General features: G+C 71.2%; 56 protein-coding genes (2 of these 56 only partly in view). 34 read left to right on the top strand and 22 right to left on the bottom strand.

Annotation, left to right across the window (positions count from 1 at the left end; all coding sequences use genetic code 11):
• From MZC64_RS16595 to MZC64_RS16585, 3 genes are all read right to left on the bottom strand, one after another.
• A protein-coding gene (locus tag MZC64_RS16595) for a LysR family transcriptional regulator (protein WP_247757606.1) crosses the window boundary here: on the bottom strand, positions 1-870 show its 5' portion. Its footprint begins 39 nt before the window's first position; 870 of the gene's 909 nt are visible here — the first part of the coding sequence; the start codon lies at positions 868-870; its stop codon lies off the left edge, out of view.
• 24 nt (positions 871-894) lie between these two features.
• Positions 895-1,839: a hypothetical protein gene (locus MZC64_RS16590; protein ID WP_247757605.1), complete on the bottom strand. Its 945-nt coding sequence runs from the start codon at positions 1,837-1,839 to the stop codon at positions 895-897.
• Between the two features lie 123 nt (positions 1,840-1,962).
• Positions 1,963-2,640, bottom strand: coding sequence for a biliverdin-producing heme oxygenase (locus MZC64_RS16585; RefSeq protein ID WP_247757604.1), 678 nt, complete (start codon positions 2,638-2,640; stop codon positions 1,963-1,965).
• A 256-nt stretch (positions 2,641-2,896) separates the two neighbouring features.
• Between MZC64_RS16585 and MZC64_RS16580 the strand changes: the two genes are divergently transcribed.
• On the top strand, positions 2,897-3,493 hold the full coding sequence (locus MZC64_RS16580) for a dihydrofolate reductase family protein (RefSeq protein WP_247757603.1): 597 nt from the start codon (positions 2,897-2,899) through the stop codon (positions 3,491-3,493).
• Here the strand turns inward: MZC64_RS16580 and MZC64_RS16575 are convergent.
• A complete protein-coding gene (locus MZC64_RS16575; RefSeq protein ID WP_247757602.1) occupies positions 3,490-4,173 on the bottom strand; it encodes a TetR/AcrR family transcriptional regulator in 684 nt (227 codons plus the stop codon). The genes MZC64_RS16580 and MZC64_RS16575 overlap by 4 nt on opposite strands.
• Positions 4,174-4,231: 58 nt before the next feature.
• Here MZC64_RS16575 and thrS point away from each other — a divergent pair, with 58 nt between their 5' ends.
• The 6 genes from thrS (at position 4,232) to MZC64_RS16545 (ending at position 12,243) form a co-directional block, all read left to right on the top strand.
• Positions 4,232-6,328: a threonine--tRNA ligase gene (gene thrS, locus MZC64_RS16570; protein WP_247757601.1), complete on the top strand. Its 2,097-nt coding sequence runs from the start codon at positions 4,232-4,234 to the stop codon at positions 6,326-6,328.
• Positions 6,329-6,513: 185 nt separating this feature from the next.
• Positions 6,514-9,006: a PEP/pyruvate-binding domain-containing protein gene (locus MZC64_RS16565; protein WP_247757600.1), complete on the top strand. Its 2,493-nt coding sequence runs from the start codon at positions 6,514-6,516 to the stop codon at positions 9,004-9,006.
• Between the two features lie 10 nt (positions 9,007-9,016).
• Positions 9,017-9,568 carry an HIT domain-containing protein gene (locus MZC64_RS16560; RefSeq protein ID WP_247757599.1) on the top strand — a complete coding sequence of 184 codons (552 nt, stop codon included), beginning with the start codon at positions 9,017-9,019 and terminating at the stop codon, positions 9,566-9,568.
• A 94-nt stretch (positions 9,569-9,662) separates the two neighbouring features.
• Entirely contained in the window at positions 9,663-10,271 is a 609-nt protein-coding gene (gene pgsA / locus MZC64_RS16555; RefSeq protein WP_247757598.1) for a phosphatidylinositol phosphate synthase, read from the top strand.
• Positions 10,268-11,119: a phosphatidylinositol mannoside acyltransferase gene (locus MZC64_RS16550; RefSeq protein WP_247757597.1), complete on the top strand. Its 852-nt coding sequence runs from the start codon at positions 10,268-10,270 to the stop codon at positions 11,117-11,119. Before pgsA ends, MZC64_RS16550 begins: the two co-directional genes overlap by 4 nt.
• A complete protein-coding gene (locus MZC64_RS16545; RefSeq protein ID WP_247758269.1) occupies positions 11,116-12,243 on the top strand; it encodes a glycosyltransferase family 4 protein in 1,128 nt (375 codons plus the stop codon). Before MZC64_RS16550 ends, MZC64_RS16545 begins: the two co-directional genes overlap by 4 nt.
• A 123-nt stretch (positions 12,244-12,366) precedes the next feature.
• Here the strand turns inward: MZC64_RS16545 and MZC64_RS16540 are convergent, their stop codons facing one another.
• Complete coding sequence (locus tag MZC64_RS16540; RefSeq protein WP_247757596.1) at positions 12,367-14,451, bottom strand: elongation factor G-like protein EF-G2; 2,085 nt, start codon at positions 14,449-14,451, stop codon at positions 12,367-12,369.
• A gap of 127 nt (positions 14,452-14,578) precedes the next feature.
• Between MZC64_RS16540 and MZC64_RS16535 the strand changes: the two genes are divergently transcribed.
• A complete protein-coding gene (locus MZC64_RS16535; RefSeq protein ID WP_247757595.1) occupies positions 14,579-15,094 on the top strand; it encodes a pyridoxamine 5'-phosphate oxidase family protein in 516 nt (171 codons plus the stop codon).
• A 158-nt stretch (positions 15,095-15,252) separates the two neighbouring features.
• Positions 15,253-16,152 (top strand): pyridoxal 5'-phosphate synthase lyase subunit PdxS, encoded by a 900-nt coding sequence (gene pdxS, locus MZC64_RS16530; RefSeq protein ID WP_308301017.1) that lies wholly within the window; start codon positions 15,253-15,255, stop codon positions 16,150-16,152.
• An 83-nt stretch (positions 16,153-16,235) separates the two neighbouring features.
• Here pdxS and MZC64_RS16525 read toward each other — a convergent pair whose 3' ends face one another.
• Positions 16,236-16,802 (bottom strand): helix-turn-helix domain-containing protein, encoded by a 567-nt coding sequence (locus MZC64_RS16525; RefSeq protein ID WP_247757594.1) that lies wholly within the window; start codon positions 16,800-16,802, stop codon positions 16,236-16,238.
• A 114-nt stretch (positions 16,803-16,916) separates the two neighbouring features.
• On the opposite strand from MZC64_RS16525, the gene MZC64_RS16520 reads away from it, so the two are divergent.
• Both MZC64_RS16520 and MZC64_RS16515 read left to right on the top strand, forming a co-directional pair.
• The gene (locus MZC64_RS16520) at positions 16,917-17,561 is read left to right on the top strand and encodes an AzlC family ABC transporter permease (RefSeq protein WP_308301016.1); all 645 of its coding nucleotides are present in this window, start codon (positions 16,917-16,919) and stop codon (positions 17,559-17,561) included.
• The gene (locus tag MZC64_RS16515; RefSeq protein WP_247757592.1) at positions 17,558-17,866 is read left to right on the top strand and encodes an AzlD domain-containing protein; all 309 of its coding nucleotides are present in this window, start codon (positions 17,558-17,560) and stop codon (positions 17,864-17,866) included. Before MZC64_RS16520 ends, MZC64_RS16515 begins: the two co-directional genes overlap by 4 nt.
• Here MZC64_RS16515 and MZC64_RS16510 read toward each other — a convergent pair.
• The 3 genes from MZC64_RS16510 to MZC64_RS16500 all read right to left on the bottom strand — a co-directional run bounded on the left by MZC64_RS16510 (position 17,863) and on the right by MZC64_RS16500 (position 19,794).
• Positions 17,863-18,624, bottom strand: coding sequence for a DUF4190 domain-containing protein (locus MZC64_RS16510; protein WP_247757591.1), 762 nt, complete (start codon positions 18,622-18,624; stop codon positions 17,863-17,865). The two genes, MZC64_RS16515 and MZC64_RS16510, sit on opposite strands and share 4 nt — an antisense overlap.
• A 65-nt stretch (positions 18,625-18,689) precedes the next feature.
• Positions 18,690-19,268 (bottom strand): DUF4190 domain-containing protein, encoded by a 579-nt coding sequence (locus tag MZC64_RS48685; RefSeq protein ID WP_308301015.1) that lies wholly within the window; start codon positions 19,266-19,268, stop codon positions 18,690-18,692.
• A gap of 52 nt (positions 19,269-19,320) precedes the next feature.
• Positions 19,321-19,794, bottom strand: coding sequence for an Lrp/AsnC family transcriptional regulator (locus MZC64_RS16500; RefSeq protein WP_374205752.1), 474 nt, complete (start codon positions 19,792-19,794; stop codon positions 19,321-19,323).
• Between the two features lie 75 nt (positions 19,795-19,869).
• On the opposite strand from MZC64_RS16500, the gene MZC64_RS16495 reads away from it, so the two are divergent.
• The 7 genes from MZC64_RS16495 (at position 19,870) to MZC64_RS16465 (ending at position 25,884) form a co-directional block, all read left to right on the top strand.
• Positions 19,870-21,063 (top strand): PLP-dependent aspartate aminotransferase family protein, encoded by a 1,194-nt coding sequence (locus MZC64_RS16495; RefSeq protein ID WP_247757589.1) that lies wholly within the window; start codon positions 19,870-19,872, stop codon positions 21,061-21,063.
• 215 nt (positions 21,064-21,278) lie between these two features.
• Positions 21,279-22,652 carry an amino acid permease gene (locus tag MZC64_RS16490; RefSeq protein ID WP_247758263.1) on the top strand — a complete coding sequence of 458 codons (1,374 nt, stop codon included), beginning with the start codon at positions 21,279-21,281 and terminating at the stop codon, positions 22,650-22,652.
• 47 nt (positions 22,653-22,699) lie between these two features.
• The gene (gene pdxT, locus MZC64_RS16485; protein ID WP_247757588.1) at positions 22,700-23,320 is read left to right on the top strand and encodes a pyridoxal 5'-phosphate synthase glutaminase subunit PdxT; all 621 of its coding nucleotides are present in this window, start codon (positions 22,700-22,702) and stop codon (positions 23,318-23,320) included.
• Between the two features lie 48 nt (positions 23,321-23,368).
• Complete coding sequence (locus MZC64_RS16480; protein ID WP_247757587.1) at positions 23,369-24,121, top strand: YebC/PmpR family DNA-binding transcriptional regulator; 753 nt, start codon at positions 23,369-23,371, stop codon at positions 24,119-24,121.
• Between the two features lie 195 nt (positions 24,122-24,316).
• Positions 24,317-24,823: a DUF4262 domain-containing protein gene (locus tag MZC64_RS16475; RefSeq protein WP_247757586.1), complete on the top strand. Its 507-nt coding sequence runs from the start codon at positions 24,317-24,319 to the stop codon at positions 24,821-24,823.
• A gap of 57 nt (positions 24,824-24,880) precedes the next feature.
• Positions 24,881-25,408 carry a DUF4262 domain-containing protein gene (locus MZC64_RS16470; RefSeq protein WP_247757585.1) on the top strand — a complete coding sequence of 176 codons (528 nt, stop codon included), beginning with the start codon at positions 24,881-24,883 and terminating at the stop codon, positions 25,406-25,408.
• Positions 25,405-25,884: a GNAT family N-acetyltransferase gene (locus tag MZC64_RS16465; protein ID WP_247757584.1), complete on the top strand. Its 480-nt coding sequence runs from the start codon at positions 25,405-25,407 to the stop codon at positions 25,882-25,884. Before MZC64_RS16470 ends, MZC64_RS16465 begins: the two co-directional genes overlap by 4 nt.
• Here MZC64_RS16465 and MZC64_RS16460 read toward each other — a convergent pair.
• The 6 genes from MZC64_RS16460 to MZC64_RS16435 all read right to left on the bottom strand — a co-directional run bounded on the left by MZC64_RS16460 (position 25,881) and on the right by MZC64_RS16435 (position 34,585).
• On the bottom strand, positions 25,881-26,282 hold the full coding sequence (locus MZC64_RS16460; protein WP_247757583.1) for a pyridoxamine 5'-phosphate oxidase family protein: 402 nt from the start codon (positions 26,280-26,282) through the stop codon (positions 25,881-25,883). The genes MZC64_RS16465 and MZC64_RS16460 overlap by 4 nt on opposite strands.
• A gap of 61 nt (positions 26,283-26,343) precedes the next feature.
• On the bottom strand, positions 26,344-27,222 hold the full coding sequence (locus tag MZC64_RS16455; RefSeq protein ID WP_247757582.1) for a carbohydrate kinase family protein: 879 nt from the start codon (positions 27,220-27,222) through the stop codon (positions 26,344-26,346).
• Between the two features lie 184 nt (positions 27,223-27,406).
• Positions 27,407-28,468, bottom strand: coding sequence for a serpin family protein (locus MZC64_RS16450; protein WP_247757581.1), 1,062 nt, complete (start codon positions 28,466-28,468; stop codon positions 27,407-27,409).
• A 24-nt stretch (positions 28,469-28,492) separates the two neighbouring features.
• Positions 28,493-29,509, bottom strand: coding sequence for a serpin family protein (locus tag MZC64_RS16445; RefSeq protein WP_247757580.1), 1,017 nt, complete (start codon positions 29,507-29,509; stop codon positions 28,493-28,495).
• A gap of 9 nt (positions 29,510-29,518) precedes the next feature.
• Entirely contained in the window at positions 29,519-32,884 is a 3,366-nt protein-coding gene (locus tag MZC64_RS16440; protein WP_247757579.1) for an AAA family ATPase, read from the bottom strand.
• A gap of 75 nt (positions 32,885-32,959) precedes the next feature.
• The gene (locus MZC64_RS16435; protein ID WP_247757578.1) at positions 32,960-34,585 is read right to left on the bottom strand and encodes an FAD-dependent oxidoreductase; all 1,626 of its coding nucleotides are present in this window, start codon (positions 34,583-34,585) and stop codon (positions 32,960-32,962) included.
• Between the two features lie 160 nt (positions 34,586-34,745).
• Between MZC64_RS16435 and ruvC the strand changes: the two genes are divergently transcribed.
• From ruvC to MZC64_RS16390, 9 genes are all read left to right on the top strand, one after another.
• A complete protein-coding gene (ruvC, locus tag MZC64_RS16430; protein ID WP_247757577.1) occupies positions 34,746-35,336 on the top strand; it encodes a crossover junction endodeoxyribonuclease RuvC in 591 nt (196 codons plus the stop codon).
• Between the two features lie 4 nt (positions 35,337-35,340).
• Complete coding sequence (gene ruvA / locus MZC64_RS16425; RefSeq protein WP_247757576.1) at positions 35,341-35,937, top strand: Holliday junction branch migration protein RuvA; 597 nt, start codon at positions 35,341-35,343, stop codon at positions 35,935-35,937.
• A gap of 12 nt (positions 35,938-35,949) precedes the next feature.
• Positions 35,950-36,987: a Holliday junction branch migration DNA helicase RuvB gene (gene ruvB / locus MZC64_RS16420; RefSeq protein WP_247757575.1), complete on the top strand. Its 1,038-nt coding sequence runs from the start codon at positions 35,950-35,952 to the stop codon at positions 36,985-36,987.
• A 106-nt stretch (positions 36,988-37,093) separates the two neighbouring features.
• Positions 37,094-37,480, top strand: coding sequence for a preprotein translocase subunit YajC (yajC, locus tag MZC64_RS16415; protein ID WP_247757574.1), 387 nt, complete (start codon positions 37,094-37,096; stop codon positions 37,478-37,480).
• A 171-nt stretch (positions 37,481-37,651) separates the two neighbouring features.
• On the top strand, positions 37,652-39,358 hold the full coding sequence (secD, locus tag MZC64_RS16410) for a protein translocase subunit SecD (protein WP_247757573.1): 1,707 nt from the start codon (positions 37,652-37,654) through the stop codon (positions 39,356-39,358).
• A gap of 1 nt (position 39,359) precedes the next feature.
• Positions 39,360-40,610 (top strand): protein translocase subunit SecF, encoded by a 1,251-nt coding sequence (secF, locus tag MZC64_RS16405; RefSeq protein WP_247757572.1) that lies wholly within the window; start codon positions 39,360-39,362, stop codon positions 40,608-40,610.
• 56 nt (positions 40,611-40,666) lie between these two features.
• Positions 40,667-41,227 carry an adenine phosphoribosyltransferase gene (locus MZC64_RS16400; RefSeq protein ID WP_247758261.1) on the top strand — a complete coding sequence of 187 codons (561 nt, stop codon included), beginning with the start codon at positions 40,667-40,669 and terminating at the stop codon, positions 41,225-41,227.
• A 158-nt stretch (positions 41,228-41,385) separates the two neighbouring features.
• Positions 41,386-41,595: a hypothetical protein gene (locus MZC64_RS16395; RefSeq protein WP_247757571.1), complete on the top strand. Its 210-nt coding sequence runs from the start codon at positions 41,386-41,388 to the stop codon at positions 41,593-41,595.
• 299 nt (positions 41,596-41,894) lie between these two features.
• Positions 41,895-44,192 (top strand): bifunctional (p)ppGpp synthetase/guanosine-3',5'-bis(diphosphate) 3'-pyrophosphohydrolase, encoded by a 2,298-nt coding sequence (locus tag MZC64_RS16390; protein ID WP_247757570.1) that lies wholly within the window; start codon positions 41,895-41,897, stop codon positions 44,190-44,192.
• Here the strand turns inward: MZC64_RS16390 and MZC64_RS16385 are convergent.
• Positions 44,189-44,521 carry a cupin domain-containing protein gene (locus MZC64_RS16385; RefSeq protein ID WP_247757569.1) on the bottom strand — a complete coding sequence of 111 codons (333 nt, stop codon included), beginning with the start codon at positions 44,519-44,521 and terminating at the stop codon, positions 44,189-44,191. The genes MZC64_RS16390 and MZC64_RS16385 overlap by 4 nt on opposite strands.
• Before the next feature lie 70 nt (positions 44,522-44,591).
• Here MZC64_RS16385 and MZC64_RS16380 point away from each other — a divergent pair, with 70 nt between their 5' ends.
• Entirely contained in the window at positions 44,592-45,539 is a 948-nt protein-coding gene (locus MZC64_RS16380) for a GlxA family transcriptional regulator (RefSeq protein WP_247757568.1), read from the top strand.
• Positions 45,540-45,557: 18 nt separating this feature from the next.
• On the opposite strand, the gene MZC64_RS16375 is transcribed toward MZC64_RS16380, so the two are convergent.
• Both MZC64_RS16375 and MZC64_RS16370 read right to left on the bottom strand, forming a co-directional pair.
• Positions 45,558-48,371 carry a LamG-like jellyroll fold domain-containing protein gene (locus MZC64_RS16375; protein ID WP_247757567.1) on the bottom strand — a complete coding sequence of 938 codons (2,814 nt, stop codon included), beginning with the start codon at positions 48,369-48,371 and terminating at the stop codon, positions 45,558-45,560.
• Between the two features lie 289 nt (positions 48,372-48,660).
• Positions 48,661-49,506 carry a peptidylprolyl isomerase gene (locus MZC64_RS16370; protein WP_247757566.1) on the bottom strand — a complete coding sequence of 282 codons (846 nt, stop codon included), beginning with the start codon at positions 49,504-49,506 and terminating at the stop codon, positions 48,661-48,663.
• Between the two features lie 186 nt (positions 49,507-49,692).
• Here MZC64_RS16370 and MZC64_RS16365 point away from each other — a divergent pair, with 186 nt between their 5' ends.
• Genes MZC64_RS16365 through MZC64_RS16355 form a run of 3 tightly spaced genes read left to right on the top strand, consistent with a single transcriptional unit; the run spans position 49,693 to position 52,305 of the window.
• Complete coding sequence (locus tag MZC64_RS16365) at positions 49,693-50,394, top strand: MBL fold metallo-hydrolase (RefSeq protein WP_247757565.1); 702 nt, start codon at positions 49,693-49,695, stop codon at positions 50,392-50,394.
• Positions 50,395-50,404: 10 nt separating this feature from the next.
• Entirely contained in the window at positions 50,405-51,673 is a 1,269-nt protein-coding gene (hisS, locus tag MZC64_RS16360) for a histidine--tRNA ligase (protein ID WP_247757564.1), read from the top strand.
• Positions 51,670-52,305: a hypothetical protein gene (locus tag MZC64_RS16355; RefSeq protein WP_247757563.1), complete on the top strand. Its 636-nt coding sequence runs from the start codon at positions 51,670-51,672 to the stop codon at positions 52,303-52,305. Before hisS ends, MZC64_RS16355 begins: the two co-directional genes overlap by 4 nt.
• Here MZC64_RS16355 and MZC64_RS16350 read toward each other — a convergent pair.
• Both MZC64_RS16350 and MZC64_RS47835 read right to left on the bottom strand, forming a co-directional pair.
• The gene (locus MZC64_RS16350; RefSeq protein WP_247797710.1) at positions 52,302-53,039 is read right to left on the bottom strand and encodes a hypothetical protein; all 738 of its coding nucleotides are present in this window, start codon (positions 53,037-53,039) and stop codon (positions 52,302-52,304) included. The genes MZC64_RS16355 and MZC64_RS16350 overlap by 4 nt on opposite strands.
• A 4-nt stretch (positions 53,040-53,043) precedes the next feature.
• The gene (locus tag MZC64_RS47835; protein ID WP_282105433.1) at positions 53,044-53,877 is read right to left on the bottom strand and encodes a TetR/AcrR family transcriptional regulator; all 834 of its coding nucleotides are present in this window, start codon (positions 53,875-53,877) and stop codon (positions 53,044-53,046) included.
• Between the two features lie 127 nt (positions 53,878-54,004).
• On the opposite strand from MZC64_RS47835, the gene MZC64_RS16335 reads away from it, so the two are divergent.
• A complete protein-coding gene (locus tag MZC64_RS16335; RefSeq protein ID WP_247757561.1) occupies positions 54,005-54,310 on the top strand; it encodes an iron-sulfur cluster biosynthesis protein in 306 nt (101 codons plus the stop codon).
• A gap of 172 nt (positions 54,311-54,482) precedes the next feature.
• Here MZC64_RS16335 and MZC64_RS16330 read toward each other — a convergent pair whose 3' ends face one another.
• Positions 54,483-54,866: an ATP-binding protein gene (locus tag MZC64_RS16330; protein WP_247757560.1), complete on the bottom strand. Its 384-nt coding sequence runs from the start codon at positions 54,864-54,866 to the stop codon at positions 54,483-54,485.
• Between the two features lie 625 nt (positions 54,867-55,491).
• On the opposite strand from MZC64_RS16330, the gene MZC64_RS16325 reads away from it, so the two are divergent.
• Positions 55,492-55,632, top strand: a complete 141-nt coding sequence (locus MZC64_RS16325) for a hypothetical protein (protein ID WP_247757559.1) — start codon at positions 55,492-55,494, stop codon at positions 55,630-55,632.
• The gene (locus MZC64_RS16320; RefSeq protein WP_247757558.1) at positions 55,625-55,930 is read left to right on the top strand and encodes a DUF1905 domain-containing protein; all 306 of its coding nucleotides are present in this window, start codon (positions 55,625-55,627) and stop codon (positions 55,928-55,930) included. Before MZC64_RS16325 ends, MZC64_RS16320 begins: the two co-directional genes overlap by 8 nt.
• Before the next feature lie 10 nt (positions 55,931-55,940).
• On the opposite strand, the gene MZC64_RS16315 is transcribed toward MZC64_RS16320, so the two are convergent.
• Positions 55,941-56,016 carry the end of an alpha-ketoglutarate-dependent dioxygenase AlkB gene (locus tag MZC64_RS16315; protein ID WP_247757557.1) on the bottom strand. 548 nt of this gene lie beyond the right edge of the window, so the window shows 76 of its 624 coding nt (coding positions 549-624); its start codon lies beyond the right edge, outside the window — the gene reads right to left on this strand; the stop codon is at positions 55,941-55,943.

Raw genomic sequence — 56,016 nt, 5'->3', positions numbered from 1 at the left:
GGTTGCCTGCACCAGTGGCCGCGTCTCGGCGCCGCGGCGGATGGCGGCGAAGACCCGGCGCACCGGGGCCGGCGCGACCAGGGGCCGGGTGACCGCGCCGGTCAGCCGCACCCCGTACAGCGCGGTGCGCGGCACCAGCGCCACTCCCGCGCCCGCGCCGGCCAGTGCGGCGGTGGCGCGGAAATCGGCGGAGTAGTGCGCGATCCGCGGTGTGATCCCGGCGTGTTCGCAGGCCAGCCGGACCACGTCGTAGACCGGGTTGCCGGGGGAGGGGCTGATCCAGTCCTCGCCCGCCAGCTCCGCCAGGGGGACTTCGGCGGCCTGGGCGAGGGGGTGGGCGGCGGAGAGCACGGCGTCGAAGGGTTCGGCGTAGAGGGCGACCCTGGCCACCCGTTCGTCGTCCTCGCGGGGCGCGCCGCGGTATTCCACCGCGACCGCCAGGTCGACGCCGCCGTCCATCAGCATCGGCAGGCTCTCGTGGCCTTCGGCGTCGCGCACCCGCACCAGCACACCGGGCGCGCGTTCGCGCAGCGCGGCGATGGTGGGCGCGACCAGCAGGCCGATGGCGCTGGCGAAGGCGGCCACCACGATCTCGCCGTTCTGGCCGCTGGCGTGCGCGGCCAGTGCGGCCTCGGCGCGTTCGAGTTCGGCCAGGATCGTGTTGGTGTGACTGAGCAACAGCTCGCCGGCGGCGGTGAGCCGGACCCGCCTGCCGCGGCGTTCCAGGAGCGGCTGGCCGACCTCGGTCTCCAGCGCGGCCAGGTGCTGGGAGACCGCGGACGGCGTCACGTACAACGCGTCCGCGGCCGCCGTCACCGTGCCGTGGTCGGCCAGCGCCCGCAGCATCCGCAGGCGGCGGAGGTCGAGCACGACCTCAGCCCTCGCCGCGATGGGTCACTCGCAGACCTTCCAGCCCGCTTCCTCCTTGGCCAGGGACAGCTGCTGCTTCGCGGGGGTCTGGCCGGCGGCGGTGAGGTCGATGAAGGCGATCCCGGTGGTCGGCATGGCCATCACCTTGGCCACGGTGAGCGTGGCGTCCGGGACGTGCTTGACGACCTTGCCCTCCGACTTGTTCTTGGTCAGCTTCTCCACCATCTTCGCGCAGGTGAACGGCGCGTACTCGGAGACCGGGGTCTTGCCGCCGGAGCGCAGGTCGTTCTGCCACGCCCCGGCGAAACCGGTCGCCGCCGCGCGGGCCGCGGCCGCCTCGGCGCCGGTGTCGCCGCCGCCGCCGGTGTCGGAGCCGGTGGGCGCGACGCTGCCGCCGCCGGTGGTCGGCCGCACCGAGCCGGTGGTCAGCTTCGGCCGCGAGGTGGCGGTCACGCTGGTCTCGCTGGTCTGCGCGGCCGCGGTGTTGGACGGGGTCGGGTCGTCCCCGGAGAAGGCGTAGATGCCGCCGATCACCGCGCCGGTCACGATGACCACCGCGGCCACCGCGATCCCGGCGATCAGGCCCTTGTTCGGCCCGCTCGGCGGGGTCGGGCCACCCGGGTAGCCCGGCTGCTGGTAGCCGCCGAACTGCTGGTTCTGCTGGTAGCCCTGGTTGTACGGGTCCTGCGGCTGGCCCGGCTGGCCCGGCTGGCCCCAGCCCTGCTGCTGCGGGTCGGGCTGGCCGTATCCCGGCGGCGGCTGCTGGCCGAAGCCGGGCTGCGGGCCGGTCTGCGGGTACCCGGGCGGCTGCTGACCGGGCTGCGGCTGGCCGGGCTGCTGCTGGCCGGGCTGCTGCTGCGGGTAGCCGGGCTGCTGCGGCGGCTGCTGCCCCCAGCCCGGCTGACCCGGCTGCTGGCCGTAGGGGTCGGGCTGGCCGTACGGGCCTGGCTGCTGGGGCGGGTAGGTCACCGAGTACTCCTGCGGAAAACGTGGGGGGCGAAAGCCACCACAGTCTGACGCAGACCGGTGAGTCGTGTGGTCCGAACGGGTCAAAACCCGCCCGGACTCCACCAGAAGTGCTAGGCGCGGGTGCTAGGCCACCAGGTAAGCGGGCAGGTCGCGGCCCAGGTCGTCGAAGACCTCGATGTTGTGCCGGTAGGCCACGATCGCCTCCTCGATCACCCGGCGCTGCTCGGCCGGGTCGAACGGGAGCAGGTCGAGCATCTCCCGGTAGCCGTCCTTGAACCGCTTGACGTTCTTGATCAGCGGGAAGGTGTAGGCGGAGGCGCCGCGGTCGCCGGGCAGGTCGTAGGCGCGGATCACGCAGCGCTGGATGATCTGGCCGCCGGAGAGGTCGCCCAGGTAGCGGGTGTAGTGGTGCGCGATGAAGCCGCCGGGCCAGTCGAAGCAGACCGCGCGCATCCGGTCCAGGTAGCGCAGGGTGGCCGGGCTCGGGGTGATCCGGTCCGGCCAGTCCAGGCCGAGCAGGTAGGCCAGGTCCTCGGCCAGCGCGGGCGCCCGGTCGAGTTCCGGCAGCACAAAACGTCGCCCGATCGGGTCTGTTCGCATGACCTGCGCGGCCTGTTCGAGCACCGAGTAGGCGAAGTACTGCTGGGCGACCATCTCGGCGTACCCGGCGCGGCTGAGTTTGCCGGCCAGCATCGCGTCCACGTATGGGAGTTGTTGCGCCTGCGCGTGATCACCGCGGGTGCGGGCTCGCAACTCGGTGGAAAAACGCTGCGGTGCAACGGTTTCGCTGTTCTCGGACACGGTCAGCCTCCTCCTCGCCCGGACCCAGTGTGCGGCCGGAGCGGACGGGGGGTCAAGGGTTTCACGACAGGTTGTCAGAATATCCTGACGAGGTGTCAGAATCCCGTCGTGTTCACCCAGGCTAAGTTAGGCTTACCTAAGTTGTCCAGGGTGCGAGAGAGTGTGCCCCAGGTCACCCGGGTGCCACGATGAGTTTCCGGTGGCCCGCCGGTCTCTCTTCCCGTAAGCCCGGCAGCGAGTCAGAGGAGCAGGACCCATGCGCATCGTGGTCAGCGAGTTCATCAGCCTGGACGGCGTCGTGCAGGCCCCCGGCGGCGCCGAGGAAGACACCGACGGCGGGTTCGCGCACGGCGGCTGGTCCGGCCCGTTCTTCGACCCCGAGGTGGTCGGCGTGGCCTTCGACGAGGCGCTGCGGGACGCCGACGCGCTGCTGTTCGGCCGCCGCACCTGGAGCGTGATGGCCGGGGCGTGGCCGGAGCGGGCCGGCGACCCCTTCGCCGACCGGATGAACGCCATCCCCAAGCACGTCGTCTCCGGCACCCTCGGCGAGGCCGACCTGACCTGGCACAACACCACTCTCATCCCGGGCGCGGAGGCCATCGCCGAGATCCGGAAGCTACGCGCGAGCGAGGGCGGCAACCTGCTGATCATGGGCAGCCCGAGCCTGGTGCGCGCGCTGATCAGCGCCGGTCTGGTCGACGAGCTGCGGCTGATCCTGATGCCGGTGCTGCTCGGCGGCGGCAAGTCGATCTTCCCGGCCGACGGCGGCAAGCGGCCCCTGGAACTGGTGTCCACGGTCAAGGGCAGCACCGGCGTGCAGGTCTGCGTCTTCCGCCCGGCCCAGGAGAGCTAACGGCGGGGGAGCCTGCGCGGGTTGCCGCCGGGGCCGAGCCGCGCGCCGACTCCGCGCAGCACGAACCCCACGGTGTGCTCGGTGGCCTCGGCCAGGGCCCGTTCGTCCAGCCCGGCCAGGCTGCGGCCGCTCACGCACGCGGTGACCAGGGGCACCAGCGCGTCCAGCTCGGCCGCGGGCAGGTAGCCCTGGTCCATCCCGGCGGACAGGACCCGGCGCAGCGTGGCCTCCAGTTCGGCCACGTGGTCCAGGACCCGGCTGCGGCCCTGTTCGGACAGCAGTGGCCGCAACGCCGAGCTGGGCGGCATGTGCCGGGTGGCGAAGACCCGGATGTGCAGCCGGACGTAGGTGGCCAGCTTGTCCACCGGGTTGTCCAGTTCGGCCAGGGCCGCGGTCAGCTCACGCAGGTAACCGCCGGTCTCGTGCTCGGCGAAGGCCAGCAGCAGCGATTCCTTGTCCGGGAAGTAGTTGTACATCGCGGTGCGGCCCACCTCGGCCGCGGCGGCGACCTCGGCCAGGGTGATCGCGTGGTAGCCGCGTTCGCCTGCCAGCCGGGCCAGGGCGGCGAAGATCCGCTCCCGGGTCTGCTCCCGGTGCTCGGCCAGTGAGCCACCGACGATCTTCGGCATACCGACCAGGATATGCCCGGCACAGGCCGGACCGGGGACGGCCGATAGCATCGAGGCTCCTCGGGCGTGCCGCGCCCGGTGCCTGACCTCGATGTCCTAGGAGTTCGTCGTGTCCCAAGCCAGTCCCGCGCCCGCCGTGCTCGCCTCGCGTGTGACGGTGCCAGCCGGGACTACCGCCGGCGCGGCCCTGCGCGAGGTGGAAGCCCCGAACAAGGGGGCCCAGGCCGTGGTCGTGGTGCGCGATCCCGAGGGCAACCTGCGCGACCTGTCCTGGACCCCGGCCGTGGACACCGAGGTCGAGCCGGTCACCGCCGAGTCCGCGGACGGCCGCAGCGTGATCCGGCACTCCGCCGCGCACGTGCTCGCCCAGGCGGTGCAGGAACTCTTCCCCGAGGCCAAGCTGGGCATCGGCCCGCCGGTCAAGGACGGCTTCTACTACGACTTCGACGTGGCCCGCCCGTTCACCCCGGAGGATCTGACCGCGCTGGAGAAGCGCATGAAGCAGATCATCAAGGGCGCGCAGCGGTTCTCCCGCCGGGTGTTCGGCTCCCAGGACGAGGCCAAGACGGAACTCGCGGCCGAGCCGTACAAGCTGGAACTCGTCGACCTCAAGTCTTCCGAAGACTCGCTTGCGGGGTCGAGCATCAGCGCCTTGGACACCACTGAGGTGATGGAGGTCGGCGGCGGCGAGCTGACCATCTACGACAACCTCGACCCGCGCAGCGGCGAGCGGGTCTGGGCCGACCTGTGCCGCGGCCCGCACGTGCCCACCACCAAGTACATCCCGGCGTTCAAGCTGACCCGCTCGGCCGCCGCCTACTGGCGCGGCAGCGAGAAGAACCCGCAGCTGCAGCGGATCTACGGCACCGCCTGGGAGACCCAGGAGGCCCAGGACGGCTACCTGGAGCTGCTGGCCGAGGCCGAGCGCCGCGACCACCGCAAGCTGGGCGTGGAGCTGGACCTGTTCAGCTTCCCGGACGAGATCGGCTCCGGCCTGGCCGTGTTCCACCCGCGCGGCGGCGTGATCCGCAAGGCGATGGAGGACTACTCGCGGCAGCGGCACGAGGAGGAGGGCTACGAGTTCGTCTACAGCCCGCACATCACCAAGGGCGGGCTGTTCGAGACCTCGGGGCACCTGGACTGGTACCGCGACGGCATGTACCCGGCGATGCACCTGGACGCCGAGTACGACGAGGACGGCAAGCTGCGCAAGCCGGGCCAGGACTACTACCTCAAGCCGATGAACTGCCCCTTCCACGACCTGATCTTCCGGTCCAGGGGCCGTTCCTACCGCGAGCTGCCGCTGCGCATGTTCGAGTTCGGCACGGTCTACCGGTACGAGAAGTCCGGCGTGGTGCACGGCCTGACCCGGGTCCGCGGCATGACTCAGGACGACGCGCACATCTTCTGCACCCCCGACCAGGTGCAGGAGGAGCTGAAGTCCCTGCTCGGCTTCGTGCTCGGGCTGCTGCGCGACTACGGCATGGACGACTTCTACCTGGAGCTGTCCACCCGCAACGAGGAGAAGTACGTCGGCTCGGACGAGGTCTGGACCGCCGCCACCGAGGCGCTGCGCTCCGCCGCCGAGGACTCCGGCCTGGAACTGGTCCCCGACCCCGGCGGCGCGGCCTTCTACGGCCCGAAGATCTCCGTGCAGGTCAAGGACGCCCTGGGCCGCACCTGGCAGATGTCCACCATCCAGGTCGACTTCAACCTGCCCGAGCGGTTCGAGCTGGAGTACACCGCGGGCGACGGCTCCCGCCAGCGCCCCGTGATGATCCACCGGGCTCTCTTCGGCAGCATCGAACGCTTCTTCGGCGTCCTCACCGAGCACTACGGCGGCGCTTTCCCGGCGTGGCTGGCCCCGACCCAGGTGGTCGGCATCCCCATCGCCGACGACCACGTGGACCACCTCATGGGCGTGCAGAAGGCGTTGCGCGCCAAGGCGATCCGTGCCGAGGTGGACGCCAGCGACGACCGCATGCAGAAGAAGATCCGCAACCACACCACGCAGAAGGTGCCCTTCCTGCTCCTGGCCGGCGCCAAGGACGTGGAAGCGGGCGCGGTCTCCTTCCGCTTCCGCGACGGCACCCAGATCAACGGCGTCCCCACCGAACAGGCAGTCGACCTCATCGCCACCTGGATCGCCCGCCGCGAAAACACCAGCCCCACCGCCGACACAGTCACCCCCCTCCTCCCCCAGTAACCCGTCCACAACGGCCAAAACCCCGTACGACAACGGCCAACACGCCGGCAGGGTCTTCAACCCCGCGCGCGTGTTGGCCGTTCTCGTACGCCGGTTTGGCCCAACTTGTACGGCGAGTTGGGCCTAGTGGACGGCTGGTTGGGCAAAACCGAGCGCGGGCATGTGTCGCCTGGCAACATATAGGCATGAGTGTTGGCGTGGTACTGCCGCTGGGGGCGGAGCAGGCGGACCTGACGACCGCGGGCGGCAAGGGCGAATCCCTCTCCACCCTGGTCAGAGCGGGCATCCCGGTCCCACCCGGCTTCCACATCACCACCACCGCCTACCGCGACTTCACCGCGGGCCCCCTCAGCACCCTCATCCGCGAAGCCCTGGCCACCGAGCCCGAGGACGCCTCCGCCACCATCGCCGCCGCCTTCGCCCGCGCCCCCTTCCCCGCGAGCACCGCCGCCGCGATCCTGTCCGCCTACGCCGACCTGGGCAGCCCCGCCGTCGCGGTCCGCTCCTCGGCCACCGCCGAGGACCTCCCCGGCCTCTCCTTCGCCGGCCAGCAGGACTCCTTCCTCAACATCACCGGCGAAGAAGCCCTCCTGGATGCCGTCCGCCGCTGCTGGGCCTCGCTCTGGACCGCCCGCGCCATCGGCTACCGCGCCCGGCACGGCATCACCGGCGACCTCGCCCTGGCCGTGGTGGTCCAGGAACTCGTGCCCGCCGACTCGGCCGGGGTGCTCTTCACCGCCAACCCGGTCACCGGCGCCCAGGACGAGTTCGTGATCAACGCCGCCTGGGGGCTCGGCGAATCGGTGGTCGGCGGCCAGGTCACCCCGGACACCTACGTGATCAAAAACGACACCGTCGTCACCCGCGAGGTCGCGGACAAGACCGTCCGCACCGTCCGCACGGCCAGGGGCACCCGCGACGAACCGGTCCCCACCGACCTGCGCTGGCTGCCCGTGCTCACCGACGACCAGGCCCGCGACCTCGCCGAACTCGGCCGCCGGATCCACCGGCTCTACCACCGCCCCACCGACATCGAGTGGGCCTGGCACGACGGCCGCTTCGCCATCCTGCAGGCCCGCCCGATCACCACCGTGGTCCGCGAGACCTGGAACGACTCCCGGCTGGGCGACTACCTGTGGACCTCGGCCAACCTCGGCGAGGCCATCCCGAGCGTGATGACCCCGGCCACCTGGTCCCTGGTGCGCGCGGTGTCGGTCAGCTCCCTCGGCGGGCACCCGATGAACGGCAACATCGGCGGCCGCTTCTACCTCAACATCAGCCTCAGTCTCGGCCTGGCCGACGCGGTGGGCGCCGGCCGATTCCTGCGCCGTGCCAACGAGAACCTGTGGGGCCGCATCGGCGACGACCTGCCCAAGCTGCCCACCTCCCGGTTCACCCTGATCCGCCTCGCGCTGCGCACCGCCCTCGGTGAATTCGGCACCGCCCGCACCCTGCGCCGCCGCCTGCCCGACCTGCTCGCCACCGGCCAGGACCGCGGCCGCGATCTGCGCGAACGCATCGCCAAAACCGAGGAATCGGCCGAGCTGGCCCGGCTCTGGGACACCGAACTCGACCACGTGCTGCGCGTCGACGCGCACCTGCTCTCCGCCGCCGCCCGCACCGTCGCCCTGGACCAGACCCGGGTCCGCACCCGCCTGGAAAAACTGGTGGACCCTGCCGAGGTGACCGCGCTGCTCAGCGGCGCGCACGGCGCGGGCGGCGACCTGGCCAGCCTCGGCCCGGTGCTCGGCCTGGCCGAGCTGCGCGCCGGCCGACTCGACCGGGACGCCTACGCCGCCGCCTGGGGCCACCGCGGACCCGACGAGTTCGAGGTCTCGATCCCGCGCCCCGCCGAAACCCCGGCCTGGATCGAGGCACAGCTGCGTACCCTCGGCAGCGGCGAACAGGACCCGTCCACCCTGCTCGCCCGGCAGGCCCAGCTCCGCCAGGCCGCCTGGCACCGGCTGCAGACCCGGCACCCCAAGCAGGCCGCCAAGCTGTGGCCGAAGCTGGACCGGGCCGCCCGCGCCGCCCGCCGCCGGGAACAGGCCCGCTCCGAGTTCGCCCGGCTGTTCTGGATCTTCCGCGCCTTCCTGGTCCGGGCGGGTGAACTCACCGGCCACGGCGAGGACCTGTTCTTCCTGTCCATCGAGGAGACCGTGCGGGTGCTGCACGGCGACCCCGCACCCCTGGCCACCATCCCGGCCCGCCGCGCCGCGCACGAGCACTACCGCGCCCTGCCGCTGTACCCGACCCTGCTCCGCGGCCACTTCGACCCGGACACCTGGGCCGCCGACCCGCACCGCCGCACCGACCGCTACGACGCCACCCCCGCACCCGCCCCGGACGCCCTGGTCCGCGGCTTCGGCGGCGTCGCGGGCGTGGTGGAGGGCCAGGTCCGGCTCATCCACACGATCGAGGAGGGCGCGCAGCTGCAACCCGGGGAGATCCTGGTGACCACGGTGACCAACATCGGCTGGACCCCGCTGTTCCCCCGCGCCGCCGCCGTGGTCACCGATATCGGCGCCCCGCTCTCGCACGCCGCCATCGTCGCCCGCGAACTCGGCATCCCGGCCGTGGTGGGCTGCGGCGACGCCACCACCAGGCTGCGCACCGGGGACCGGGTCCGGGTCGACGGCGGCCAGGGCACGGTCACCGTGATCGACACCGCCCCCTAGGATCGATTTCATGGGCGAGCCGGAGCTGGACGAGCAGGAGGGCATCGGGATCCCCGACCCGTTGCAGCGGTTGTGGACCCCGCACCGGATGGCCTACATCCGCGGCGAGGGCAAGCCCGCCGACGCCGAGGCGACGGGCTGCCCGTTCTGCCAGGTCACCCAGCTGGACGACCCGAACGGCCTGGTCATCGCCCGCGGCAGGCTGGTGTTCGCGGTGCTCAACCTGTACCCGTACAACCCCGGCCACCTGATGGTGCTGCCCTACCGGCACATCCCCGACTACACCGACCTGGACCCGGCCGAGACCATCGAGTTCGCCGAGTTCACCCAGCGCGCCATGCGGGTCATCCGGCACGCCGCCGCCCCGCACGGCTTCAACATCGGCATGAACCAGGGCACCGTGGCCGGAGCCGGCATCGCCGCGCACCTGCACCAGCACGTGGTGCCGCGCTGGGGCGGGGACGCCAACTTCATGCCGGTGGTCGCGCACACCAAGGTGCTGCCACAGCTGCTCGGCGAGACCAGGGAACTGCTCGCCGGGGCCTGGGACGAGGTCGGCTAGCCGCGTCAGGTACCTGGGCTACCGGCCGGTTAGGCTGGCGTCACCAGGTTCTTTGTTGCCCACGGGGTCACCGAAAGTCGATGCCGAACAGCCGATGCTGAACATCTTCGCCCGCGCGTCGGTCTCGCGCGTCACCGACCCGGTCGGCTCCTGGCTGTTGCGCCGCGGGCTGACCCCCAACGCGATCACCGTCTTCGGCACCGCCGGGACGGTGCTCTCCGCACTGTGGTTCTTCCCGCGCGGCCAGCTGCTGGTGGGCACCCTGGTGGTCACCGTGTTCACCCTGTTCGACCTCATCGACGGCGCGATGGCCCGCGCCCAGGGCAACGGCACCCGCTTCGGCGCGGTCCTGGACGCCAGCTGCGACCGGATCGCCGACGGCGCCCTGTTCGCCGCCATCGCCTGGTGGGCCTTTGTCGAGGCACACGACCGGGCCCTCGGCGCGGCGGCCCTGTTGTGCCTGGTCACCGCGCAGGTCATCTCCTACGTCAAAGCTCGCGCCGAAGCCACCGGGCTCTCCGCCGACGGCGGCCTGGTCGAACGCGCCGAACGACTCATCCTGGCCCTGGTCGGCACCGGCCTCACCGGCCTGGACGTGCCCTACGCCCTGGACATCGCGCTGTGGTCCCTGGCCGCGCTGTCCCTGCTCACCGTCGGCCAGCGGCTGCACGCGGTCTACCGCAGCGCCAAGGCGACTCCGTGACCGCTGCCCGCGACCGGGCACTGGACACCGGTTACGCGGCGGCCTGGCGGCTCACCCGCGCCCTGCCCGACCCCCTCGCCCGGCACCTGTTCGCCACCCTCGCCCAGTGCGCCGCCCACCTCGGCCCCGGCCACCGGCTGCGCGCCAACCTGGCCCGGATCGTGCCCCCCGACCGCCTGGACGCCACCGTCCGCGCCGGCCTGCGCTCCTACGGCCGCTACTGGGCCGAGACCTTCCGCCTGCCCGCCCAGGACCTGCCCGCCATCCGCCGCCGGATCACCACCACCGGCGTCGAGCACCTCGACACCGCGCTGGCCGCCGGGCGCGGCGTGGTCCTGGCCATGCCGCACAGCGGGAACTGGGACATCGCCGGCGTGTGGCTGACCGGGCACGCCGGCCGGTTCACCACCGTCGCCGAACGCCTGCGCCCCGAATCGCTGTACCGCCGCTTCACCGCCTACCGCGAATCCCTCGGCTTCGAGATCCTGCCGCTCACCGGCGGCGCCCCACCCGGACGACTGCTGCTGGAACGCCTGCGCGCCAACCGGATCGTCTGCCTCCTGGCCGACCGGGTGCTCACCGGCGCGGGCGTGCCGGTCACCTTCTTCGGCGCACCCGCCCGGCTGCCCGGCGGGCCCGCGCACCTGGCCGCACTCACCGGCGCCGCCCTGCTGCCCGCCGCCACCTGGTTCACCCGGCACGGCTGGGGCCTGCGCTTCCACCCCGCGCTGCCGGTCACCGGCGTCGCCGAGACCACCCAGCGGCTGGCCGGGGTCTTCGCCGCCGACCTGGCCCGGCACCCCGCCGACTGGCACATGCTGCACCCGGTGTGGACCGACCGGCGGTGAAGATCGGCCTGGTCTGTCCCTACTCCTTCGACGTGCCCGGCGGCGTGCAGACCCACGTCCTCGAGCTGGCCCGCGAACTCCGCCACCGCGGCCACCAGGTCGCCGTGCTCGCCCCCGCCCGGCACGCCGCCCTGCCCGACTACGTCACCCCCGCAGGCGGCGCGCTCGGCATCCCCTACAACGGCTCCATCGCCCGCCTCGCCTTCGGCCCGCGCGCCCTGCACCGGGTCCGCCGCTGGCTGCGCACCCACCGCCCCGACCTGCTGCACCTGCATGAACCCGCCGCCCCCAGCCTGTCCCTGCTCGCCCTCACCCAGGCCGACTGCCCGGTGGTGGCCACCTTCCACACCAGTTCCCCGGCCGCGGGCCACCCGTTGCTGCGGCCACTGCTGCGCCGCGTCACCACCCGGATCGCGGTCTCCGCCACCGCCCGCAGCACCCCCGGCATGATCGAGATCCCCAACGGCGTCGACGCCGCCCGCTTCGCCAGGGCCACCCCACTGCCGCTGCCACCCGGCGCGATCGGCTTCCTCGGCCGCTACGACGAACCCCGCAAGGGCCTGCCGGTCCTGCTGTCCGCCGCGTGCCACCTGCTGCCCACCCACCCGGACCTGAACCTGGTCATCGCGGGCACCGGCAACCCCGCGGCCCTGCACCGCGCCGCCGGCCCGGCCCTGTCCGCCCGGATCACCCTGCTCGGCCAGGTCGACGACGCCACCAAAGCCCGCCTGCTGCGCGGCCTGGACCTCTACTGCGCGCCCAACCTCGGCGGCGAGAGCTTCGGCATGGTCCTCACCGAGGCCATGGCCGCCGGCGCGCCCGTGCTCGCCAGCGACCTGGCCGCCTTCACCGAGGTGCTCGGCGGCGCGGGCGAGACCTTCCCGGTCGGCGATTCCGTTGCCCTGGCAGGGAAAATCGCCATGCTGCTGGCCGATCCAGGGCGCCGGGCGCGACTGTCGGCGGCCGGGCGGATCCGGGTCCGGCGATACGACTGGGCCGAGGTGGCCGGAAAGCTCGACGCGGTCTACCGGTCCGCGCTGGCCGGTCCCGACCGCTCATGCCCGGCCACCACGGTCAGCCAGTGCGCGCCTTCGCGACCGAACACCACCGTGCCCAGTCACTGACCGCGGTGCACCAGCCACGGCTCCAGCTCCGGATCGATCGCGAACTGCCGGACCATCCTCCGCCCGCGTGCTCCAGGGTTCGACGCTACCGGCGACGGCAGCGCCGAACCAGACCAGGCGGTCTCACAGTTTCGCGGCGATGGCCTCCGGCAGTGGGTCGTAGCGGACGAAACGGCGGGTGAAGGTCGCGGTGCCCGAGGTCAGCGACCGCAGATCGATGGCGTAGCGCAACAACTCCGTGCACGGCACCTCCGCGCGCACCAGCGTCCGCCCCGACCCGGACGCCTCGGTGCCCAGCACCCGGCCGCGGCGGCCGGACAGATCGCCCAGCACGGTGCCCAGGTGGTCATCGGGCAGCAGCACCGCGACCTCGTCCAGTGGCTCCAGCAACGCGATCCCGGCCGCGGCCGCCGCCTCCTTCATCGCCAGCGAGGCCGCGGTCTGGAACGCCGCGTCGGAGGAGTCCACGCTGTGCGCCTTGCCGTCGACCAGACTCACCCGCAGGTCCACCACCGGATAGCCGGACTGCAAACCCCTGGCCATCTGGGCGCGCACCCCCTTCTCCACACTCGGGATGAACTGGTGCGGCACCGAACCGCCGACCACCTTGTCCACGAACTCCAGCCCCGACCCGCGCGGCAGCGGCTCGATCACCAGATCGCACACCGCGTACTGGCCGTGCCCGCCGGACTGCTTCACATGCCGCCCGTGTCCCCTGCCCGCCTTGGCGAAGGTCTCCCGCAGCGGCACCCGCACATCCTCGGTGTCCACCTCCGCGCCACCGGCCCGCAGCCGTTGCAGCACCACGTCCGCGTGCGCCTCGCCCATGCACCACAGCACCAGCTGATGGGTTTCGGCGTTGCGCTCCAGCCGCAGCGTCGGATCGCTCGCGGCGAGCTTGGCCAGGTTGCGCGCCAGGGTGTCCTCATCGCTGCGGGTGCGGGCCAGCACCGCCACCGGCAGCAACGGCTCCGGCATGTCCCACGGGCGCACCAGCAGCGGATCCTCCGGCGCGGACACGGTGTCCCCGGTCTCGGCGGAGGTGAGCTTGGTCAGCGCGCACAGGTCCCCGGCCACGCAGTAAGGCACCTCGCGCAAAGTCGCGCCCAGCGGCGAGTAGACGTGCGCGACCCGTTCGTCGCTGTCGTGGTCCTCGTGCCCGCGGTCGGCCATGCCGTGCCCGGAGATGTGCACCGGCCGCTCCGGCCGCAACGTCCCGGAGAACACCCGCACCAGGGAGACCCGGCCGACGTAGGAGTCCACCGCGGTGCGCACCACCTCGGCGACGAGGGGCCCGTCCGGGTCGGCGGCCAGGCGGGGGCGCGGGATGCCGTCGGTGCTGGTCACCTCGGGCGGTTCGTGCTCGGCGGGGGAGGGGAAGGCCCTGGTCAGCATCTCCAGCAACTCCGGCACGCCGAGGCCGGTGGTGGCGCAGACCGGGATCACCGGGTGGAAGGAACCGCGGGCCACCGCGGTCTCCAGATCGGCGATCAGCACCCCCTGGTCCAGGTCCTCGCCCTCCAGGTAGCGCTCCATCAGGGACTCGTCCTCGCTCTCGGCGATGATCCCCTCGATCAGCGTGTCCCTGGCCGCGGCGAACTCCTCGGCCATCTCCGCCGGGGGCGTGCCGGTGATCAACCCGACCAGCCCGGACACCTCGCCGCCTGCCCGCAGCGGCAGGTACAGCGGCAGCACGCCCTCGCCGAAGGCTTCCCGGCAGGCGGCGATCTCCGCGTCGATGTCGGCGCGCTGGTGGTCACAGCGGGCGATGACCACCGCGCGCGGCATGCCCACCGCGGCGCACTCCTGCCACAGCGTCACCGTGGCCGCGTCCACGCCCTCGGCCGCGCACACCACGAACAGCGCGGCGTCGGCGGCGCGTAACCCGGCGCGCAGCTCACCGACGAAATCCGCGTACCCCGGGGTGTCGATCAGGTTGACCTTGACCTCGCGGTGCAGGAACGGGGCCACCGACAGCCCGACCGAACGCTGCTGCCGCACCGCCGCCGGATCGTGGTCGCACACCGTGGTCCCCTCGGTGACCGAGCCGGTGCGGTTGATCACCCCCGCCGCCGCCAGCAACGCCTCGGTGAGCGTGGTCTTCCCGGAACCCGACGGTCCGACCAGCACGACGTTGCGCACCTTGGTGGGGTCGGCTACAGCGACCTGGCCGCCGGCATGGCCGTTGTCCGTGTGCTTGGTGCCCATGGCACTTCCACCTCCCGAACGGCCGGCCTGATCCGACCGCGCGTTGGATGTGTCCGATCTCACACCCGATGCCCCGGTGGCGTCCACCCCAGGGCGCGCGCACCATCCGGGAGTACTAATTGCGGTGATGAGTGAGCTGCTGACCCCGCTGCCCCGTCCGCGCACCTCCCGGCCCAGCCGCGGCGGTGTCCGGGCCACCGGCGCGCACCTGCTCGACTGGGACTGGGCGCGCTACCGCCTGGAGGACGCCCGCAACTACTGGATCGCCACCGCGAGCGCGGGCAGGCGACCGCACACCCGGCCGGTGTGGGGGGTGTGGCTACCAGCGGGTTTCTGCTTCGTGACCGGGTCGGCCGCGGTGCGCAACCTGGCGGTGAGCCGGGAGATCAGCGTGCACCTGGAAAGCGGCGACGAGGTGGTCATCGTGGAGGGCGAGGCCGCCCTGGTCACCGCCCAGCTGGACCTGCTGCGGCTGGCCGAGGCCCTGCGCGAGAAGTACCGCTGGACCCTGCACCTGGCCGACGGGCGGCTGGCCGGCGAGGGCGGTCAGGGCGGCCCGGCCTACCTGGTGCGGCCGCGGGTGGTCTTCGGCTGGGCGCGGGACGGGGAGAGCATGACCCGCTGGCGGTTCGGCGCAGGCTGAGCCACCGTCCGGGGGAGTGGCGTGACGCGGGTAACTGGCCTGCTCAAATCGCGCGGAATTGGCCACTTTGAGGGGCCGCGCGCGGACGTAGCATGTGGTTCCCAGTCATCCACCGGAGTGGGTTTTCCCACTTCAGAGCACAGTTGGGCAGGACACCAGTGACCTCCAGTGACATCCAGGCCGTCGGCACCGCGCGGGTCAAGCGCGGCATGGCCGAGATGCTCAAGGGCGGCGTGATCATGGACGTGGTCACCCCGGAGCAGGCCAAGATCGCCGAGGACGCCGGCGCCGTCGCGGTGATGGCCCTGGAGCGGGTCCCCGCCGACATCCGGGTCCAGGGCGGCGTCGCCCGGATGAGCGACCCGGACATGATCGACGGCATCATCGCCGCCGTGTCCATCCCGGTCATGGCCAAGGCCCGCATCGGCCACTTCGCCGAGGCCCAGGTGCTGCAGTCGATCGGCGTGGACTACATCGACGAGTCCGAGGTGCTGACCCCCGCCGACGAGGCCCACCACATCGACAAGTGGGACTACACCGTCCCGTTCGTCTGCGGCGCCACCAACCTGGGCGAGGCCCTGCGCCGCATCAGCGAGGGCGCGGCCATGATCCGCTCCAAGGGCGAGGCCGGCACCGGCAACGTGGTCGAGGCGACCCGGCACATGCGCCAGATCCGCGCCGACATCCGCAAACTGACCCTGCTGGACGAGCCGGAACTCTTCGTCGCGGCCAAGGAACTGCGCGCCCCGTACGAGCTGGTCAAGGAAATCGCCCAGCTCGGCAAGCTCCCCGTGGTCCTGTTCACCGCGGGCGGCATCGCCACCCCGGCTGACGCCGCGATGATGATGCAGCTCGGCGCCGAGGGCGTCTTCGTCGGCTCCGGCATCTTCAAGTCCGGCGACCCGGCCAAGCGCGCCGAGGCCATCGTCAAGGCCACCACCTTCCACGACGACCCCGACGTCGTCGCCAAGGTCTCCCGCGGCCTGGGCGAGGCCATGGTCGGCATCAACATCTCCGACCTCCCCGACTCCCAGCGCCTCGCCACCCGAGGCTGGTAACCCCCGCGCCCAGTTTGCCCAACTCGTACGCCGGGTTGGGCAAACTGGGCGTACGGGTTGGGCCAAGTCGTACGGTGGGGCGGTCAGATGTGTTCCATCACCAGCACGAACGACGTCCCTGCCGCCAAAGCCTCGTACACGTGCGGGGCGTCGCCGGGGAAGGCCGCGTAGTCGCCTGGCGCCAGCTCGACCGAACTCTCCGCGGGCCCGCAGCGCAGCCGCCCGCTGCTCACCACCGCGTGCTCGATCGACCCCGGGATATGCGGATCTGCCAGCCGGGCCTGCCCCGGCTCCATCGTGATCACGTAGATATCCCGCCGCGCCCCCGGCGGACAGGCCGACAACAACGTGCCCACGAACGCCGCCTGCTCCGAGGTCACCCCCGGCCCCTCCCCGGCCCGGATCACCCGCACCTGCGCCACCGGCGGCTCCACCAACCGCGAGAACGGCACCCCCAGTGCCACCCCCAGCGCCCACAACGTCTCCACGCTCGGGTTGCCGCTGGCCGACTCCAGCTGGGACAGCGTGGACTTGGCGATGCCGGCTCGTTTGGCCAACTCGGTCAGGGTGAGGCCGGTGCGGTCCCGTTCGCGGCGCAGGTTGGCTGCGATGGTGCGCAGGGGTGCGCCGCCGGGGCGGGCGTCGGTCATGGTGTTCGCTCCAGCGGTCCTTGTATTCGCGTTGACGAACGCACCTTAGTGTGTTCAGTATAGGAGTCGATGCGTTCGATATGGCGAACACTTGACTCCGCACTCATCCGTGATGTGAGTGCCGCCGCCCTGACCGGCGGCATGATGGGGATGTCCTTCGGGGCGGTCGCGGTGACCTCCGGGCTGTCCGTGTGGCTGGCCGTGGCGATGTCCGTACTGGTCTTCGCCGGCGGCGCCCAGTTCACCGCGGTCGGGGTGGCCGCGGCCGGCGCCGGTCCGCTGGCCACCGTGCTGGCCGGGTTGCTGGTCAACGCGCGGCTGCTGCCCTTCGGCCTGGCCGTGGGCGGGGTGTTCGGCCGTCGCTGGTACAGCAGGATGCTGGGCAGCTACCTGATGATCGACCAGTCGGTGGCCTTCGCGCTGGCGCAGAAGGATCCCGACCGGGCCCGCGCGGTGTACTGGGCCTCCAGCATCGCCGCGTTCGTCACCTGGAACTCCGGCACGCTGCTCGGCGCGCTGATCGGCTCGGCCGTGGGCGATCCCAAGGATTTTGGCCTGGACGCGGTGTTCCCGGCCGGCATGTTCGCGCTGATCCTGCCGCAGCTGGCGGACAAGACCCCGCGCCGGGTGGCGATCCTGGGCGGGGTGATCGCGGTGGCCACCGCACCCCTGCTGCCGCCCGGACTGCCGGTGCTGCTGGGCCTGCTCGGCCTGGCCGCCGCCCTGCCCGTGCCGAACTGGAAGAAGAAGGCCGCATGACGCTGACGACCATCCTGGTGCTCGCGGGCGGGACCTACGCCTTACGCGCCGCCGGGCCGTTCCTGCGGGACCGCCTGGAAATCTCGGAGAAACTGCAACGCGGGCTGGCCCTGGCCGCGATCGCGTTGCTGTCCGCGCTGGTGCTCACCCAGGCCGTGCTGGACGGGCAGGTCTTCAGCGGCTGGGCCCGACCAGCGGGTGTGCTGGTCGGGGCCCTGGCCGCGTGGCGGAAGCTGCCGTTCGCGGTGGTCGTGCTGCTCGCCGCGGGCACTGCCGCCGGACTCCGGCTGGCCGGAATCCCTTAGCGCTTGGCGATTTTCTCGGTCAGCTTGGTGCCCTTCTGGCCGGTGACCACGCACACCGCGGTGCGATCACCGGTCCGCCAGGACGAAGCCGTCGGGTAGAAGTAGTACAGCTCCAGCTTCTCCAGGGTGGCCGGCGGCAGCATGCCTTCCAGGCGCTCGCTGCACTCGGTCTCCACGTCGCTGGTCACCTTCGCCTCACCCGGGTACTCGGGCGCGGCCGGCATCGGGAAGCGGTCCATGACCTCGGCCTCGTGCGGCTTGTCGCAGGGCTGGGCGGTCACCGAGGTGATCGCCTTGCCCTCCTTGACCCCGTCGAAGCAGTCGCCCACGTTCAGCTTGAACACGCTCAGCCGTCCGGAGTCCACGACCTGACCGGCCTCATTGCGGGTGGCCTGGGTGTTGATCGCGACCGCGATCAGCGTCGCCCACAGCGCGAGCCAGACCCCGGCGACCACGATCCCGGCGATGGCCATGCCCTTGCCGCGGTCGGCCCGCTGCTTGATCTGGTTGAGCGAGACCAGCCCGAAGATCACCGCGAGCACGTTGGTGATGATGCCCGGGATGATGCCCAGCACCAGCGCCGCGATGGCGAACCCGTTGGTGTTGCCGGGAACCGGCGCCTGACCGTACGGCTGGTACGGCTGCGGGTAGCCGGCTGGCGCCTCCGGCGGAGGCGGCGGCGCCGACGGGTAGAACTGCGCCGGACTGGGCTGCTGCTCCGGCTGGCCCGGCTGCTCCGGCTTCGGCTGGTCTGTCACGGAGCGAACTTTCCTCTACCCGCGACTGTCTAGGCAAACCGGCTCCGCTCAACCGGGTTCCGCGCTCAGCCCACCAGGAACGGCACCGAACCGACGAAGAGCAACGGGATCAGGAAGAACAACAGGAACAACCCGACCCAGACGCAGCCCACGACCAGTCCGGCCAGTGCCATGCCGCGGCCCTGTTCGCCGGACTGCTTGATCTGGTTGAGCGCCACCGCGCCGAAGATGATGCCCAGCACCGGCAGGATGAAGAACGGGATGATCCCGCAGACCAGCGCGGCCACCGACATCCCGTTGGTCTTCTGCTGCGGGTACGCCTGCGGATAGCCCTGCTGGTAACCGCCCGGGTAGCCCTGCTGCTGGTACCCGGGGTAGGCGGCCTTCTGGTAGCCGCCGGAGTCCTGGTAGCTCATCGGCGCCGGGTATGGCGGCTGCGGCTGGTACTGCGCGTCGGGCACGACCGGGTACTGGACCTCGGGCGTCACCGGATACTGCACCTCCGGGGCCACCGGGTACTGCGGCTCGGGCGCGACCGGGTACTGCGGTTCCGCCGGCGCGGGGTAGTGGGGCTCCGCCGTGGCCGGGGAGTACGGGGCTGGGTCCTGCGACGGCGGCTGGACCGGATCCTGTGGTGCTGACACGGCGAGCACCGTAGCCGGTGCCCGCCCCGCCCACCCGCGAAACGCCCGCACGTCACCCCAGCAGGGCCCCCTCCGCGGGCGGCACCGCCCGTTTGCGGATGTGCTCGAAGACTAGATGCGTCTGCAGCTGGGCGACCTCCTTGCGGGTGGTGAAGGAGTCCAGCACCAGTCGTTGCAGGTGCGCGGTGTCGGCCACCGCCACGTGCACCAGGAAATCGTCCGGACCGGCCACATGGGACAGGGCAAGGGTTTCCGGCAGGGCCAGCGCGAAGTCGATGAAGGGCTGCACGATCGCCCTGGTGTGCGGGCGCACCCGCACCGCGATCATCGCCTGCACCGGCCTGCCCAGCTCGGTCAGGTCCACCTCGGCCCGGTACCCGGTGAGCACCCCGCGCTCACGCAGCGCCCGGTGCCGGACCAGGCAGGTCGAGGGCGCCAGGTTCACCAGCGCGGCCAGGTCCTTGTTGGGCAGCCGAGCGTCGTTCTGCAACTCCTGCACGATGGCCGCGTCCACCGCATCCAGCACGGACCTCACCTCACTTCGCCGAACAGGATTCGCAATCTACCCAGAGACGCCGACGATTGCGTCACGATCCGAGCCATGCGCAGCATCCACACCCGAGCCGTGCACGCCGGCCGGGACGAGTTGACCGCCCTCGGCGTGCACGCCCTGCCGATCGACCTGTCCACCACCTACCCGCTCACCGACGCCGACGCAGGCGAACGGGCCCTGCTGGAACTGGCCGAGGGCGCGCCGACGGCCGGCTCGCCGGTGTACGGGCGGCTGATCAACCCGACCGTGTCCCGGTTCGAGCGCGCGCTGGCCGAACTCGAAGGGCTGCCGGACGCGGTCGCCTTCGGCAGCGGCATGGCCGCCCTGGTCGCCACCGTGCAGGCCGCCTGCCTGACCACCGGCCGCAAGCACGTGGTCGCGCTGCGCCCGCTCTACGGCGGCACCGACCACCTGCTGACCAGCGGAATCCTCGGCGTGGAGGTCACCTTCGCCGAGGCCGCCGGGGTGGCCGCGGCGATCCGGCCGGACACCGGCCTGGTGATCGCGGAGACCCCGGCCAACCCGACCCTGGACCTGGTGGACCTGGACGCCCTGGTAGCCGCGGCCGGGGGCGTGCCGGTGCTGGTGGACAACACCTTCGCCACCCCGGTGCTGCAGAACCCGGCCGCGCACGGCGCCACCTACGTGCTGCACTCGGCCACCAAGTACCTCGGCGGCCACGGCGACGCCATGGGCGGCATCGTGGCCGCCCCCGCCGAGCAGGCCGCGGCGATCCGCAGCCTGCGCGTGGCCACCGGCGCGCTGCTGCACCCGATGTCGGCCTACCTGCTGCACCGCGGCCTGGCCACACTGCCGCTGCGGGTGGAGGCGGCCCAGCGCACCGCCGCCGAACTCGCCGCCAGGCTCAGCGTTCACCCGGCAGTGGCGAAGGTCCATTATCCGGGACTGGCCGGTTCCGATCCGCACGGTGTGCTGGGCAGACAGCTCCGCGGGCCCGGCGCGGTGCTCTCCTTCGAGACATTCGAAGAATCGGATGCCATGCTGGCGAAACTCCGCCTTTTCACCCATGCGGTGAGCCTCGGTTCGGTCGATTCCCTGGTGGAGCGACCGGCCGCGCTGACCCACCGTCTTGTCCCCGACACAGACCGTCTGGCCTGCGGAATCAGCCCCAGACTGGTGCGTGTCTCGGTGGGTCTGGAGGACGTCGAGGACCTGTGGAGCGATCTTGATGCCGCACTTGAGGTTCTCATAAGAATCAACGTGATTCCCATTACGTCCTAGCGAACGCTATAGCTTTGTGCACACTCGATGGCGATATCGTCCCCGCTTCAGAGGGCAACGGGGCCTGTTACGTGATTCCACAGTGTGGGCCCCGGATATCTGTAATCGAGGATAGAGAGGGGCGCCGCGTGGCTTCCGCGCCGGAGCTCGACACCAAACCGGGCCAGCCTGACGACGACGGATACGTCAAGACGTTGTCCAACCGCCAGGTCCAGATGATCGCGATCGGCGGCGCCATCGGCGTCGGCCTGTTCCTGGGCGCGGGCGGCAGGCTCGCCACGTCCGGTCCAGGACTGGTCCTGGCCTACGCGGCCTGCGGCATCGCCGCGTTCTTCGTGATGCGCGCGCTGGGGGAGCTGGTCATGCACCGGCCCACCGCGGGCAGCTTCGTGGAGTACGCCCGCGAGTTCGTGGGTCCGTGGGCCGGCTTCACCAGCGGCTGGATGTACTGGGTCAACTGGGCCATGACCGGCATCGCGGAGATCACCGCGGTGGCCATCTACGTGCACCGCTGGCTGCCCGACGTGCCGCAGTGGATCACCGCGCTGGTCGCGCTGGCCGTGCTGCTGCTGGTCAACCTGCTGTCGGTGAAGCTGTTCGGCGAACTGGAGTTCTGGTTCTCCGTCATCAAGGTGCTGGCGATCATCGTCTTCCTGTTCACCGGCCTCGCGCTGGTGCTGACCTCGGCCGATGTCGGCGGGACGACCGCGTCCGTGTCCAACCTGACCGCGCACGAGGGCTTCCTGCCCAATGGCGTGGGCGTGGTGCTGATGAGCCTGCAGGCGGTCATCTTCGCCTACTCCGCGATCGAGCTGGTCGGCATCGCCGCCGGTGAGACCAAGGACCCGCGCAAGGTGTTGCCCAAGGCGATCAACGGCGTGGTGTGGCGGATCGGCATCTTCTACATCGGCTCGGTGCTGCTGCTGGCCATGGTGCTGCCGTGGACGCTGTACTCCGGCGCGGAGAGCCCGTTCGTCACCGTGTTCACCCGGCTGGGCATCCCCGGCGCGGGCGATGTGATGAACGCGGTCGTGCTGACCGCGGCGCTGTCCTCGTGCAACTCGGGGCTGTACTCCACCGGCCGCATCCTGCGCTCGCTGGCGCAGAAGGGCGAGGCGCCCAAGTTCACCGGCAAGATGTCCGCCCGGCACGTGCCCTACGGCGGCATCCTGTTCACCGCGATCGTCTACCTCTTCGGCGTGGTGCTGAACTACCTGGTGCCCAAGGAGGCATTCGACATCGCCATCGCGGTGGCCAGCCTCGGCGTGATCACCACCTGGATCACCCTGCTGTACTGCCAGATCCGGTTGCGCCGCAAGGCGGACAAGGGCGAGCTGCCGCGCAGCGAGTTCCGGATGCCGGGCGCGCCGTACACCAGCTGGCTCAGCATCGGCTTCCTGGTGCTGGTGCTGGTCCTGATGGCCTTCACCGAGGGCGCCGAGCGGATCGCGTTCTATTCGATGCCGATCATCGCGCTGGTGCTGTTCGTGGGCTGGAAGCTGGTCAGCCGCCGCAACCAGGCGGTCGCCGCCGCGGCGGGCAAGGCCAAGGAGAGCACCCCGGTTCGGGAGCCGATCGCGGGCGAATAAGCTGGTAGGACCAGCAAGCAACGGTTCCAGCAGTTCAGGAGTGCGCAGTGTCGGCAGCCCAGCCCGTGGTCGGAGTACTCGCCCTGCAGGGTGACGTGCGAGAGCACCTGGTGGCGCTCGCCGAATGCGATGTGCTGGCCCGCCCGGTCCGCCGGGCCGAGGAGCTGGCACAGGTGCACGGGCTGGTCATCCCCGGTGGCGAGTCCACCACGATGAGCCGCCTGCTCACCAACTTCGAGCTGCTGGAACCGTTGCGTCTGCGGTTGAAGGAGGGGCTGCCCGCCTTCGGCTCCTGTGCTGGCATGATCATGCTCGCCAGCACGGTGCTCGACGGACGTCCGGACCAGCACCAGCTCGGCGCCGTGGACATGGTGGTCCGGCGCAACGCCTTCGGCCGCCAGGTCGACTCCTTCGAGGCCGACCTCGACGTCACCGGCATCGAGGGCGACCCCGTGCGCGCGGTGTTCATCCGGGCGCCGTGGGTGGAATCGGTCGGCGACGAGGTGGAAGTGCTCGCCACCGTGCCGGACGTCCCGGACTCCGGGGCGGCCGCCGGTAGGATCGTCGCCGTTCGACAGGGACGCGTGCTGGCAACCGCGTTCCACCCTGAACTGACCGGCGACGGGCGGGTGCACCGCCTGTTCGCGGACACCGTGCGCGCGGCCTGAGAAGCTGACGGGGAACGCGTCAACGGTGACGAGAGCGACGGAGGAGAGATGAGCGGCCACTCCAAGTGGGCCACCACCAAGCACAAGAAGGCCGCCCTCGACGCCAAGCGCGGCAAGCTGTTCGCGAAGCTGATCAAGAACATCGAGGTCGCCGCGCGGACCGGTGGGGGCGACCCCGAAGGCAACCCGACCCTCTTCGACGCCATCCAGAAGGCGAAGAAGAACTCGGTGCCCTCGGACAACATCGAGCGCGCCCGCAAGCGCGGCGGCGGTGAAGAGGCCGGCGGCGCCGACTGGCAGACCATCATGTACGAGGGCTACGGCCCCAACGGCGTGGCGGTCCTGGTCGAATGCCTCACCGATAACCGCAACCGGGCCGCCAGCGAGGTCCGCGTGGCCATGACCCGCAACAACGGCAACATGGCCGACCCGGGCTCGGTGGCCTACCTGTTCACCCGCAAGGGCGTCATCCTCGTGCCCAAGAACGACATGAGCGAGGACGACGTGCTCATGGCCGTGCTCGACGCGGGCGCTGAAGAGGTCAACGACCTGGGGGACAGCTTCGAGATCGTCTCCGAAGCCGGCGACATGGTCGCGGTCCGCACCGCGCTGCAGGGCGCCGGCATCGACTACGACTCCGCCGACGCCAACTTCCTGCCCGCCATCAGCGTCTCACTGGACGCCGACGGCGCGCGGAAGGTCTTCCGGCTGATCGACGCCCTGGAAGACTGCGACGACGTGCAGAACGTGTTCGCGAACTTCGACGTGAGCGATGACGTGATGGCCGAGGTCGACGCGTAGGCGGTCGTTCCGGCCGAGTTCTCCGCGATGCCGCGCCGTCCCGCACCAGCGGGGCGGCGCGGCATTCGCTTGTGCCCGCCTCGCACAGGTACCTGGAGCCCGCGGAGCAGCCCGGCGGCGGGAACTGAAAAATTGGTCTGAACGGCCTAGTCCACCCCCGCTCATCCGGCCTCCGGCGAACGGCAGAATGACCCCATGCCGCCCCTGGAAACCGCCGACGACCAGCTCCGCCGCGAACTCCTCGCCTCCGCCGAGCAACACGGCGCGGCCGTCGTGCACGTCCCGGAGGAAGAAGGCGCCGCCAACTTCGCCCTCTCCGTCGGCTGCTGGCGCCGCTTCGGCGCCCCCGAGGCCGTCGTCATCGGCCTGCCCGAGGAAGCGGCCACGCACGTCATCGGCGCCTACGTGGACCGCATCTCCCGCGGCGAGCGCTTCCCGCTGGGCAAGGTGTACCAGGACTTCCTGCCCGGCTGCCTGGTCACCTTCGAGAAGGTCAACCTGGGCTACTACCCGGAGTTCCTCGGCTTCGTCTTCCTCTTCCACCCCCAGGGCAACTTCCCGGCGATGCAGATCATCGTCACCACGCCCGAGGGCCACTGGCCGTGGCAGGAGAACGCCCCCGCCGGCTTCTTCGAGTGGCAGCCGGTGCTGACCGAGTCCGGGTACCCCGAAAGTTGGACATCCGGCGCTGAAGGCCCCTGACTGTCGGTGGCTCGTGCGAACATATGTTCGAACAAGCCAACCGGAGGGACTTCAGGCATGTGCGACATGTGCAACGGCGCCACCGCGGAAGACGTCCGCCGCGACCTGCTGAAACACGTCGCCGAACACGACTACGCCACGGTCGCCGTGGCCGCCGACCAGGACCCGCTCACCGGCCTGCGCATCCCCGGCAGCCACTACACCGTCGGCCTGTGGGCCCTGCGCCACACCCCGGAGGTCATCATCCTGGGCGCCCCCGACCAGCACGCCCGCGACCTGGTCCGCCGCTACGCCGAGCGCGCCGCCGCCGGCGAACGCTTCGCCCCCGGCTACCGCTACGACGGCTTCATCGACGGCTACCAGGTCACCTTCGAACGCGTGGCCGGAGAGCACTACCCCGACTGGCTGACCTCAGCCCGCGCCCTCTACCCCGACAACGACTTTCCCGCCCTGCAACTGCTCTGGCCCACCCACGACCACGCCTGGCCCTGGCAAGGCGGCTGCTACCGCTTCCACCGCGCCCAGCCGGTCCTCACCGCCAGCGGCACCCCCGAAAGCTGGCTCCCCGGAGTGAACGGCCCATGACCACACCCGCCATCCGCATCGCCGCCTTGCGGCCCGACCACGCAGGCGAACTCCTCACCCTGCAACGCGCCGCCTTCCTGCCCGAAGCCCAGCGCTACCGCGAACCCTTCCTCCCGCCACTCCTGGACACCCTGGACCAGCTCCGGGCCCTGATCGCGAACCCGGAGATTCCCACCCTGGGCGCCTTCTCCGGCCACCGCCTGGTCGGCGCCGTCCGTGGTGTGGTCGACGGCGACCGCCTGGAGGTGGCCCGCTTCGTGGTGGCCCCCGACCGCCAGGGCGAAGGCGTGGGCGCGGCCCTGCTCACCGCCCTGGAAAACGCGGCCCCGCCCCAGATCAGGACCCTGTGGCTGGCCACTGGCACGGACAGCGCCGAGTCTCTCGCGATATACGAACGCCGCGGCTACACCCGCGTCAGCGAACGCCCGGACACCGCGGGCGTCCTGCTCGTCGTCCTGGAAAAGCCCAGGCCCTAACGGTTCCCGAGCACCCGGCTCACCGCGATCTCCAGCACCACCCTTGCCGGGTTCTCCTTCGGCTGCCGATACCGCCGCGCATACCGCGCCACCGCGTCCGCCACCGACTCGGCGTCCTCCCGCACCACCGCCCGCCCTTCCAGGGTCGACCAGTGCGCCCCCTCGAACTGACACACCGCCACCGCCAGCCCCGCCACCCCAGCCCCCGCCACCAACCGAGCCTTCACCGAATGCCGAAAAGTGATCACCCGAGCGATCCCACTCGCGAAGTCCACGGTCACCCCCACCGGCACCACATGCGGCCGCCCATCCGGCCGCACCGAACTCAACGACGCCAACCGCCGCTCAGTCCAGAACTCCGCGAACCCCACCCCACGCCCCAGCAAATCAACACCCACCCCCAAACCCTATGCCGCCCACCCACGGCGCCCCTCGCCCTACCCACAGCCCGGCCTCGGGTCAGCAGACCTTGCCTTCCGTGGAGTCCTTGCGGCAGCGCAGCAACGCCGTCGCGGCCGCCACCCCGGCCTCGGTGGCCCGGCGCGGGTCCGCCGGGTCCTCGATCATGCTGGCCACCGCCGCGGCGAAGAACACGTCGCCGGCGCCGGTGGTGTCCACCGCGTCGACCGCGGTGGTGCCGACGGCTCCCGAGTTGCCGTTGTGCCAGAACTGGGCGCCAGCCGAACCTTGGGTTTCCGCACGCAGGGCCTCGGCTCTGGTGCGGTCTCGTAACGTCCTCGGGGCGACCGCGCGTTCCAGGAAAAGGCGTTCCCGGGTGGAGAAGGTCAGCACTGAGGCGGTGGACAGGAGGCGGTGGACCAGGCCGCCGGGGTAGGCGTCCGGGTCGTCTTTGACTGTCCAGGCCAGGTGCTGGTCGGGGCGGAGCAGGTCCAGGATTTCCACGGTGACGGGGCGGGGGCCGACCAGCAGGCAGACCCAATCGCTGTCGGCGATGACGGCGCGCTGGGTCTCGGTCAGGGACTGGGGGACCGGCTCGCCGGGGTCGTAGACGGTGACGACCTGTTCGTCCGGGGCGTAGAACAGGTAGTTCGACGGGGTTCGGTCGCCGCTCTGGTCCACCCCGGACACGTCGACGCCCCAGGAGGCGAGGCGGTCGGTGTAGGCCGCGCCGAAGGCGTCCTGGCCGACCCAGGTGACCGCGCGGACATCGTGTCCGGCCTCGGTCAGGCCCTCGGCGGCGTAGGTGATGCCGCCCAGATGGGGCCAGGGGTGGGACAGGCGGCGGCGGACCAGGGTGGTGCCGGTCGCCGCCAGGAACGGGTCGGTTTCCATGGCGTGGTCGACACTGGCGTAGCCGATCACCGCTACTCGCGGCACGTGGTCTCCCGGCGGGCTCCGTGACGGTGGACGTTTCAACGTAGCGTGCCGCCGTTTCCGGGGTTCACCGATTACCCAGGACTTCGCGATTCTTGATCCGCTCTTGCCCGAAGCGACTGGTCAGGCTTCCCCGTGCCGCGGGTAATCCTGCCGGGAAGGGGCCGAAAGTAGGGGCGGATCGCGGTCAGGGCCGCGCCACCCTGGCCAGGAAGTACGGCGCGCCGCTTTCCTGATGGCGCACCAGGAACAGGAACGGCCGGTCCACCCGCACCTCCAGGGGTAGCTCGGGGTCCAGTTCCAGGGAGACCGCGCCGAACATCATCGCGGTCACCGCCGCCCCTTCCAGGCCCTGTTCGTCCACGTCCAGCACTGCCTGGTGCAGGGCCGCGGTGACCGCCACCCGCTCCCGGGTCAACCCGCCCAGGTCCGCGTGCTCGCCGAAGACCGTGCGCACGCCCAGTTCGCCCACCGGGTCGGCCAGCTCCAGCCGCGAGGCCACCGTGAACCGCGGCAGGAACAGCTCCACCTCCCGGTACACCCCGGAGCCCACCAGCGTGTCCAGGAGTTCCGTGTCCAGGGTCGCCGTGTCCAGGTCGCCGTCGGGCAGCAGCACCACGGCCTCGGTGCCGCCGTCCGCGGGCAACACGACCGACTGCCAGCCGCCCAGCGCCCGGTGCCGCAGCTTCCCGCCGCGGCTCATCGTCGGCACCGGCACCGTGCCGCCCGGCGCGTGGAACGGCAGCGCGGCCGTCCGGTCGGCGTCCCGGAACGGCGTGAGCCAGCCGACCTTGAGGTAGAGCGCGTTCACCAGCGCCACCAGGGTGTCCGGCGTGATCGCCCCGGCGGGCACCGCCTCGGTGATCAGCCCGCGGGTGGTCTCGGCGACGTCGGCGTTGATCACCCCGCGGGCCACCTCCGGCGCCGCCCGCAACCCCAGCTCCCGAACCCGCGCCCCCGGCCACTCGTCCAGCCGCGCCAGGAATTCCTCGTGCACCGGGACTCCGTCGTCCACCCACAGCGTGCTGGTCACCGCGACCGTCCCGGCCCACAGTTCAGCGGCCCCCGCGACCCGCTTGAGCAACTCCGCGGGCTCGCCGATCAGCTCGACGATCTCCGCCCGCGACCGCCCCTTGGCCGCCTCGGCGACCAGGCCCAGCGCGGTCGCGACGGAGTACGGCGACCAGCACGCGTTGGTGTCGGCGGGACCGGAGAGCGCCCGATGCAGGGCCAGCGTGAACTCGTGCACAACGCCACGCTAGCCGCGAACCCGCTACCCGGCAGCCGGATCGGTCACGGTCGCCACGAAGTAGGGCACCCGGGTGTCGGCGTGCCGCACCAGCACCGCGAACGGCCGATCCACCAGCACCGACACCTCCGGCTCCACCGGCACCCGCCGCCCCCGGGTGGCGATCACGGTGACCGCCGCCCCTTCCAGACCCTGCTCGTCCACACTCAGCACCGCCTGGTGCAGCACCGCCGACACCGAGGCCCCCGCCGAGGTCAGTCCCGCCAGCCCAGCCCCGAAAACCTCCCGGATCCCCACACCCCGCAACGCCTGTTCCAGCCGAACCCGCGCCGCCGCCCGGAACCGCGGCAGCACCAGCTCCACCACCCGGCTGTCCCCGACCTCCCACGGCACCCCGGCGAGATCCCCGATCTCCCCGTCCGGCACCGCCACCACCACCTCGACGCCACCCGCGGCGGGCACGACCACCACTCGCCAGCCGTCGCGTTCGAGGTAGCCCAGCCGAGCCCGCACCCGCATCATCGGCACCGGGACTTCCGCGGCCGGCGCCCGGAACGGCAACTCCCCGACAGCGGTGAACGCGGTGCGCCAGGCCGCCCGCAGGTACAGCGCGTTCACCAGCACCACCAACGTGTCCGGCCCGATCATGCCGGGCGGAACCGCCTCCGGAATCAGCCCACGGGTCGTCTCGGCGACATCGGCGTTGATCACGCCCCGGGCCTGCTCCGGCTGGCTTCGCAAGGCCACGGCCCGTACGTGCTGCGCGCCAACGGCCGCGCGGTACTCGTCCCGGATCGGCACTCCGGTATCGGCCCACACGGTGCTGCTCACCGCCAGCGTCGGACCCGACCCCACCTCGGCGGCCTGGGCGAGCAGGTCGCGGGGGTCGCCGAGGACCTGGCGGAGTTCCTCGTGCGCGGTGCCGGTGGCGGCGTCGAGGAGCAGGCTCAGCGCGGCGGCGACGGAGTAGGGCGACCAGCACGGGTTTGGTTCGGTGGGGCGAGGGAGGGCGCGGTGCAGGTCGAGGGTGAACGGCAGCATGGCCGCAGGCTACGAGGTCAGCCCGAACCGAACCCGCTCTTTGGCAGTCAACTCCCGAGCGTCGGCTGCGGCCAGCAGGGCGGCGGCATCCTCGGTTGGGGTCCAGGTGAGCCGCGTGCCGTCGGAGTTGATCACTCGGATAGTGTGGTCGTCGTACCAGTCCACCGCGATGACATGACCGGTCGGGGTGAGGACAGCCAGTTCGTCGCAGGTGTCCGCGTCCCAGATCCGCAGATCATGGGCGCAACTCAGCAGCCGCCTGCCATCCGGAGACCAGTCGAGAAACTCGACCGTGACTTGCTGGCTGGTGCTCGCGCTGTGGCGAGTACCAGTGGCCAGATCCCAGCAGCGGATCGCTAGGTCCGTACCCACCCCGGCGACCCGGCTGCCATCCGGTGACCAGCTGAGCAGGCTGATCCCGTCCGCCGCCTCGATTGTCGCAACGTGCTCCTGCGTGGACAGCAACCACACCTCGATGGAGCGCAGGCCGTCGGATATGGCGAGTCGGTCACTGTCTGGCGACCAGTCGAGCGGGCCGTACCCTCGGCCTGCGGTGGGGAAGGACGCGACCGGCTCCTGACACTCCATCGACCACACCGTCACTGCGGAAGGACCGTTGGCCGGACGCTCTTCCTGGTGCGTGGCCAGGTGCCGTCCGTCCGGGGACCAGGCCAGGAACCCGCCGCCCCGTGGGAAGCGCCTCACGATCTGGTGCGTTGTCGCCGACCACACGACCACCTCATCGGTGTTTTCACCTGCGATCAGCCCAGCGGCCTCCGACCAGAGTGCCTTCAACCACCGGCCAGGCGGGCAGGGCAGCCGTGTCCACTCTGTGGGTGTCCAGCCAGCCAGCACAATGTCGTCCGATTCGCGCTGGGACAGCACAAGACGAGAGTGGTCCGGGTGGCTGGCTGCCACGATGAGTTCGCCACCCCGGCTGACCGCCAAGGTGTCGGTCTCCGTGTCCCAGATCCGGACCGATGTCGAGCGCGGCACGAACGCCAGCACTGTTCCGGAGGCTGACCAGCACAGTGGTGAATCGGTGCTTCGCTGATGGCTCAGCACGCTGAGGTCCGTGGTATCCACCAGCTGGACGTCCAACATGCCTGTCCCGGTCACCGCGATCACCGATCTGGCCGGTGACCAGGAAACCCGGGTTGATCCGGGGGACTTCACGGCCTTCTCAGCGGACGTGGACAGGTCGAGGATGATCAGTGTGCTGGCAAGCTGGCGAGGAGGTTGACTGCTTACCAGCATGGCCAGTTGGTCGCCTGTCGGTGACCAGGACAGGTCGACTACCGGATCGACCTCCCGCGTGGACACAGCGGTCCAGGAGGAGGTTTCCAGGATGGTCACCGTGTCTTTGCTGCCCAACGCGACCAGCGCGTCATCCGGCGACCAGCTAACCGCGTAGATGTGTTTCGCGGCCAGTCGCCTGCTCATGCACGGACCTTCTTCTTGAAAGGTCCACACCTGTGCCCCGGAGTGCTCTGACCAGGAAAACAGGCGGGAGCTGTCGTTGGACCAGCGAAAGCTGATGAGCTGCTCATCGCTCAGTGCCGGTGCGATCCACCGGCCATCCGCTCTCGACCACACTCCTGTCGTACCGACATAATCGCCGAGCACGATTTTGCTGCCGTCGGGGGACAGTTCGGCGAGGTACGGCTTGGTCAAGGGAAGCTCGGCGGTCTCCACCAGGTCGCCCGCGCGGTTCCAGACGCACTCGTGGCCGTCCGCCCCGATGGTCAGCAGATGGTCGTCGTCCGGGAGCCACACCATTGCCAGGATATGTTTGGTATGCCCCACCGGAAACTGTGCGCGGGTGGGTTCGGCCAACAACCCCCACAGTGACAGGACCGCCGCTGGTGACGCCGATTCGCGTACCGCCGCGGCGGCGATCGCGCGGGCCAGTTCGATGTCGCTGTCGCGGTGTTGCCGGGCCCACGATGCTGCTTGCCTCGCTCGACTATCGGCGGAAAGTCGTTGGGCAGCCTGGGAAGCGGCGATGAACTCGGCCACGACCCCATCCGCGGATGTCTCCGTGGCGAGCACAAGTGCCTGTCCACGAAGCAGATCATCGTCCTGCCGCTCGACTGCCCACGCACGAGCCTGGCTGCTCAACAACGCCAACCGGCGAAGCCGATCCTCGTTCTCGATGATCAGGTCGTGCAGCCAGGACCATTGGCGCAGCAAGGCATCGTGCGCCAGGTCGAAGGACTTGCCGTCGCCCGACTCCGCCAACAGCCGAGCTGCGCGGAACTCGTCAGCGATACGGAAACCAGTGGCATCCAAGTCGGCGGTGAACACAGCGCGACGAGTAGGTTCCCGGCCCTCCCACGAAACGAACCGCAACAGCGTCGCCTCGATCTCCGCGTCCGGATGCACCGCCGACAGCGCAAGCCGGACCTCATCCGCGTGCCGCGCGATCGCCCCGCCAACCCGCCCAGCCCGGTCATACGCCTCAACCGTGATGACCTTGGCGCCGGACAACCGCTGCAACAAGTGCCCCAGCAGCGGCAACGCATCCCCGACCGTCGCCTCCGCCACCATCTGCTCGACCAAGCCGTCCTCGAACTCCACCCCCGCCGCCCGAGCAGGCCCGACGATCACCTGACGCAGCAACCGAGGTTCCAGCGGCCCCACCGGATACGGATGCGCGAACAACCGGTTCGCCGCGAACATCCCCAACGCATCCGGCCGCAACGCGACCAGCACATGCAGGTTCGGCTGCGCCGCCAGCACTGCCTCGATCAGGCTGACGAACAGCGTCCGCTCGGCCTCGGGCACCCGGGTCAGGTCCTCCCACTGGTCGATCACCAGCAGACAGCGAGTTCCGGCAAGCCGGGTGGCCAGATCAGTCGGCGGGCGTTGGGGGAGTTGGGTCGCCTCGTCATGGAGCAACCGGGCGCAGCGACTCCGGTCGGTCTCGGTCAACGCCGAAGCCAATGCCCCGAACGGATCCGGCCCGGGTTCCACCGGCCCGAAGACAGTCCAGCGGGAACCCAGCCCGGCCAGCACCCCCGCCTGGATCAGCGACGACTTGCCGCTGCCGGACGGCCCGACCAGCGGCACGAACCGGTGCGCCGGATCGCCGCCAGACCGGGCGAGACGCTCCAGGAGATCGCGGGTTTCGTTGTCGCGCCCGAAGAACACCGCGGCGCGATCGGCGGTGAAGGACTCCAGGCCGGGGTAGGGGCTGCCGTCGTGCCACACGCGATGCCGGGTGGCCAGGTAGCGGCGGAGGTGCTCGAACAGGTAGATAGCCAAGATCAACGCAGGCAGCCACACCCAGGCATACCGGGCCACTGGTTGCAGCGGAGACCACCAGTTGTCCGGGGCCGAGGTGACCAGGTTGGTGCCCAGACCCAGCAACACGCCCAGGAACAGCGGGAGCAGGTCGAGCGGGTGGTGGTCACCTCGGCGCACCGGGTTGAGGCTACGACACCGGGGTCACGGCAGCCGGATGGACAGGGCGTGGTGGAAGACGTTGCGCGGGTCCCACTTCGCCTTGACCTGTTGCAACTTCGGATAGTTGCCCTTGTAGAACAACTCGTGCCAGGGCACGCCGGAGGTGTTCCAGGCCGGGTCGGCCATGTCGATGTCGGGGTAGTTGATGTAGCAGCCGTCGTTGGCGGCGTTGGGGACCGGGACGCCGCCGGTGTCGGCGTAGAGGTCGCGGAAGAACTCGCGCACGCGGCGGATCTCCAGGGCCTCCTCGGCGGGGTCGGGCCAGTAGGTGATGAAGGTGGCCTTGAGGATGGAGTCCCGTTGCGGCATCGCGGTGGCCTCGGGGGCGACCGTGTTCACCTTGCCGCCGAAGGACAACAGCCACAGCATCGGCGGCGGGCTGGTGCCCTCGGGGGCCTTGGCCTTGGTGATGTGCCGGTAGGCGATCTTGGCCTGCTCGTCGGTGTAGCGCTTGCGCAGGTAGGCCGATTTCTGCTTGTACCGCCCCGATTCCTGGTTGGTGCCCGAGGACAGCGCGCTGGTCAGCCAGGTCCGGCGCTCGGGCGGGAGCACGTGCACGCCCTTGTCCACACCCGCGGTGACCGCGGCGAAATAGTCCGCCAGGAGCTTGTCCGCGTTCGGCACGGTGGCGTCGAGCTGGCCGGTGATGACGAAACCGCCCTGGTGCGCACCCTCGGTCGGGCAGGGCACCAGGAAGGCCGACCACAGCGAGGCGTACGGCGAGTCGGCGCCCTTGTGCCGCTCCATGAACTCGCCGTAGTTGCGCATCAGCCGGACGAACCGGGTCTCGTCGATCTCCGCCCAGCCGCCCAGCGCGACCCCGGCCAGCACCGCCGCGGCCGGCTTCGGCAGCAACTTGGTGGGGTCAGTGCCCTTGGCCTTGGGGTCGCGCATCCAGTACCGGGTGACCACGCCGAAGTTGCCGCCGCCGCCACCGGTGTGCGCCCACCACAGGTCCCGGTTCGGGTCGTGCGGTTCCCGGGTGGCGACCACCGCGCGGGCGGTGCCGTCCTTGTCCACGACCACCACCTCCACCGCGTACAGGTAGTCCACCAGCACGCCGAGCTTGCGGGACTGCGGGCCGTAGCCGCCGCCCTGGATGTGCCCGCCGACGCCGACCTCCCCGCACTCCCCGCCGGGCACGGTCACGCCCCAGCCCAGGTACAGCGTCTTGTACACCTCGCGCAGGGTGGCGCCGGCTTCGATGGCGAAGGCGTTGCGGCGCGGGTCGAAGTAGACGTCGTGGAACTGGGACAGGTCGATGATCACCTGCGCGCCGTCGCCGACGAAGTCCTCGCAGGAGTGGCCGCCGCCGCGCACGGTGATCCGCTTGCCCGCGCGCACCGCCTCCTGCACCGCGCGCACTACTTGGTCGGTCGAGCCGACCAGCTGGAACGCCTCGGGCGTCGGGCGGAACCGGACGTTGATCCCCTTGATCCGCAGGTCCTCATACCTCGGGTCGCCCGGTCGCACCGTCACCGGGCCCAGCGGCGGATGACCACCGCTGGCCTCGGCCGCGGGCGCCGCGGCGGCCACGCCGCCGGTGGCCGCCAGACCGCCGACCGCGGCGGCTCCGGCCAGGAAGCCACGTCTGCTGACATCATTCATCTCAAGAACCCCCAAGAGATCCAATGCGATCGCATTGCAACGTCGACGGTACCCAGTCGCCGGGTGACTGTCCACGTATTCGCGTGTCACCCGCCCGGGTCCGCCGCCCGCCCTCTAGGGTTCGAACGAGTGTTCGCCAGTTGATCGGGAGTTGGTCTGCGTGCGCGTGCTGGGAGTGGACCCCGGCCTGACCCGCTGCGGCATCGCCGTGGTCGACGGCGGCACCGGCCGCAGCGTCCGCGCCGTCGCCGTGGACGTCATCCGCACCCCGGTCGACGCGCCCCTGGCCGTGCGGCTGATGCAGATCGCCGACGCCGCCGAACTCTGGCTGGAGCGCTACCGCCCGGACGTCATCGCGGTGGAACGGGTGTTCAGCCAGCACAACGTGCGCACCGCCATGGGCACCGCGCAGGCGGGCGGGGTGATCGCGCTGTGCGCCGCCCGCCGCGACCTGCCCGTGGCCTTCCACACCCCCAGCGAGATGAAGGCCGCGCTCACCGGTTCCGGCCGGGCGGACAAGGCCCAGGTCACCGCCATGGTCACCAAGGTCCTCGGCCTGTCCGAGGCGCCGAAACCGGCCGATGCCGCCGACGCGCTCGGCCTGGCCATCTGTCACATCTGGCGCGCGCCCATGCAGTCCCGGCTGGCCGAGGCCCAGGCCAGGGCCGCCCAGCTCGCCCAGGCGCACAAGGCCCGGCTCGCCGCCGCGGCCAGGACGGCGGCCAAGCCCGCCCGGACAAGGAACAAGTGATCACGTGATTTCCTCGGTACGCGGCCAGGTGCTCGCCATCAGCCTCGACCACGTCGTCATCGAGGTCGGCGGGGTCGGCCTGGCGGTGCGCACCACCCCCGCCACCCTGGCCACCCTGCGCCGCGGCGACGAGGCCCGCCTGTCCACCACGCTGGTCGTGCGCGAGGACTCCCTCACCCTCTTCGGCTTCGCCACCGACGAGGCCCGCGAACTCTTCGGCCTGCTGCAGACCGTCACCGGCGTCGGCCCCAAACTCGCCCTCGCCGTGCTCGCCGTGCTCGAACCGGACAAGCTGTGCGCGGCCCTGGCCGAGGGCAACATCACCGTGCTCACCCAGGTCCCCGGCGTCGGCCGCAAGGGCGCCGAACGACTCGTCATCGAACTGCGGGACAAGGTCGGCGCGCTGCTGCCCAGCAGCAACCCCGGACTGCCGGGGGAAAGCCACGACCAGGTCCGCGGCCAGGTGGTGGACGCGTTGCTGGGCCTGGGCTTCCCGGCCAAACAGGCCGAGCAGGCGGTGGAGTCCGTGCTCGCCGACGGCGGCGGCGACACCGCCACCGTGCTGCGCAAGGCCCTCGCCGGGCTCGGACGTAAGAAGTAACGGGGCCGCGCGGTGTTCGACGACGACCTCGACGAGGAAACCCCGCTCTCCCCCTACGCCGCCACCGGCGAACGGGAGGACGAGACCGGGCTGCGACCGAAGAACCTGACCGAGTTCGTCGGCCAGGCCCGGGTCCGCGAACAGCTCGAACTGGTGCTCGGCGGCGCCCTGCGGCGCGGCTCCCCACCCGACCACGTGCTGCTCTCCGGCCCGCCCGGACTGGGCAAGACCAGCCTCGCCATGATCATCGCCGCCGAACTGGGCGCCGCGCTGCGGCTCACCTCCGGCCCCGCCCTGGAACGCGCGGGCGACCTGGCCGCGATGCTGTCCAACCTGGCCGAGGGCGATGTGCTCTTCATCGACGAGATCCACCGCATCGCCCGGCCCGCCGAGGAAATGCTCTACCTGGCCATGGAGGACTTCCGGGTCGACGTCGTGGTCGGCAAGGGCCCCGGCGCCACCAGCATCCCCCTGGAGATCGCCCCGTTCACCCTGGTCGGCGCCACCACCAGGGCCGGCTCGCTGACCGGCCCGCTGCGCGACCGCTTCGGCTTCACCGCGCACATGGAGTTCTACGTCCCCGGCGAACTCGAACGCATCCTCACCCGCTCGGCCACCATCCTCGGCGTCGACCTGCGCCCCGACGGCGCGGCCGAGATCGCCGGCCGCTCCCGCGGCACCCCCCGGATCGCCAACCGGCTGCTCCGCCGGGTCCGCGACTACGCCGAAGTGCGTGCCGACGGCGCCGTGACCAGGGACATCGCCGATGCCGCGCTCCGCGTCTACGACGTGGACGACCTCGGCCTTGACCGCCTGGATCGTGCCGTTCTGGGTGCTTTGGTGCGGTCGTTTGGTGGCGGACCGGTCGGGGTGTCTACCCTGGCCGTGGCGGTGGGTGAGGAGCCGACCACCGTCGAGGAGGTCTGCGAGCCGTACCTGGTGCGGGCGGGCATGCTCGCGCGAACACCGCGCGGGCGGGTCGCTACCGTGTCGGCATGGCGTCACCTCGGGCTTGAACCCCCGGCCCAGGCTCCCGGCGAGGTGGGTTAGCCCCCGCCCCGGCCGCACAGCGAGTGACACCTGGCACACTCGTACCCGCATACCCGAACAAACCGGAGGTCAGGCCGTCAGGGCGGCCTCCGCCGAACGGAGAATGATGGACCCGTCATTTATCTTCCCGCTCCTCATTGTCGGGCTCGGGGTCATGATGTTCCTCAGCGTCCGCAAGCAGAAGAGGGCCATCGCGGACCAGCAGTCGCTGCAGAACTCGCTCGCGCCTGGTGACCGGGTCATGACCACCTCCGGGCTGTACGCGACGGTGGTCGACGCCGAGGACGACACCACCATCCTGCTCGAACTCGCCCCCGGTGTGACCACCGAATGGGTGCGCGCGGCGGTCCGCGAGAAGGTCAAGGACACCGCCGACGAGGACGTGGACGTCGACGAGGTCGACGAGACCCCGGCTCCCGCGGCGGCGGAGAAGGCCAACGAGAGCAAGGCCGAGATCGCCCCGCCCCTTGAGCAGGGAAAGAACAACCGGTAAGACGCTAACGTCAGGTTTTCCTGGCGCGCTAGGCTCTGGCGCCCCCGCAGGCAGCGTGCGCGGGGGCGCACCGCCTTGTCTCGCCCGATGCGGGCAGGGTGGTCGACATCCACTGACCATCGGCAACGGGGCCAGCAGACGGCCCCGTTGGCTTGAGGAGACCGACGCACCGTGGCACCTCCGGCTGGGCATGTACGCCCGTGGCGCAACCTCGCCGCCTTCGGACTGATCGTTGTCGTGCTCTACTCACTGGTGTTCTTCACCGGTGACGGGCAGGCGAAGCCGAAGCTGGGCATCGATCTGCAGGGCGGCACGCGGGTCACGCTGACCGCGCGGTCGGAGAGCGGCGCCCCGCCCTCCGCGGAGTCGCTCAACCTGGCCCGCGAGATCATCGACCGGCGTGTCAACGGCTCCGGCATCTCCGGCGCCGAGGTCGTGCAGGACGGCACCAACCTGGTGATCACGGTCCCCGGCAACAACCCGGACGAGGCCCGCAGCCTGGGCCGCACCGCCGTGCTGGGCTTCCGCCAGGTGATCGGCGCGGTCCCCGCGACCAACCAGCCGGCACCCAGCACCCAGCCTTCCGGCTCGAACGCGCCCAAGCCGACCACCTCCGGTCCGGCCGCCGGCGCCCCGACCAGCTCGCCGAAGCCGCAGGGCCGGATCGCCCCCGCCCAGCAGCCCACCGGCAGCGGGCAGCCCAGCTCCTCCGCCGCGCCGCCGCCCAGCAGCCCGCCGCCCGCGCCGAAGGCCGGCCCCGAGGCCATCAAGCAGGCCAAGGAGATCCGGCAGAACCCGGCGCTGGTCAGCGACCAGCAGATGCAGCAGCTCGCGCTGGCGACCCTGGACTGCAAGGCCGCCGACCCGCTCACCGGCCTGGACGACCCCAAGCTGCCCCTGGCGACCTGTGACGAGAAGGGCACCGAGAAGCTGATCCTCGGCCCGGTGTTCCTGGACGGCAAGCAGATCTCCGACGCCAGCGCGCAGGCCAACAGCCAGGGCCCCGGCTTCGTGGTCACCCTGAACTTCCACGGCGACGGCGTGAAGACCTGGGCCGAGTTCACCTCCAAGAACGTCGGCAAGCGCGCCGCGTTCGTGCTCGACACCAAGGTCGTCTCCGCGCCCTCGATCAACGAGGCGATCGTCGGCGGCAGCACCCAGATCACCGGCCAGTTCACCCAGAACGAGGCCCAGCAGCTGGCCAACGCGCTCAAGTACGGCTCGCTGCCGCTGAACTTCGAGCAGTCCGAGTTCGAGACCGTCTCGGCCACCCTCGGCCTCGCCTCGCTGCAGGCCGGCCTGATCGCCGGTCTCATCGGTCTGGGCCTGGTGCTGGTCTACTGCCTGTTCTACTACCGGGCGCTGGGCGTGCTCACCGCGTTGTCGCTGGTCCTGACCGGCCTGGTGGTCTTCGCGGTGCTGGTGCTGCTGGGCCGCTGGGTGGGCTTCACCCTCGACCTCGCCGGCGTCGCCGGATTCATCATCGCCATCGGCATCACCGCCGACTCCTTCATCGTCTTCTTCGAGAGACTCAAGGACGAGGTGCGCGAGGGCCGCAGCTTCCGCTCCGCGGTGCCGCGCTCCTGGGTCCGCGCCCGGCGCACCATCCTCTCCGCCGACGCGGTCAGCTTCCTGGCCGCCGCGGTGCTCTACATCCTGGCCGTCGGCCAGGTGAAGGGCTTCGCCTTCACCCTGGGCATGTCCACCGTGCTCGACCTGGTGATCGTGTTCCTGGTGACCCACCCGCTGGTCTCGCTGGCCTCCCAGTCCAAGTTCCTCTCCCGCCCCGGCCTGTCCGGTCTCGGCGAGGCACAGCGGTTCAACGCGACCTACCGCAAGGCCGCCCCGGCCGCCACCACTGCCGTGAAGGAGGCCTGAGATGGCTGACAACGAGACCGGAGCCGTGGTGGCCCCCACCCTGGAGAGCACCCAGCGGCCCAAGAAGAGGGAATCCTTCTTCACCCGGCTCTACCTGGGCAACGGCGCGCTGGACATCATCGGCAAGCGCAAGATCTGGTACGTCGCCACCGCGATCCTGTTCCTGATCTGCCTCGGCTCCATGCTGTTCCGGGGCTTCGAGCTGGGCATCGACTTCAAGGGCGGCACCAAGCTGTCCATGCCGACCACCAGCGTCAGCGGTCCGGCCATCACCGACCAGCAGGTCAAGGACATCTACCAGCAGTCGGTGGGCAAGGAAGCCGCCTCGGTGCAGACCGCGGGCACCGGCACCAGCCAGACCATCCAGATCCGCTCCGAGGCGCTGTCCTCCGAGCAGGTCACCAAACTGCGTGACGCGCTGTTCACCCAGCTCAAGCCCAAGGACGTGAACGGGCAGAGCGTGCCGACGGTGATCAGCGACAGCGCGGTGTCCGGCTCCTGGGGCGGGGAGATCACCAACCAGGCGATCATCGCGCTGATCGTGTTCCTGGTGCTGGTCACGCTGTTCCTGATCTTCTACTTCGAGAAGTGGATGGCGGTCGGCGCGCTGGCCGCGCTGGCCTTCGACCTCATCGTCACCGCGGGCGTGTACTCCATCGTCGGCTTCGAGGTCACCCCGGCCACCGTGATCGGTCTGCTCACCATCCTCGGCTTCTCGCTGTATGACACGGTGGTGGTCTTCGACAAGGTCAAGGAGAACACCCGCGGTCTGCTCGGACTGACCCGCCGCACCTACGGCGAGGCCACCAACCTGGCGGTCAACCAGACCCTGGTGCGCTCGCTCAACACCTCGCTGATCGCGGTGCTGCCGGTGTTCGCGCTGCTGGCCATCGGCGTCGGCGTGCTCGGCGTGGGCACCCTCAAGGACCTCGCGCTGGTGCAGATGACCGGCATGATCTCCGGTGTCTTCTCCTCGATCTTCCTGGCCTCCCCGCTGGTGGTGACGTTGAAGATGACCGAGCCGAAGTACCAGCAGCAGGCCCAGCGGGTCGCCCAGCGCCGGGCCAACCTGGCCCGCAAGGCCGAGGCCGCCGCGGCCGGTGAGCACTTCGAGCCCACCGACGAGGACAGCCTGGACGCCGAATTCCGGCGCGAGCAGGCGATCAGCGCCGCGGCCAGCGTGCCCGGCCGCACCGCCAAGGCCACCGACGCCGCCCGTCGGGCCCGCCCGACCGGCAAGCGCGGCCGGTGACCGGAGAACAGCAGCAGCCGGACCTCGCCGCCGCCGTCAGCGGCGTCGGCGAGGCCATGGCCGCCGCCCAGCAGGCCGTGGTCAAACAGGTCACCCTGGCCGGTGATCTGGAAGGCGCCCTGGACCTGATCCGGGACGTGCCCGACTTCCCCGAACCCGGCGTGCTCTTCCGCGACCTGACCCCGGTGCTCTCCGATGCCAAGGCACTCGGCGCGCTGGTCTACGGCGTGGCCGCGGCCTGCCCGCCGGCTGAGGTGGTGGCCGGCATCGAGGCCCGCGGTTTCCTGCTGGCCGCCCCGGTGGCCTACGGCTGCGGCGTCGGCGTGGTGCCGGTGCGCAAGGCCGGCAAGCTGCCCGCGGTCGCCGCCAAGGTCAGCTACGCCCTCGAATACGGCACCGCCGAACTGGAGATCGCCGTCGGCGCCATCCAGCCCGGCCAGCGAGTCGCCATCATCGACGACGTCCTGGCCACCGGCGGCACCGCTGCCGCGGCCTGCCGGCTGGTCGAGCAGGCCGGGGGAGTGGTCGCCGGAGTCGTGGTGGTGCTGGAGATCGCCGCCCTCAACGGACGGGCCGCACTGGCCGGATACCAGGTCACGGCATTGCGCACGGTCTGAAATCGGAACGATCACGGACGCGCCGGGAGACAATTCCCGGCGCGTTCTTGTGCACCAAAAGACAATCCCCCAGTCGCTCGATCGGGCTAACCTGGTGACCTGTGGCACACCGAGCCGAGCCGCCACCGCCCGGCCACCACACCAACGGGGGACTTGCCATGACCTCAACTGTTGTACGTCGTATCGCCAGTGTGTGCACCGCCGCGATCGCCGCGACCGCCCTGCTGCTCGTCGTGGGCGCGACGGAGAGCAAGGCCGCGGACAGCGGCTGGTGCAAGGGCCCCGGTCCCTGCACCGCCCCGGCCCCGGCAGGCTGGTGCGCCGACACCGCCGGGCCGACCCTGGCCACCGACATCTGCCGTCGCTGACCACCGGCTCGCGGGCAGTCGCCGCCCGCCACCCGGCGACTACCCGCCACTGAGCAGCCCCGTCGAGCCCGCGAGCCCGGCGGGGCTGCTGCCTGTCCCGCCACGGCCGACTGCGCACTCTTGGTGACCGGGACGGCACGCACGGCGAAAAATGATCGGTCCGGCGGTAACCCGGACGTTATTCATCGTGTGACTCTTCACGTTCGTCGAACACCTGCGCGTTCCGCTCGACCCGTGGCGTTATCCTCGGTTACCGGGGTCGGTGGCCCCGGCACCCGAGGCAATCCGGGAGCGTGCACTTGAGTCAAGACGTCGAAGCCTCCGTAGTAGCGGCGCAGCCGGCGCTCCCCGCGCCGCCGCCCTCAGCCACCCGCAGGGTGCGCGCACGGCTGGCCCGGCGGATCACCGCGCAGCGCGCCGCCCCGGTCAAACAGGTCCTGGAACCACTGGCCGCCGTGCACCGCGAACTGCACCCCAAGGCCGACCTGGCGCTGCTGCAGAGCGCCTACGACGTCGCCGAGGACAAGCACCGGCACCAGCGCCGCAAGTCCGGGGACCCCTACATCACCCACCCGCTCGCCGTGGCCACCATCCTGGCCGAGCTGGGCATGGACACCATCACCCTGGTCGCCGCGCTGCTGCACGACACCGTCGAGGACACCGACTACTCCCTGGAATCCCTCAGCGAGGAGTTCGGCACCGAGGTCGCGCACCTGGTCGACGGCGTCACCAAACTGGACAAGGTCAAACTGGGCGCCGCCGCCGAGGCCGAGACCATCCGCAAGATGGTCATCGCCATGGCCCGCGACCCGCGGGTGCTGGTCATCAAGCTGGCCGACCGGCTGCACAACATGCGCACCATGCGCTTCCTGGCCCCGGAGAAGCAGGCCCGCAAGGCCCGCGAGACCCTCGAAGTGCTCGCCCCGCTCGCGCACCGGCTGGGCATGGCCACGGTGAAGTGGGAGCTGGAGGACCTCGCCTTCGCGATCCTGCAGCCCAAGAAGTACGACGAGATCGTCCGCCTGGTCGCCAACCGCGCGCCCAGCCGGGACAAGCACCTGCGCAAGGTCACCGACGAGCTGTCCGGTCACCTGGAGGCCGCGCGCATCCTGGCCAGGGTGGAGGGCCGCCCCAAGCACTACTACTCCATCCACCAGAAGATGATCGTCCGCGGCCGCGACTTCGACGACATCCACGACCTGGTCGGCGTGCGCATCCTGGTCGACGAGGTGCGCGACTGCTACGCCGCGATGGGCGTGGTGCACGCGCTCTGGCAGCCCATGCCCGGCCGGTTCAAGGACTACGTCGCCCAGCCCCGCTTCGGCGTGTACCAGTCGCTGCACACCACTGTGATCGGCCCCGACGGCAAGCCCCTCGAAGTGCAGATCCGTACCTACGAGATGCACCGCACCGCCGAGTACGGCATCGCCGCGCACTGGCGGTACAAGGAGACCAGGGGCACGCACAAGGGCGTCGAGGTCGACGACATGGCCTGGATGCGCCAGCTCCTGGACTGGCAGCGGGAGGCCGCCGACCCGGGCGAGTTCCTGGAGTCGCTGCGCTACGACCTCGCGGTCAAGGAGATCTTCGTCTTCACGCCCAAGGGCGATGTGGTCACCCTGCCCGCCGGCTCCACCCCCGTCGACTTCGCCTACGCCGTGCACACCGAGGTCGGCCACCGCTGCATCGGCGCCCGGGTCAACGGCCGCCTCGTCGCCCTCGAGCGCAAGCTGGAGAACGGCGAGGTCGTGGAGATCTTCACCTCCAAGGCCGAAGGCGCGGGACCCAGCCGCGACTGGCTGCAGTTCGCGGCCAGCCCGCGCGCCAAGACCAAGATCAAGCAGTGGTTCGCCAAGGAACGCCGCGAAGAGGCGATCGAGGCGGGCAAGGACCAGATCGCCAAGGAGGTCCGCCGGGTCGGCCTGCCCATGCAGCGCCTGGTCTCGGCCGACTCGGTCACCGCGCTGGCCCGCGAACTCCGCTACCTCGACGTCAGCTCCCTCTACGCCGCCGTCGGCGAAGGCCACGTCTCCGCCCGGCACCTGGTGCAACGCCTGGTCGCCCTGCTCGGCGGCGTCGAGCATGCCGAGGAGGAGCTGGCCGACCGGGCCACCCCGTCCACCGTGCAACGCCGCCGCGGCGTGGACGCGGGCGTGGTGGTCAAGGGCACCAGCGACGTCTGGGTCAAACTCGCCCGCTGCTGCACCCCCGTGCCCGGTGACGAGATCCTCGGTTTCGTCACCCGCGGCGGCGGCGTCAGCGTGCACCGCACCGACTGCACCAACAGCGAGGAACTCCAGGCCAGCCCGGAACGCCTCCTGGAAGTCGAATGGGCCCCCTCGGCCTCCTCGGTGTTCCTGGTCGCCATCCAGGTCGAGGCCCTGGACCGGCACCGGCTGCTCTCCGACATCACCAAGGTCCTCGCCGATGAGCGGGTGAACATCCTGTCGGCCTCGGTGACGACCTCGCGGGACCGGGTCGCGGTGAGCCGGTTCGCCTTCGAGATGGGCGACCCGAAACACCTCGGCCACGTGCTCAAGGCGGTGCGCAACGTCGAGGGCGTGTACGACGTGTACCGGGTCACCTCGGCTAGCTAGCCCTCTGGGTAGAACAGGAACAGCGTGCAGCCCGCGGTCGTCTGCGGGACGTGCGCGGAACCCGCGGGCGCGTGGATGAACGAGCCCGCCGGATAGTCCCGCTCGCCGTCGTTGAACACCCCCGAGACCACGAACACCTCCTCCGGCCCCGGCTCGTGCACGTCCACGCCCTGCCAGCTGGTGTCCGGGTCCATCTCCAGCACGAACGCCTTCGCGCCGTTGTCCCCGCGCCACAGCGGGCGGGAGCGGATGCCGGGGAAGAGTTCGTGCGCCGGGGCGTCCCGCACGGAGGACCACTCGCAGGCCGGCCGGTTCTCGTTGATCGTCATGCGGCCAGCCTGGCCGCTGCCCGCCGCCCCGCCGAGTGTCTGAAAAGACATCAAGGGGTACTTTTCTGACATGCACCGGGTGGTCGCGCTGGTTCGGCCGCCGCAGTCGACGTTCGAACTCGGCTGCGCGGCCCAGGTGTTCGGGATCGAGCGCCTCGGCGTGCCGACCCGGTACGCCTTCGGGGTGTGCACCGAACATCCCGGCCCGGTCGCCACCTACGCCGGGTACGACATGCTCGTCACCGACGGCCTGGCCGCGCTCGACGCGGCCGACACCGTGCTGCTGCCCGGCTGGCTGCCCGCCACCGAACCACCCTCGGCCGAGGTCGTCCGGGCACTGCGCCGGGCGCACGCGCGGGGTGCGCGGCTGGTCAGCATCTGTTCCGGGGCGTTCGCGCTGGCGCACGCCGGACTCCTGGACGGCCGCCGGGCCAGCACGCACTGGGCTCTGGCGGCGGACCTGGCCGCGCGTTTCCCCCGGGTCGAGGTCGACGCGGACGTGCTGTATGTGGATCACGGCGATGTGGCCACCAGCGCGGGTGCCGGGGCCGGCATCGACCTGTGCCTGCACCTGGTCCGCCGCGACCACGGCGCCCGCTACGCCGCGCACATCGCCCGCACCATGGTCATGCCGCCGCACCGGGAGGGTGGCCAGGCGCAGTACTCCGCGCCGGCGCATCCCGCGCAGATCGAGGACACCCTGGCCCCGCTACTGGAATGGGCCCTGGGCAGGCTCGGCGAACCGGTGACGGTGGCGGGGCTGGCCGCGCACGCGGGTCTGTCCACCCGCACCCTGGCCCGCCGCTTCGCCGACCAGCTCGGCGTCAGCCCTGGGCAGTGGCTGCTCGCCCGGCGGATCGCCGCGGCCCAGGACCTCCTGGAATCCGGCGACCTGCCCCTGGACGCGATCGCCCGCCGGGTCGGCCTGTCCTCGGCCACCAACCTGCGCAGGCGGTTCGCCGGCGCCCTGGGCACCACACCGGGCGCCTACCGCCGGACGTTCCGCGCCCGGCCCTGACGAACCCGCCCGCTTGTCCTAGTTCACCGGCCGGGTCATGTCCGCGGTGAGTTCGGCCGGGCTCAGCGCCCGGTCGTACAGCCGCACCTCGTCGATCATCCCGGCGAAGAACTCGTTGCCCCACACCGCGTTCCCGCCGATCCGCAACGCCCCATTCGACGCGGTCACCGACCCGGCCACGGCCTGGCTCGACACCAGCGTCCCGTTGACGTAGAGCCGCAAGGTGGTCCCGTCGTAGGTGGTGCTGACGTAGGACCAGGCGTTGGCGGGCAACGCGGTCGGGCCCGCGGTGTCCCGTTCCAGGCCGCCGACCCGCACCGCCGCACCCGGTCCGCGGGACGGCGAACTCGCGTACAACCCGTAGCTGAGCCCGTTCGTGGTCTCCCGCAAGGCGATCGTGCGCCACTGCGTGCTCAGCGTGCCCGGCTGCACCCAGGCGGACAGGGTAAACCGGGCGGGGGACAGGCTGGCGTGGCCGAGCACGGTGACCCAGTCGTTGACCCCGTCGAAGCGCAACGCCCGCCCGAATCGCCCAGTCGTCACCCAGGTCGCGCCGGACACCGTGCCGGCGCGGCCGTTTCCGCTGTCATCGGCCGCGCTGGTGCCGCTGCCGGTGTCGAAGCCGTACTCGGCCAGCAACCCGGTCGCCCGGTAGCCCGCGGTGTAGGTGGTCGCGGTGGCCGGCGCGGTGATCACGTGGCTGTTCGCGCCGCCGTCGGACCAGGCGGTGAAGCCGAAAGTGGTGCCGGACAAGGCTTGTGGGCTCGGCGCGGACACCGAGTTGGCCGAGCCGACGATCACCGTGCGGGAGAACGGGGTGGTCTGGGTCTGGGCGAACGTGGTCAGTTGCAGGCCGGGCGGATCGCTGGTGAAGGTCAGGTTCACCGTGCGCGGGTCCAGCCGCACCGAGGTGCTGGCCTCCCGGCCACCGGAGTCGCGGGCGGTGAGCACCAGCTCCAGGTAGGACGGGAACTCGTGGTCAGGGGCGAAGAACTCGCCACTGGCCACGCCGGGGAAGCTCTGCACCGGGTGGGTGTGGCAGTTGCTCGGGCAGTGGTGCAGCAGCAGCCGCCAGGTCAGCGCCGAGGGCGGCAGCTGGCCGTCCTGGGGGTCGGTGGCGCTGCCGGTGAACGGGATCCGCTGCCCCACCTGCCAGCGCAGCGCCGCGGTCGGGTTCGCGATCACCGGCACCGGGTCCTGTGGTGGCGGTTGTCCGGCGGTCACGGTGACCGTGGTGGTCCCGGACAGCCCGCCGGGGTCGGTCACCCGCAGCCCGGCCCGCACCTGGCCGACCTGGGTGTAGGTGAAACTCGGCCGTGGCAGGGTGGAGTCGTCGTAGGCGCCGTCGCCGTCGAGGTCCCAGGCGTAGCTGAGGGTGTCGGCGTCCGGGTCGGTGGACTGGCTGCCGTCGAAGCGCACCGTCAACGGCACCGGACCACTGGCCGGGGTCGCGGTGGCCACCGCGGTCGGCGCCCGGTTGCCCGCCGGGTAGCTCAGCCGCCGCAACTCGCCCGCACCCAGCGCCAGGTAGAACAGGTCCCCGCCGGGGCCGCGGGTGATCGCCACCGGGATCTGCACCCCGGTCGCCACGGTGACGATCTTCGCCGGATCCGGCAGCCCGTTCGCGCCGACCTGCATGGCCCACACGCAGCCGCGGGAGGAGTCGGCGAAGAACAACGCGCCCCGGTACTCCGGGGGATAGGCGCTGCCCTGCTCGAAGGCCAGCCCGGTCACCGAGGAACTCCCGGTCGGACAGCCGTCCCCGGCCACCACCGAGGCGTCGTGCCGGTAGGCGTAGTGCGGGGCCTGCTGCCCGCCCGCGGCGTAGAGCTGTTCGCAGGAGTCCAGGTTCGCCCCGTCGTAGCCGCCCTGCCGGGCCGCGCCCTCGAAACACGGCCAGCCGAAGTTCTCCGCGGTGGCGTCCGCCGGGTTGGTGATCCGGTTGATCTCCTCCCAGGTGCCCCAGCCGACATCGGCCACCCACAGCTCCGCGGTGCCCGGCCGCACCGCGAACCGGAACGGGTTGCGCAGCCCGTGCGCGGTCACCCGCCGCGCGTTGGCGTCCGCGCTGCCCGCGAACGGACTGCCCGGCAGACCGGTGCCGGTGTTCGGGTCGATCCGGATCATGCTGCCGCTCAACGTCCGCGGCTGGTTCGCCGGCCGCCGCACCGACTGCGCCCGCAACGCCCCGCCCTGCGCGTCCGGCGGCGCCAGGTTCGTGCCTGCCACGCCGGGCGGATCCGCGCACGGGTTCTTGGTCTGACCCCAGTCGGCGTAGTTGAAGCTGGCCCCGTCACCCGCGCTGACGTAGAGCGCCTCGTCCGCGCCGAAGCGCAGCTCACCGACGGTGTGGCTGGGGAACTGCTGGCACCAGGAGGTCAGCACCACCTGCTCGGTGCCCACGTCCCCGTTGGCGACCAGCCGGGACACCCGCCCCTGCACCACACACCCGTCCACGGTCGCGCCCGGCGGATCCGGGCAGGTGTCGCCCCAGGCGGGTGGCGCGCCACCGGGCAGCGCGTCGTAGGTGTAGGCCACGTAGACGTGCGGCACCACCGGGAATCGCGGATGCACCGCCAGCCCGAGCAACCCGCGGTCCCAGTAGTCCTGGACCTGCGGCCGCAGATCGGCGAAGACCGTCGGCGTCGGATCGGCCAGCCCGTCGAAGACCTTGACCAGGCCGCTCTTCTCGGTGACGAAGATCCGGCCGTCCGGGGCGAAGGCCACGTTGGTCGGCGCGTGCAGCCCGGACAACGCGACCGTGTCGGTGAACCCCGGCGGCGTGGCCGTGGCGGACGCGGCGGGCAGCACGACCAGGCAGGTCAAGGTCAACAGGACAGCGAGAACCAATCGCAGCACGGACATCCGGGCCCCCAAGGCTCGCGGCGACGAAGCGAACACCCGGCCCCCGCCCGGTACTCAACAACTACCCTTCGCAATCGTTTGGTAGCAATCCGCCATCAGGGCAGCTCATCGGCGCACCAGCGGCAGCCGGACGCCCACCTGTCGGAGCGTCGTCAGTCGTAGTGACTTCAGTGTCCAGTGAAAATAATCTAGTGGAACAAAAAAACGAACCCCCGGCCAGGAAACCCGGCCGGGGGTTCGACGCACTCGGGAGCGGTCAGCCCTTCAGCGTGGCCGTCTCGATCTTGACCTCGAGCTTCGGCTTGCCGTCACCGGGCTGCCCGCCCTGCGGGGCCTCGACGCCGCCCGCGGCGACCTTGTCGAGCACCTTCAGGCCCTCCTCGGACACCGAGCCGAACACCGTGTACTCCGGCGGGAGCTGGGAATCGGCGTACACCATGAAGAACTGGCTGCCACCACTGTCCGGCGCCTGCGTCTTGGCCATCGCCAGGGTGCCGCGCGGGTAGATGCTCGCGCCCTGCTGACCCTGCTTCAGGTCCTTCGGCTTCTCGTCCTTGATCGTGTACCCGGGGCCGCCGCGGCCGGTGCCCTGCGGGTCGCCGCACTGCAGCACCTTCAGGCCCTCGCCGGTGGTCATCCGGTGGCAGACGGTGTTGTCGAAGTACTTCTTGGCCACCAGGTGCGTGACGCTCTGCACCGTGCACGGCGCCTTTGCCCGGTCCAGCGTCAGCGCGATCGCGCCCTGGCTGGTCTTGAGGTCCACCTGCGCGGTGCCCTTGTCCGGGGTCGGGCTGACATCCGGCGGCAGCCCCGCTTCCTTGGCCGCGGGCTCGGCCGGCGTCTCGGTGTACTTGCACGGGCCCTCGGTCTTCTTGCCCGGCGGGGGCGGCGGCGTGGTCGAGGTGTCCGACGGGTTCGCCGCGGCGTCCGGGGTGCTCTCCGAGGTCGCCAACCAGTAGATGCCGCCGCCGACCAGGAGGACCGCCACGGCGGTGACCGCCGCGCCGATCACACGACGGCGCTTGGCGCGCACCGCCCGGCGTTCCAGCTGCCGCTCCAGCTTGCGCTTGGCAGCCTGGCGCCGTTGCTCGTTGCTCGGCACGTGGATCCTCCCCTGGGGGTCGACCTGGTCAAGTTGATGTGGTGGTGGCGCGCGGAGTCTAGATCGGATCGTGTAAGGCCCGTGTGGCGGTACCCGCCGTCAGTCGCCCCGACCCGCGAAATCCGGTGGGAACCGCTCGCTAGGCTAGGGGGACACGCCACCAGCAGTCGACCAGGAGGTTTCCCCGTGCTCGTCGCCGGGTTCCCCGCGGGCCCCCTCGCCGCCAACTGTTACCTGTTGGCCGCGGACGAGGGCGAGGCCTGCGTCATCGTGGACCCCGGCCAGGACGCCGAGGAACTCCTGGAGCAGGCGCTGCGCCAGTACCGGCTCACCCCGGTCGCCGTGCTGCTCACGCACGGCCACTTCGACCACATCTTCTCCGTCACCCCGGTCTGCGACGGCCACGACATCCCCGCCTGGATCCACGCCGGGGACCGCGCGCTGCTCAGCGACCCGGCCCGCGGCTTCGGCCAGGAGGCCACCGAGTTCTTCGGCGGCAGGCTGGAACTGCGCGAGCCGAACGAGGTGCGCGAGCTGGCCGACGGGCAGCAGCTGGAGATCGCCGGGCTGACCTTCACCGTCGACCACACCCCGGGCCATACCGGCGGGTCGGTGTGCTTCCGCACCGGCGCCGAGGAAGGCGGACGGCTGATGCTGTCCGGCGACACCCTCTTCGCCGGGTCCATCGGACGCACCGACCTGCCGGGCGGCGACTCCGCGCAGATCATGGAGTCGTTGCGCGCCAAGGTGTTGCCACTGCCTGACGACACCGTGGTGCTGCCCGGCCACGGCAGCCCGACCACCATCGGCCGCGAGCGCGCCGGCAACCCGTTCCTGATGGGGTTGTCCGGCGGAGACGCACCGGCCTTCCCGACCCGAGGACTGTGAAGCACTACCGATGAGCACCTTTGCCGCTCCCAAAGGCATTCCCGAGTACTACCCGCCGACCGCCGCGGGCTTCCTGCACGTCCGGGACACCCTGACCGACCAGGCCAGGCGGGCCGGTTACGGCTACATCGAGCTGCCGGTGTTCGAGGACACCGCGCTGTTCGCCCGTGGCGTCGGCGAGTCCACCGACGTGGTCAGCAAGGAGATGTACACCTTCGCCGACCGCGGCGACCGCTCGGTCACGCTGCGGCCCGAGGGCACCGCAGGCGTGATGCGCGCGGTGATCGAACACGGCCTGGACCGCGGTCAGCTGCCGGTGAAGCTGTACTACGCGGGCGCGTTCTTCCGCTACGAACGCCCGCAGGCCGGCCGGTACCGGCAGCTCCAGCAGGTCGGCATCGAGGCCATCGGCATCGACGACCCGGCCATCGACGCCGAGGTCATCTCGGTCGCCGACGCCGGCTTCCGCGCCCTCGGCCTGACCGGCTTCCGCCTGGAGATCACCTCACTCGGCGATGCCACCTGCCGCCCCGCCTACCGGGAGAAGCTGCAGGCGTTCCTGGCCAAGCTGCCCCTGGACGAGGCCACCCGCGCCCGCGCCGAGCTGAACCCGCTGCGCGTGCTCGACGACAAGCGGCCCGAGCTGCGCGCCCTGCTCGCCGACGCGCCGCTGATGGTCGACCACCTGTCCACGGAATGCCGCGAGCACTACGAGCAGACCAAGGGCCACCTCGGCGATCTGGGCGTGAAGTTCACCGAGAACCCGCGCATGGTCCGCGGCCTGGACTACTACACCAAGACCACCTTCGAGTTCGTGCACGACGGTCTCGGCGCGCAGTCCGGCATCGGCGGCGGCGGCCGCTACGACGGGCTGATGGCCCAGCTCGGCGGCCAGCCGCTGTCGGGCATCGGTTTCGGCCTCGGCGTGGACCGCACCCTGCTGGCCTGCCAGGCCGAGGGCCTCGCGGTCGGCGACCCGGCCCGCTGCGAGATCTTCGGCGTGCCCCTGGGCGAGGCGGCCCGGTCCCGGCTGGTCGCCATCGGCGGCGCGCTGCGTGCCGCGGGCGTGCGGACCGACCTGGCCTACGGCGGCCGCGGCGTCAAGGGCGCGATGAAGGCGGCCGACAAGTCCGGCGCCCGCTTCGCCCTGGTGCTCGGCGACCGCGACCTGGCCGAGGGCATCGCCCAGCTCAAGGACCTGACCAGCGGCGACCAGCGACCGGTGCCGCTGGACGACGTGGTCACCGAGATCCGCGCGGCCCTGGCGCAGCCGCGGTGACTCCCGGCGAGAAGATCCCCCTGGACCTGCTGGACGGGGCGCTGCTGCGCAAGCGCGCCCGCGCGGTGGCGATCGGGGCGGTGCTGGTCGGCGGCGCCATCGGCGGCCTGTTCGGGCTCTTCGGTGGCGCCACCCTCGGCCTGAGCGCGGCGGTGATCGTCGCGCTGCCCCTGGTACTGCTCGCGATCACCGAGGCCCGCCGCAAGGTCTGGCTGCAGGACGGCGTGGTCTCGGTCCGCGCCATCGGCACCCGCCGGGTCAACCTGCGCGCCGCCCACCGGCTGGAGCTGCTGATCACCGACGTCCGCGGCGCCCGCACCACCGGCCTGCTGGTCAGCGGCCCACCCAAGAACAAGACGGTCAACATCGCCCTGGCCACCTACGCCGGCGTCGGTGGCCGCGAACTGGGCATCCTCGCCCTGCGCCGTCTGGCCGACGTCCTGGCCACCACCGGCGAGGCGCACGCCCTGACCTACTCGGAGCTGCTGGTCGCCCAGCTCCGCGCCGAGGCCAGAGGCGACGCCGCCGCCGACCGCCCCCTCTACCGCCTGGCCACCCTCGCCCCCCAGGGCCGGGTCGCGCAACGCCTCCGCCCCGAAGCCGTGGCCAAGTTCGTCACCAGCCTCGGCTAACCCACCGGCACCTCCGGCACCAGGTGACACACCAGCAACTTCAGCTGGAAGAACACCGGAACCCACACCAGCGCAACAGGAACGGGCAACCACACCAGGTTGACCAACACCGCGACCAGGAACGCCGCCATCGCCACCACCCGCCGCGCCGGCACCGGCGACGCTTCGATGAGCACCGTGCCCAGGACCAGCAAGACGGCGTTGCCCAGCGCCCACACCCAGTCCCGGTCAAGCACAAGCAGACCGAACAACACCAGATGCACCAGATGCAGCGCGACGAACCGAACCCGCGCCCCGGACCGGGGATCGCGGTGATACCAGCGTTTCGCGGCCGTGGTCGAGTTGGTGAGGACCCCGCCGACCAGGTCCACGGCAAGCACCACAAGCACGACGATCCGGACCCAGCCCGCCGCAGGACCGGGTCCGGTCGGCCATAACCAGGGCACGAGCAGGATCGCGAGCAGCCCCACGGCGATCCCGCCACCGAGCAGTTCGGCGAGCAACTCGGCCCGGGTCCGGCCGGGCCCCATGGCCCGGGAGAGCGCGCCGCGCCAGCCGGGGGTGGTGGCCGGGATCGTCCAGTCCGCCCGCATGTCCGCCCGAGGCGCTTCTGCGGCCTGCGGCGTCTCCGCGGGCCGCAGGGTCTCGTCAGCGCGCGCTGCGTCAGTCCGCCCGTTCCCTGGCGCGGCCCCGCCTACCGGTCCGGTCTCCGTGGGGGTTCCCTCGGTTCGCATCGGCTCAGCCCTGCCCGCTCTGGTCAGCCGCAGCCCGGTCTGCCGCAGCCCGGTCTGCCGCAGCCCGGTCTGCCGCAGCCCGGTCTGCCGCAGCCCGGTCTGCCGCAGCCCGGCCCTTTCCAGCTCTGTCCGCCCTCGCCCGTGCCGCCTCGACCCCGCCCGCCCCCGCCCGCCGCGCCTCGACCCCGCCCGCCTCGACCCGGTCCGCCCCAGCCTGGTCCGCCTCGACCCGGTCCGCCCCAGCCTGGTCCGCCTCGGCCAGTTCCGGCGCCGACCACAACCCGGCCAGCAGCCGCCACAGTTGCTCCGGCACCTGCGGATCCGCCGGTGCCAAGCGGGTCGCGAGCCAGCTGTCCGCCGCCCGGAAGACCGCGGCCGTCGCCGCCCGCATCAGCTCCGGATCCACCTCCGCCCGCACCAGCCCCAACTTCCGGCCATCGGCGAGCAGCGCGTCCAGCCACGCCGCCAGCCGCTGGTCCGCCTCGACCGTGATCATCGCCACGGCCACCGCCAGGTCCGCCGGGGTGACGATCACGTGCGCGAGCAGACGGGTGGCGCCCGCGCGGAGTTCCCGCCAGAAGTCGGCGCGGGTCAGCACTCCCGGCCAGGTGCCCAGGGTGTCGGCCAGGCGGTCGCGTGCGTCGGCGACCACGGCGGCGAGCAGGTCCTCCCGGCCGTCGAAGTACTGGTAGGCGCTGGTCTTGGAGATGCCGGCGGCCGTGATGATCTTGTTGTAGGAGGCGTTGTCCAGGCCGTCCGTGGCGAAATGCGCGCGGGCGATGTCCAGGAGGTGTCGACGGCGTTCGGTGGGTAACCGGTAGTAGCGCGGCAAGGGCATGAACCAATAGTGCGCACTAGCGGGGTGTACCGCAAGTACACCTTGATGGTTGACGCTGCGCGGCGCCAGCACCGCCGCTAGCGTGGCCCACTTCGACAGCCGTGCCGACTACGGAGGGAACCCACCGATGCTCGCTCTCACGCCCACGGCCATCGAGGTCGTCCGCACGATCGTCGCCGCGGACGGGGTGCCGGAAGGCTCCGGCCTGCGGTTCTCCGCCAGTGGCCAGGACCGGCCCGGCGAACTGCAGATGACCCTCGCCTCTGGCCCGGAACAGAACGACCAGGTACTTGTCGGTGAGGGCGCGCACGTGTTCCTCGATCCGCAGGCAGCGGCATTCCTCGACGACAAGATCCTGGACGCCGAGGTCGACGAGGAGGGGCAGCTCTCATTCGCCCTGGGGGAGCAGGCCGCTCCGCCCGCGAGCAACTAGCCGCTGCCCGGCTGCCCCGGTCGGCCGGGGCACGTCGGCGGCGTTGACCGGGACTGGCGTTGACCGTGGCTGGCGGGGTGGGTCGATGATGACTGCCCGCCGGTCCGGTCGAGCCGCAGGGCAGGCCATCCCGGGATTCGGCTGAGCCGGGCTTGGCCCGGCGGCCGCGGTGCTACCCGGCCAGTTCCGCCCAGACGATCTTGCCCTCGCTGGTCGGCTGGTGCCCCCAGCGGACCGAGAGCGCTTCGACCAACTGCAGACCGCGCCGCCGCACCGAGTCCACCGGGCCCCGGTGCAGCCGAGGCGGCACCGGGCTGCCGTCGCTGACCCGGATCAGCACCCCGCCCACCTTGGGCAGCAACTCGATCCGCAACGGTCCCGTGGCGTGGTCGACCACATTGGCCACCAGTTCATTGGCCACCAGCATGGCGTCCTCGACCACCGGCCCCGCCACGCCCCAGCCGGCCAGCGTCGCCCGCACCAGCAACCTGGCCTGTCGGCACGCCGCCGCTGAGACCTCCAGGGCGGTGCTGCTCTCCGCAGGCCGGGCACTCATCTCGACGGTCCTATCTCCAGGCCGTCCTCGCCCTGGGTCACCGAGAAATGTACCCATAACCGGCGGCCGTCGTCCCATCACGCGGGCGCGTCCGGGCGGAGCGTCGTGGAGTGTCTGCGGAGGTGAGTGGTGCGAGCGCTTTCCGTGCGGGTGGGTTGGGATACGGCGTGGTGCGGGCCGGTATTCCGCGGAGGGTGGGCGGCCGGGTGAGTCGGGATCTGGTGGGGTGTGGGTCGGGATGCGGCCGCCGCGGATCGAGATTCAACAGAGGGCGGGTCGACGTTCAGCAGAGGGCGGGTCGGGACTGGGCAGAGGGTGGGTTGGGATCCGGTCGGGTGTGGGTCGAGGTTCGGGGGCGTGAACTGAGATGCGGCCGGGTGCGGGTTGGGATGTGGTGGGTGTGGGGGAACGGGACCGGGTGGTCGGGGCTTGGCGAGGGCGAGGGCTGTTGGGGGTGGGAGCCGAAACGGATGGTCGGTGGATTGGGTGGCGAGCTAGTTGGGTTGAGCGATGGTGTGGGGGTCAGGTTGGGGTTGGTGGGGCGGTTGGTTGGTGGTTGCCGGGGGCGATGGTGGGTTGCGGTTGCGCTGACTGGGTTCTGCTCGGTCGTTTCTAGACTGGGGGCGTGGTTGTGCACTGGGACATGCGGGCCGCCGTGCCCGGCCGCGCCGTCGGCGTCGTCGTTGTCCGCGAGGAGTGGGGCGGTGCGGTGCCTGGCCGCGTAGTTCGGCGGGACCCTGATGGCAGCGAGGTCCGCGATGGCTGATCCCGGGATGCGGTTCGAGTTCGACGGGGTGGTGTGGGAGTGGCGTGGGCCCGCGCCGTTTCACTTCGTGACCGTCCCCGCCGCGGAGTCCGCGCTCATCCGGGACGTGGCCGCCACCGTGACCTACGGGTGGGGCATGGTGCCGGTCGAGGTGGTGCTGGGGCGGTCTCGCTGGCGTACCTCCTTGTATGCCAAGGACGGGGGCTATGTCCTGCCGTTGCGTGACTCCGTGCGGAACAAGGAGAACATCGCCCTGGATGACGTGGTCCAGGTGTCGATGACCCTGCGGGTCCGCTGATATCCGACGGTCAGCGGACCCCTCGGGGCCGGAATTGGATGCTGATCCGGGGGCCCACCGGGCGGACGGTCTTGGGGATGGCGTGC

This window comes from Crossiella sp. S99.2 (assembly GCF_023094165.1).
GTDB lineage: Bacteria > Actinomycetota > Actinomycetes > Mycobacteriales > Pseudonocardiaceae > Crossiella.
The sequence above is the reverse complement of the archived record's forward strand: the minus strand, read 5'-3'. Positions and strand labels throughout refer to the sequence as shown.

What these genes read in the sequence shown, in the direction of transcription:
- MZC64_RS16580 (WP_247757603.1), top strand. Translation starts at nt 2,897, where the DNA reads ATGCGCATCGTGGTCAGCGAGTTCATCAGCCTGGACGGCGTCGTGCAG.
- MZC64_RS16575 (WP_247757602.1), bottom strand. Translation starts at nt 4,173, where the DNA reads ATGCTATCGGCCGTCCCCGGTCCGGCCTGTGCCGGGCATATCCTGGTC.
- MZC64_RS16565 (WP_247757600.1), top strand. Translation starts at nt 6,514, where the DNA reads ATGAGTGTTGGCGTGGTACTGCCGCTGGGGGCGGAGCAGGCGGACCTG.
- MZC64_RS16560 (WP_247757599.1), top strand. Translation starts at nt 9,017, where the DNA reads ATGGGCGAGCCGGAGCTGGACGAGCAGGAGGGCATCGGGATCCCCGAC.
- pgsA (WP_247757598.1), top strand. Translation starts at nt 9,663, where the DNA reads ATGCTGAACATCTTCGCCCGCGCGTCGGTCTCGCGCGTCACCGACCCG.
- MZC64_RS16540 (WP_247757596.1), bottom strand. Translation starts at nt 14,451, where the DNA reads ATGGGCACCAAGCACACGGACAACGGCCATGCCGGCGGCCAGGTCGCT.
- MZC64_RS16535 (WP_247757595.1), top strand. Translation starts at nt 14,579, where the DNA reads ATGAGTGAGCTGCTGACCCCGCTGCCCCGTCCGCGCACCTCCCGGCCC.
- MZC64_RS16525 (WP_247757594.1), bottom strand. Translation starts at nt 16,802, where the DNA reads ATGACCGACGCCCGCCCCGGCGGCGCACCCCTGCGCACCATCGCAGCC.
- MZC64_RS16515 (WP_247757592.1), top strand. Translation starts at nt 17,558, where the DNA reads ATGACGCTGACGACCATCCTGGTGCTCGCGGGCGGGACCTACGCCTTA.
- MZC64_RS16495 (WP_247757589.1), top strand. Translation starts at nt 19,870, where the DNA reads ATGCGCAGCATCCACACCCGAGCCGTGCACGCCGGCCGGGACGAGTTG.
- MZC64_RS16490 (WP_247758263.1), top strand. Translation starts at nt 21,279, where the DNA reads ATGATCGCGATCGGCGGCGCCATCGGCGTCGGCCTGTTCCTGGGCGCG.
- MZC64_RS16480 (WP_247757587.1), top strand. Translation starts at nt 23,369, where the DNA reads ATGAGCGGCCACTCCAAGTGGGCCACCACCAAGCACAAGAAGGCCGCC.
- MZC64_RS16475 (WP_247757586.1), top strand. Translation starts at nt 24,317, where the DNA reads ATGCCGCCCCTGGAAACCGCCGACGACCAGCTCCGCCGCGAACTCCTC.
- MZC64_RS16470 (WP_247757585.1), top strand. Translation starts at nt 24,881, where the DNA reads ATGTGCGACATGTGCAACGGCGCCACCGCGGAAGACGTCCGCCGCGAC.
- MZC64_RS16465 (WP_247757584.1), top strand. Translation starts at nt 25,405, where the DNA reads ATGACCACACCCGCCATCCGCATCGCCGCCTTGCGGCCCGACCACGCA.
- MZC64_RS16445 (WP_247757580.1), bottom strand. Translation starts at nt 29,509, where the DNA reads ATGCTGCCGTTCACCCTCGACCTGCACCGCGCCCTCCCTCGCCCCACC.
- MZC64_RS16435 (WP_247757578.1), bottom strand. Translation starts at nt 34,585, where the DNA reads ATGAATGATGTCAGCAGACGTGGCTTCCTGGCCGGAGCCGCCGCGGTC.
- yajC (WP_247757574.1), top strand. Translation starts at nt 37,094, where the DNA reads ATGGACCCGTCATTTATCTTCCCGCTCCTCATTGTCGGGCTCGGGGTC.
- secF (WP_247757572.1), top strand. Translation starts at nt 39,360, where the DNA reads ATGGCTGACAACGAGACCGGAGCCGTGGTGGCCCCCACCCTGGAGAGC.
- MZC64_RS16400 (WP_247758261.1), top strand. Translation starts at nt 40,667, where the DNA reads ATGGCCGCCGCCCAGCAGGCCGTGGTCAAACAGGTCACCCTGGCCGGT.
- MZC64_RS16395 (WP_247757571.1), top strand. Translation starts at nt 41,386, where the DNA reads ATGACCTCAACTGTTGTACGTCGTATCGCCAGTGTGTGCACCGCCGCG.
- MZC64_RS16385 (WP_247757569.1), bottom strand. Translation starts at nt 44,521, where the DNA reads ATGACGATCAACGAGAACCGGCCGGCCTGCGAGTGGTCCTCCGTGCGG.
- MZC64_RS16380 (WP_247757568.1), top strand. Translation starts at nt 44,592, where the DNA reads ATGCACCGGGTGGTCGCGCTGGTTCGGCCGCCGCAGTCGACGTTCGAA.
- hisS (WP_247757564.1), top strand. Translation starts at nt 50,405, where the DNA reads ATGAGCACCTTTGCCGCTCCCAAAGGCATTCCCGAGTACTACCCGCCG.
- MZC64_RS16350 (WP_247797710.1), bottom strand. Translation starts at nt 53,039, where the DNA reads ATGCGAACCGAGGGAACCCCCACGGAGACCGGACCGGTAGGCGGGGCC.
- MZC64_RS47835 (WP_282105433.1), bottom strand. Translation starts at nt 53,877, where the DNA reads ATGCCCTTGCCGCGCTACTACCGGTTACCCACCGAACGCCGTCGACAC.
- MZC64_RS16335 (WP_247757561.1), top strand. Translation starts at nt 54,005, where the DNA reads ATGCTCGCTCTCACGCCCACGGCCATCGAGGTCGTCCGCACGATCGTC.
- MZC64_RS16330 (WP_247757560.1), bottom strand. Translation starts at nt 54,866, where the DNA reads ATGAGTGCCCGGCCTGCGGAGAGCAGCACCGCCCTGGAGGTCTCAGCG.
- MZC64_RS16320 (WP_247757558.1), top strand. Translation starts at nt 55,625, where the DNA reads ATGGCTGATCCCGGGATGCGGTTCGAGTTCGACGGGGTGGTGTGGGAG.